Below are 41,555 nucleotides of genomic sequence, written 5' to 3'. Positions count from 1 at the left end.
ACGCGATGAACGATGCCCGCGCCTACATGATCGGCAAACGTCTGATCGAGGCGGGCAAATCGCCCGATCCGGCGGTGATCGCGGATCCAACGGCTGATCTCAAACCGCTTCTGAAAGCGTGAGGATCATCGGAGGCCAAAGACGCGGTTTGAAGCTCGCCGACGTCGGCACGGGCGACGCCGCCGCGCATCTACGCCCCACCTCGGACCGCGTGCGCGAGGCGATCTTCAACCTCCTGATGAACGGGCCTTACGGCAACCCGGTGCAGGATGCCCGGGTCTTGGACCTCTTTGCCGGGACCGGGGCGCTGGGGCTGGAAGCTCTGTCGCGCGGCGCTGCCCGCGTGGCCTTCGTCGATGACGGCACCACCGCCCGCGCGCTTCTCAGGCAGAACATCGAGAAGATGCAGGCGATGGGTGCGACGGATGTCTGGCGTCGTGATGCCACCCGGATGGGCCCCAATCGCGGGCCCAACTACAACCTTGTCTTCCTCGACCCGCCCTATGGCAAGGGGTTGGGTGAAAGGGCTCTGACCTCACTTGCCGAAGGCGGTTGGCTCGCCCCCGGAGCGCTGATCGTCTGGGAAGAGAACACTTCGCCCGTTCCGCCCGAGGGATTCATCCAGCGCGACCAGCGCCGTTACGGCGAGACACTCATCACCATTCTTGAAGCCGCCGCATGAGGCCGGCCGCCGTCCTTTTCGACTGCGACGGGGTGATTGTCGACAGCGAGCCCATCACCGACCGGGTGATCGTAGCGAACCTCGCCCGCCATGGTTTCGAGATTACACGTGCCGAGGTCTCGACCCTTTTTCTCGGCGGCACGATCGGCGGGGTTGCTGAAACCGTCCGGGCGCGCGGCATTGTCCTGCCCGATGACTGGGTCCCCAGGATTTACGAGGAAATCTTCACGAGCCTCGCTGCAGGCACACCGCTTATTTCCGGCATCGAGGTCGTACTCGATGCACTCGACGCAGCCCGTATTCCCTATGCGGTCGGCTCCAACGGGCCGCATGCCAAAATGCAGGTGACGCTTGGCCAGCACCCGGCACTTCACGCCCGACTCACCGGCCGCATTTTCTCGCGCGAGGATGTCGCACGGCCGAAACCCGCGCCCGACCTCTACCTTCATGCCGCCCGCGCACTTGGCGTCCGGCCGGAATCCTGCGTGGTGATCGAGGACAGCGCCACCGGTATCCGCGCGGCCCGCGCCGCCGGGATCACTGCATTCGGCTATGTCCCGGACGGCACGGGCGAAAGATTGGAGGCCGAAGGGGCCCATATCTTCCGAAGCATGGACGACCTGCCCGCTTTGATCGGCATCTGATCGATTTCGACAGAACCCATTCGACATGCGGGATGCCCGGCACGTTTAGGGTGTCGTCGCTGAACCAACCGCCCTATCGGAGGGTCAGGCGTTAAAGAGGAAGTGCAGCACGTCGCCGTCCTTGACCTCATAGGTCTTGCCCTCGACCCGGAACTTGCCTGCCTCGCGCGCGCCTGCCTCGCCGTTTCCAGCGATGTAGTCATTGTAGGCAATGGTCTCGGCGCGGATGAAGCCGCGTTCGAAATCGCCGTGGATGACCCCGGCAGCCTGCGGCGCGAGCGTGCCCTTCTCGATGGTCCATGCGCGGGCCTCCTTCGGGCCCACGGTGAAATAGGTCTGCAGGCCCAGAAGGTCGTAACCCGCCCGGATCAGCCGGTCGAGGCCCGCCTCTTCCAGCCCCATTTCCCCAAGGAACATGGCCGCATCATCCGCGTCCATCTGCGCCAGTTCTTCCTCGATCTTGGCCGAGATCACGACGGAGCCTGCCCCCTGCGCGGCGGCCATCTCGGCCACCTTCGCTGACAGCGAGTTTCCGGATGCGGCAGAGGATTCCTCGACGTTGCAGACAAATAGCACGGGCTTCGAGGTCAGAAGCTGCAGCATGTCCCAAGCCTTGCGATCCTCGTCGGTCACGGTGATGGTGCGGGCGGGGTTTCCCGCCTCAAGCGCCGCCAGCGCCTGCTTCATCAACTTTTCCTGCGCCACGGCCTCCTTGTCGCCGCCCTTTATCTTGCGGGCAATGTTGGCCAGCCGCCGCTCGATCGATTCCATGTCGGCGATCATCAGTTCAGTCTCGATGGTCTCGGCATCCGCAATCGGGTCGATCCGACCCTCGACATGGGTGACATCGCCATCCTCAAAGCAGCGCAGGACATGGGCGATGGCATCGACCTCGCGGATATTCGCCAGGAACTGGTTGCCGAGGCCCTCGCCCTTTGACGCGCCGCGCACAAGCCCCGCGATATCGACGAAGGTGATGCGGGTCGGGATGATCTGTTTCGACCCTGCAATGGCCGCCAGTTTCTCAAGCCGCGGATCGGGCACGGCCACGTCACCCACATTCGGCTCGATCGTGCAAAAGGGAAAATTCGCGGCCTGAGCGGCAGCGGTGCGGGTCAGCGCATTGAAAAGGGTGGACTTGCCCACATTCGGCAGCCCGACGATACCCATTCTAAAGCCCATGATCGCGCACCTTCCGTTGAAATCCGGCGCATCTATGGGGGAAGGCGGCACGGGGTCAAGCCCTGTGGAGACCAGCCTGCAGATCCGATGCGGAGCTGACATGCATTGATGGTTAAAGGAATCGGGAGACAGGCGTAGACTTTCACGCACTCAGATGCCTCACAACCTAACAAAGCCGGCAGGACCGGCGCAATACGGGGGGATTGGAACGATGAAAGCCGACGCCAGAACGGAAGCCGAGGTCAGGAAAGTCATCGGGCAGCTTTCTGAGCACTACGAGAAGCGGAACCTGAAGGAACTGATGGCCTGTTTCGGAACCGATCCGGATGTGATGGTCTTTGGCACGGGCGTGGACGAAAAACCGGTCGGGCCATCTGCCATAGAGGCGCAGGTCAAGCGCGACTGGGCACAAACCGAAGCCATCGCCATCAGGCTGTCCGATGCGGTGGTTTCAGCTGCCGGCAACGTCGCCTGGGTGTCCGGCAGCGGTGCCTTCGAAATCTCCGCAGGGGGTCAAGATATGCGGATGCCCGCCCGCATCACCTACGTGCTCGAAAACCGGGATGATGGTTGGCGGGTAGTCCAGGCGCATTTCTCCGCCCCGGCTGCCGATCAGGCAGAGGGCAGTTCGATTCCTGCGGCAAGCTGACCGGCGACGGCCTGAACACATCGTTGCGACCCTTGATCGCCGCAACACCGGTGCGATTTGGCGTGCCCTATTCGCCTGTAACACAAGCAGGCCATTGATTTTCGCCGCGCGTTTCTGCACTACCCCGGGAAAGCTGATGGAGTTGCCGCATGACCCGGATCGAAAAGAAATTCGCCGCGCTGAAAGCCGAAGGCAAAAAGGCCTTCGTCTCTTACATCATGGCGGGCGATCCGGACCTTGCGACATCCCTTGAGCTCATGAAGGGCCTGCCAGGCGCAGGCGTCGACGTCATCGAACTCGGGATGCCCTTCACCGATCCGATGGCCGACGGTCCGACGATCCAGCTCGCCGGTCAGCGCGCATTGGAAGGCGGGCAGACTTTGCAGAAGACGCTCGACATGGCGGCCGCGTTCCGGAAGGGCGACGATGAAACCCCCATAGTGATGATGGGCTACTACAACCCGATCTATTCGCGCGGCGTGGACAAGTTTCTTGCCGATGCCAAAGCGGCGGGCGTCGATGGTCTCATCGTTGTCGACCTGCCGCCGGAAGAGGATGAGGAGCTTTGCATCCCTGCCCAGAAAGCGGGCCTCAACTTCATCCGCCTTGCGACGCCCACGACCGATGACAGACGCCTGCCCAAGGTGCTGCAGAATACCTCGGGCTTTGTCTATTACGTCTCGATCACCGGCATCACCGGCGCCGCCGCCGCAGAAGCCAGCGATGTCGGCCCCGAAGTCGCGCGGATAAAGGCGGCGACCGATCTTCCGATCATCGTCGGCTTCGGCATCCGCTCGCCGGAAACCGCCAAAGCCATCGCCTCGGTCGCCGACGGCGCGGTTGTCGGCTCCGCCATCGTCAAGATGGTCGAGGAAAAGAAACCGGCCGCAGAGATCCTCGCCTTCGTCAAAGGCCTCGCCGACGGCGCTCACAGCGCCTGACCGTTCCCACTTCTTCTGTTCAGAAATACCTCCCGCCGGGGGCAACCCGAGTGGTTTCCGGGAACCGGAAACCGCGAGAGAAAGTCTCGCGCCCGGAACGGGCGCTCCATTAGATCAGACCGGACCGACAGCGGTTTCCATCAGAACCGGTTGCGGCACGATCTCGGTCGCGCGCCGGTGTGTCGCCGAGAGGTGAACCTTCGGCGCGCAGCCCTCGTCATGGGCCTGCAGGAACCGTGACGCGCAAAGACACCAGCGGTCGCCCGGTTTCAGCCCGGGAAAGCGAAATTCCGGGCGCGGCGTCGACAGGTCATTGCCGACATATTTCGACCAGGCGAGGAATTCGGCCGTCATCTCCACGCAGACCGTGTGGCTGCCCTGATCCTCGGCGCAGGTATTGCAGTGGCCGTCGCGGAAAAAGCCCGTCATCGGATTGGTCGAACAGGGCTCAAGCCGACCGCCCATCACATTCACCGCAGCGTCCTTTTCCATCACCTGCCCCCTATCTGCTTGCGGCAATCGCCTTGAACATCGCCTCGTTCTCCGCCTCGACCCCGTCCTCGCGGAATCTCCGATCAGCGGCGTTGACGACGATCACCGTATCATGGCGGGGTGAGATATAGATATACTGGCCATAGATGCCCCGTGCCATGACATCGCCCCCGGCATCCTCGGGTATCCACCACTGATAGCCGTAAAGCGCGCCATCCGGCGCGGAAGGTCTGATCGACGCCGCGATCCAGTCTCCTGACACGATCCGCCGCCCCTGCCACTCGCCCCCTTGCAAAACCATCTGCCCGAACCGCGCATAGTCGCGCGCCCTCATGTTCAACCCGCCAAGGACAAAGGCCGTGCCCTCGCCATCGGTCAGGAAATAGGGCTCAGCCTCAAAGCCCATCGGCTGAATGACCCGCTCCACCATCAGGTCGGCCGGGTCGCGCCCCGTCGCCCCGGCAATGATCATGCCAAGTACATGCGTGTCGATCGAAACGTATTTCCAGCGCGTGCCGGGCTCTGCCTCCCGCTCCCGCAGGCTGATGGCAAATTCGTCCATCGACCCGCCCAGCGCCAGCACCCGGCCCATTCGATTGATGTCGGAATGAAAATCCAGATAGTCCTCATCGAATTTCACGCCCGTGGTCATGTTCAGAACCTGGCGGACCGTCGTCCCGTCATAGGCCGTGCCCTTCAGCGTCGGCACGTAGCGCAGCACCGGATCGTCGAGTGAGGCAATGGCGCCCTCTTCCAGCACCGTGCCGAAAAGGACCGACAGAAAGCTCTTGGCCATCGACCAGCTGATCCGCAGGTCCCCGGCCCCGGTGCCGCGATAGTAGCTTTCATGGACGATGCGGCCGCCTTTCAGCACCAGAAGGGCGGTGACGGCGCGGTCCTCGATCCATTGGGCGGTTCCCTGCGGCAGTTCCATCGCGGGGCCTTCGGGCAATGGCGAAACCGGATGATCGCCACGCGGCAATGGCCGGGTGAGGAAAAGGTCGTTCATATGGCTGAAGTTGCGAGTGATCTTTTCTTCCGTGAAGAGCGAGTTCACCGCCATGAGTCGGGTGATCTCTTCGCGTTTCCAGAAGGCGACGGCCAACGCCACGACCAGTACCAGAGCGGCGATTTTGCCCGCAATTCTCAGAAACTTCCGCATAGGCCCCTCCGTCCGGGCCGCAGCGAACCACCCGCTCGCCCGGCAGGCAAGCGTAACCTAACGGAACCGGTCCAGCAGGCGTTGCAGCGGGGAACGGGCGTCGCTGTCCGGCGAGGCTTCCTCGACCACCGGCGCTTGCTCGGCAGGGTCGGGCGTTGCGGGGGCCTTTGACGAGCGGGGCGGAGCGGTTCGCAAGGCAACGGCATTGGCGAACCGTGCGGCATCGCCAGAGGCGAGCGCGACTGCGCCATCGGAGATGCCGCGCAGAAGATCGTCCAGCCAGTCCTGATCGGCCTTGGCGAAATCCGACAGCACATAGGGCGCGACGCGATCCTTGTGGCCGGGATGGCCGATGCCCAGCCTCACCCGCTGATAGGCCTCGCCAATATGCTGGTGGAGCGAGCGGAGCCCGTTATGCCCGGCATGACCGCCCCCCTCCTTCACCCGACACTTGCCAGGGGCGAGGTCCAGTTCGTCATGGAAGACGGTCACATCGGCAGGCTCAAGCTTGTAAAACCGCATCGCCTCGCCGACTGATTGGCCGGAAAGATTCATAAAGGTCTCGGGTTTCAGCAGCACAACGCGCTCCGAGCCAAGACGGCCCTCGCTTATCTGTCCCTGAAATTTCGCGCGCCAGGGCGCAAATCCGTGATCGGCGGCGATCCGGTCAATGGCCATAAAGCCGATATTGTGGCGGTTCCCTGCATATTTCGGCCCGGGATTTCCGAGCCCGACCATCAACCGCATAGCATCCTCTCTGCTTGCGCCGCCACCCTAGAATCCGGCTTGGGCCCACGCAACCATGTGCCCGCAGGACTCATGTTCCGCCCACGCATGAAAAAGAAAACGCGGGACCCGAGGGACCCGCGCCGATTAGTCTGTCCCTCGAAGAGGCGGGGATTATTCCTCGTCGCCTTCGGCTTCTTCGCCTTCGTCGCCGCCTTCGGAATCAGCCGAACGCAGACCCGACGGGGCCGCGATGTTGGCGATGACGAAGTTGCGCTGAATCGTCGGCTTGGCACCGGCGGGCAGCTCGATGTCACCGATATGGATGACATCGCCGATTTCGCGACCGGTCAGGTCGACGGTGATGTGATCGGGGATATCACCCGCGGTCACTTCCAGTTCAACCTCAGGACGCACCACGACGAGCGTGCCGCCCTTGCGGAAGCCCGGTGCCTTGTCCTGGTTCTCGAAGGTGACGTGGATGTAGAGCGCGATCCGCGAGGTGCGCTTCAGCCGCATCAGGTCGAGATGGGTCGGCAGATCCTTCACAACGTCGCGCTGGACGTTGCGGCAGATCACGCGGACGTCTTCCTGGCCCTCAACCTTGAGGTTGAAGAGCGTCTGAAGGAAGCGGCCTGCCTTCAGCTTCTTGAGAAGCATGTTGTAGTTCACGTTGATCGCGAGCGGGTCCTTGCCGCCGCCATAAACGATGCCGGGTACGTTGCCCTCACGACGAGCTTGACGAGCGGCCCCCTTGCCTGTCCCCGTCCGTACCTCGGCGATAAGATCGGGGATCTCACCAGCCATTGGTCTCTCCATAGATGTTTAAGGGCATCCTCCAAGGGTGCATGCCCATGAAGGCGGGCGTATAGAGCGGATCGGCGCAGAAGAAAAGCAGATTCTTCCTCATGCAGGTCTGCTTACGGATGGCAATATTTAGTGACTGTCCGACCCCGCGCCGCCATGTTAGCCCGATGCGCGGAGGAAGTGTGGTCATGTCGGTGGGAACGGTCATCTCGGTTGCACGCGCACAGCATCTCGCGCTGGCGGCGGTCGGGGTGTTCTGGGGCAGTTTCGCCGCACTTGTGCCGGACATCAAATCGGGCATCGGCGCCGCGGACGCCGCCTTCGGTCTTGCGCTGATGATGGCGGCAGCAGGCGGGATTCTGGCGATGGCGCTCGCGCCCCGTATCATGGGCCTTCTCGGTCGCTGGGGTCTTCCCGTTGCGGGGACCCTTCTTGCTACCGCCATGCTCGCCCCGCTTTGGCCAAGGGGCGTTCTCGGCTTCGGCTGTGCCATGGCGGTGATCGGGGCAAGCGTTTCACTTCTGGATATCGGCGCAAACATGCGGCTTTCCGTGCTGGAGGACCGCCACCGCCTGCATCTGATGAATTTCAGCCACGCCATGTTTTCGCTGGCCTTCGCGGCCACGGCGCTGGCCGTCAGTATCGCGCGAAAGGCCGGATACGGGCCTGTCGACGTGCTGCCCTGGTCGGCGGCTGCCGGTCTCCTTCTCGCCGTTCTGATGTACGAAAGCCAGAACTGGCGCGATGCCGATCCCGCGCCGGACGGGGCCGACGGGCGCACGCCCTGGGTGCCGATCCTGCTTGTCGCGGCAGTTCTCACGGCGTCTTTCATCAGCGAGAACGCGACTGAAACCTGGTCGGCGCTGCATATCGAACGCACGCTTGGTGGTCCGCCCGGCGAAGGCGGCTTCGGTCCGGCGGCCTTTGGCCTGATGATGGGAATCGGCCGCCTTCTGGGTCAGGTCGCGGCGCACCGGCTGGGTGAGATCCGGCTCGTCTTCTGGTCGGCGGTCGCAGGGATCGCGGGCGCCGTGGTTCTAGTGATCGCCCCAACGCCGACAATCGGCGTTTTGGGCGTTGGCCTCCTTGGGCTCGGTGTCGCGGTCGTCGTGCCGTCCGCCAACTCTATCCTCGGCCGTCTGGTGCGGCCCGATCAGCGCGGTCACGCGATTTCACGCGCCTGGATGATCGGCTTTTCCGCCTTCTTCGTCGGCCCCGCCATGATGGGCGCGGTCGCTGAAGTAGCAGGCTTGCGTTTCGCTTTCGCAATTCTGGCAATCGTCATGGCCACGATCCTGCCGTGTGTTCTTGCGTTGCGACGGCGCGGTGGGTGAACCGTTTCGAGAGGGGGGATCAACCTGCGTCAGTTGACGATGGGTCAGAGATAGCGGTCGAGGAAATCCTTCGGCATCAGCACATTGTGTTTTCCGACATTCCCAAGCCGCGTTTCACCGCAGAGCGCCATCGAGGTGTCCAGCTCCTTGTGGATGACCTCCAGCGCTTTGGTCACGCCCGCCTCACCCATCGCGCCAAGTCCGTAAACGAAGGCCCGACCGATCATCACGCCCTTGGCGCCCAATGCCACCGCCTTCAGCACATCCTGGCCCGAGCGGATACCGCCATCCATCCAAACCTCGGTCTTGTCGCCGACCGCCGCCGCGATCTCGGGGACCATCCGGATTGACGAAAGCGCACCGTCAAGCTGCCGTCCGCCATGGTTCGAAACGACGATGGCATCGGCACCGATCTCGGCCGCTTTCTGCGCGTCCTCGGCCTCCATCACACCTTTCAGGATCACCTTACCGCCCCACATATCCATGAGCTTGCGGATTTTGTCCCAGTTCAAGGCATGATCGAACTTCTCCGCCGTCCAGGCGGAGAGCGAGGAGGGATCGGAAACGCCTTCGACATGGCCAACGATATTGCCGAAGAAGCGGCGCTTGGTTTGCAGCATCTCAAGACCCCAGGCCCACTTGGTGGCAAGGTTCAGCATAGTTGGAATAGTGAATTTCGGCGGCGCCGACAGGCCGTTCTTCAGATCCTTATGCCTCTGGCCGAGGATTTGCAGATCGACCGTGATCACCAGCGCCGAACAGCCTGCCGCCTTGGCGCGGTCGATGATCTTCCGGTTAAAGTCGTCGTCGTTCAGCGTGTAGATCTGAAACCAGAACGGCTTCGTGACGTGATCTGCGACATCCTCGATCGAGCAGATCGACATGGTCGACAGCGTGAAGGGCACGCCGAACTTTTCCGCCGCACGCGCGGCCTTGATCTCGCCATCCGCGTTCTGCATGCCGGTCAGACCCACCGGAGCAAGTGCTACCGGCATCGCCACATCCTGCCCTACCATCTGTCCGGCGGTGCTGCGGCCGGTCATGTCGACCGCAATGCGTTGTCGCAGACGGATTTCGGCAAAGTCTGTGACATTTTCCCGAAAGGTCTGTTCCGTCCAGCTTCCGGATTCCGCATAATCATAGAACATGCGCGGCGCCCGGCGGCGGTAGAGGCGTTTCAGATCCTCAATACAGGTGATGACGGGCATGGGCGCCTCCAAATTGGTAATTTTTATTTACCAATTTATGAGTCCCGGTGCAACGCGTTTTCCACTTGCGCTTGGCGTGACGGCGGGTTCGAGTGTCCGCGAATTCGGAGGGCAGGTATGGACGCGGTCTGGTGGGGGCTTCTCGGTGGTCTGGTCGCCATGGCCGCGACGACGATCGGGGCGGTTCCGGCGCTTATCGGGCGGACCATGTCGCAGCGCACCAGCGACACGATGCTGGGATTTGCGGCGGGTGTCATGCTCTCGGCCGCATATTTTTCGCTGATCCTGCCCGGGATCGAGGCCGCCGAGGGGCTTTACGGCTCGCTCGTCATTGCGGCGCTTGTCGCGGGCGCTGGAATTGCTCTGGGTGCCGGTTTCGTCGCTTGGCTGAATGCCACCCTGCCGCATGAGCATTTCTTCACCGGGACCGAGGGCGGTGGCCATGCCGCGGCACTTGCCCGGATCTGGCTTTTCGTCATCGCCATCACCATTCACAACTTCCCCGAGGGTCTGTCGATCGGCGTGGCCTTCGGTGGCGGGGATGTGACCAACGGGTTCTCGGTGATGACCGGTATCTCGCTTCAGGACATGCCGGAAGGGCTGGCCGTCGCGGTCGCCCTTGTCGGACGCGGCTATTCGCGGGGCAAGGCGTTCTTCGCGGCCTTTCTCACCGGTCTGGTCGAACCGATTGGCGCTTTCCTCGGCGCGGCGGCGGTATCGGTCTCTTCCGGCCTGCTGCCCTGGGGGCTGACCTTTGCGGCGGGCGCGATGCTCTACATCATCAGTCATGAGATCCTGCCCGAGACGCACCGGAACGGGCATCAGGACCGGGCGACCGCAGGGCTGATCTTCGGCCTTATCCTGATGATGGTTCTGGACGTGACGCTCGGCTGAACCGCTCATACCGTGTGCAGGTAGAGATCGTAATCGACCTCGGAAATCGTGCGCGCCACGCGGGCATATTCGGCGGCCTTCACCGCCGTGAAGGTGCGGTGCATGTCCTCGCCCAGGGCCGATTTCAGGAACTCTGAACCCTGCGCCGCCTCGATGGCGGATTTCCAGTCGCGCGGGATCGCCGGGCCGTCCGGGTCCTCGGCATAGCCGTTGCCGGTCGTCTCGGGCCCCGGGTCCATCTTGTTGTCGAGCCCGTGCAGGATGCCCGCGAGCACCGTTGCCGCCACCAGATAGGGATTGGCGTCGACGCCCGAGGGGCGATGTTCGATCCGCCGCGCCTTCACGTCGCCTGCGGGCACACGCAGGGCGACGGAACGGTTGTTGACGCCCCAGCTTGTGGAAACTGGCGCATAGCTCTGGTTGGCAAAGCGGCGCCAGGAATTCAGATGCGGCGCGAAGACCAGCATCGCCTCGCCCATCGTCGCCCGAAGCCCGCCGAGCGCATGTAAAAGCGTGTCTGTCCAACCGGAATCCGGCTTTTCAGCGAAGACATTCTCGCCCTTGTCGTTCATCAGCGAGACGTGGAAATGCATCCCCGATCCGGCATAATCGGCAATCGGCTTGGCCATGAAACAGGCAACGACGCCATGCGCCCGCGCCTGCGCCCGCACGATCCGCTTCAGCCGCATCAGGTCGTCCGCCGCCTGCATCACATCCTCGCGGTAATGCAGCGTCAGTTCGTACTGGCCTGGCGCGTATTCCGAGATCATCGTCTCGGCCGTGATCCCGGCCTTCGCCGCCCCGGCATAGATGTCCGAGAACAAGGGCAGCATCCCGTGCAGGTGATCGACGGAATAGACCTCGGTCTTGTGGCTGTCGCGGCCGTCGAGGACGTCAGCGGCGGGGCGGACCTTGCCATCGGGGCCGCGATCCTTGGCCAAGAGGAAGAATTCAAGTTCGAACGCCCCGGCGGGCTTCAGCCCACGTTTGGCGAATGCATCCACCTGCCGTTGCAGCGCGTGGCGGGGGTCCGAGGTCATCGGCCTGCCGTCAAGCTCGTAGAGCGACATCAGCACCTCGGCGCGGGGCGGGGTAGTGTTGTGCAGCGCCTTCAGCGTGCCGGGGATCGGCCAGGCGCGCAGGTCGCCATCGCCCTGATCCCAGATGAGGCCGGTCTCATCCACGTCCTCGCCGCAGATGTCGAGGCCGAGGATCGAGATCGGCATATGCCGCCCGGATTTGTAGAGCGAGGGAAGTTCATGGCGGCGGATGATCTTGCCACGTCCGATGCCGTTGGAATCGTGCAGCACGATGTCCACGGCCTCAATCTCAGGATGGGCGGCCAGAAAGTCTTCGGCCTCGGCAAGGGTCGCGCCCGAGGGGCAGGAATTTGGCATGGTGGTCCTCAGGCAAAAAGTTCGGTCAGGATGTCGTCAAATGCGGCAATGAGGCGGTCGATCTGGCGTTTCTTGGTCACCGGGCTGACCAGCATCATGTTGTGGAACGGCGCGATCAGGCACCCGCGATTGAGCAGTGACGTGTGCAAAGTCGCCTCGACCTCGGGCATATGGGCCTTGCCCGCCTCGGTTCCGTTTTTCAGCGGGCCGTGGGCGCAGATGAACTCCACCCGCGCGCCGACTCGGACGACATGCCAAGGCGCGCTATGCGCCTCGATCACCCGTTTCAGGCCGGAATAGAGCCTCTCCGCACCATTCTCCATGCGCGCGTAGTTCTTGGCTGTCATCACTTCAGCAAGGTTGGCGGTCAAGCAGGCAAACTGCATCGGGTTGGCCGACAAAGTCGTGCCCATGCCGGAATGACCCGAGGCGCGCCCGGCATTGTAGCGGATGTAATCCCTGGCCAGTTTCGGCCTGAGCCCCCAGACGGCGGTCGGCATCCCGCCCGCCACGCACTTGCCGACGACGAAGATATCGGGGTTCAGCCCGTGAACGCCGGTATAGCCGCCAAGGCCCGAGGAAATCGTGTGGGTTTCGTCGATGATCAGCAGCGCGCCGTACGTCGTCGCAAGCTTGCGCAACCCGTCGTGGAAGCCCGGATCAGGCAGGACCATGCAGGAATTGGTCATCACCGGTTCGGTCAGGATCGCCGCGATCTCGCCCGTCTTCAGCGCCGCCTCGACACTTGCAAGGTCGTTGAACTCGGCGCAGGCGGCGAGCGTGGTCAGGTCGGTCACCTGCCCGGTCAGGCCGGGGCGGGTGATCGTCTGGCCATCCGACAGTTCCACCATCGCGTCATCGACGGTGCCGTGATAGCAGCCGTTGAAGACCAGCACCTTGGGCTTGCCGGTCACGGCGCGGGCGACCCGGATTGCAAAGCGGTTGGCGTCGGTCGCGGTCGTGGCGATCTGCCATTTGAAGTCGCCGAACCGTTTGGTCAGCAGGCGCCCCGCCTCCAGCGCCGCCTCGGTCGGCAGCATATAGGTCAGCCCGTTCCGCGCCTGCTTGCGGATCGCCTGGGCAACCGGAGCGGGCGAATGGCCGAACATCGACCCGGTATCGCCCAAGCAGAAATCATCGACCTCATGCCCGTCGATATCGGTCAGCCGTGCTTCTTCCGCCTTGGCGACCAGCATCGGGAAGGGCATGGGCCAATCCTTCATCCAGTGCATCGGCACCGAATCGAGATAGTTGCCCGCGTCCGCATCCAGCGCGGCTTTCGTCTTTGGCCGAGCGGCGGCAAAGGCCTCCGCCTCGCGTTTGGCGATGCTCTTCAGTCTGGATTTGTCGATACCGGCGATAAGGACGGGTCTGCGGGCCATGACGTCACTCCTAATGACGCGCCCTTATCTCTTAAATTTGATCAAATTGGAAGTGGAGAAATGAGGCCTCTTGGAACTGTTCAGTGTCCGTTTGATCAAACCATTGCAGCCAAGACCGCCCAGCCTGCGATCTCTGTCACTTGCTGCATCGCGCCCATCACATCGCCGGTCTGCCCACCAATCTGGCGTATGGCGACCGCGGCGAGGATGAGCGCAGCCAATGCAATAACAACAGCGGTGAGAAGTGCAGTCCCAAAACCAAGCGGCAGAAGGCACAGGAACCCGATGCCCAAGGCGATCATAGCGGGCATCGGGTCATCGCCCGCCGCCGATTGCCCCAGCCCATCGCTGCGCGCGGCGGGCATCAGAAACAGTGCGGCGGGCAGAACCGCCCGGCTGGCCGCTGCGATTCCGATGAGCGCGGCGCTGGCCGAACCGGCCTCGGCCAGTGTTGCGATGCCCGTGGCGCGGAAGCCCAGGGCGACGATCAGCGCCACCACGCCGTAAGACCCGATCCGGCTGTCGCGCATGATTTCCAGTTTACGCGCCCGGTCAGCCCCGCCGCCGAAGCCATCGGCAAGATCGGCAAGCCCATCCTCATGCATCGCGCCGGTGGCCAGCGCGCCTGCGGCCAGCGCCAGAAGCGCGGCCATTACGGGCGGCAGGCCGAGCCAGAGACTGAGGCCACAGATCATAGCGGTAATGGTCCCGACCGCGAGGCCGACAAGGGGCCATGCCCACGAGGAGGCCGCCATCGAAGGCGCCACACCGTCAATCCGCCCGGCGGGAAGACGGCTGAGCAGCATGAAAGCCAGCCGGACTTCATCGACGCGCGAAGGGCTCATGCCTCCGACACCCCAGCCTCGCCGAAGGTCGCCATGCCGTTGTGGCAGGCAAGGGCAGACCGCACGATGCCCAGCGCCAATGCCGCGCCGGAACCTTCGCCGAGCCGCATGTCGAACTCCAGCACCGGGCGCTTGTGGATCGCCGCCAGCAGCTTGCGATGCCCCGGCTCGGCCGAGGCATGGCCGACAAGGCAGTGATCCAGAAGCCGCTTGTCCGTCGCATAGAGAACGGCGGCGGCGGCGGTGCAGATGAAGCCGTCGAGGATGACCGGGATGCGCGCCGCCCGTGCGGCCAGAACCGCACCGCAGATCGCCGCCTGTTCGCGCCCACCAAGGGCGGCGAGGATTTCGGGCGCGTTGCCGATGACACCCTCATGCCGCTTCAACCCGCGCCCGATCGCGTCGATCTTTCGGGCGATTCCAGCTTTGTCAGAGCCTGTTCCGGGCCCAGTCCACTCAGCGACGTCACCGCCGAAACAGGCCGCCGCCAAAGCCGCCGCCACGGTCGAATTGCCGATCCCCATCTCGCCGAGGATCAGGATATCCGCCCCCTCATCGACCGCCGAGGCGCCCTGCCAGAGTGCATCAAGACAGTCGGTTTCCGACATTGCCGGGCCTTCGGTGAAGTCCCCCGTCGGCCGATCCAGCTCCAGCGCGATGACCGAAAGATCGGCCCCGGTCACCGCGCATAGCTGGTTGATCGCCGCCCCGCCCGAGCGGAAATTCGCGACCATCTGGGCGGTCACTTCCTGCGGATAGGGGTTGACGCCCTGGGCGCAGATGCCGTGATTGCCCGCGAAGACCAGCGCCTGCGCCCGCCAGATCTCGGGCCGCGCGGTGCCACGCCATGTGGCCATGAACTCGGCCAAAGCCTCCAGCCGCCCCAGCGAACCCGGCGGCTTGGTCAGCGAGTTCTGCCGCGCGCGCGCCGCTTCGGCGGCTGCCGTGTCGGCCTCGGGCAGCCGGTCGGTCAGTTTGGCGATGTCGGATAGGGCGGCGATGCGTGGCAGGCTCATGTCATTTCACTTTCAGGGGAAGTCCGGCAACGGCAAGCCAGACTTCGTCCGCCTCTGCCGCCACCCATTGATTGAGAAGCCCGGCCGCATCGCGGAACTCCCGGGCGAGTTTGTTTTCGGGAACGATGCCGCCGCCGACCTCGTTGGTGACGATGACCACCGGGTCGCGTTGAGCTTGCAGGGCCGCGACCAGATCGCGCCCCGCCGCTTGCCAATCGCGCCCGGCAAACATCAGGTTGGAAAGCCACAAGGTCAGGCAGTCGAGCAGACGCGGCCCCTGCCCGTCGGTCGCCTTCAGCACCCCGACAACATCCAGCGGCTCTGCATGGGTCACCCATTCCGCCCCGCGCCGCGCCTGATGGGCGGCAATGCGGTCCGACATTTCGCTGTCATGCGCCTCGGCGGTGGCGATATAGACGGCGCGCGACCCGAGACCGAGCGTCTTCGTCTCGGCGATGCCGCTTTTGCCGGATCGCGCGCCGCCGGTGATGAGTATCGTCTTGCCCATGGCGCGATGACAAAGCAGAAACGGGCGGCGCGTGAAAGGGAGAATCCGACAGTGAATGGCGATGGGGCGACAGAGCTGATGCTGATCCGGCATGCGCCCGCGCTTCATGGCGGTCGGCTGTGCGGCCGCACGGATGTTCCCGCCGATTGTTCCGACACCGCCCGCATCGCCGCACTGCGTGACCGGATCGGGCAGCCCGATCGGATTCTGGTGAGCCCCGCCCTGCGCTGCCGCCAGACGGCGCGCGCGCTCTGGCCCGATCTGGGAGCGCCTGAGACCGACGCCGCACTCTGGGAACAGGATTTCGGTGACTGGGAAGGCATGGCATTCACCGATCTGCCCGATCTGGGGGCAATTTCGTCAAGCGCGCTTGCCACTTATCGCCCGCCGGGCGGCGAGAGCTTCTCCGATCTCTGCACCCGGATCGCGCCGGTTCTGAGTGCGGCACAGGGCGGAAGCGTCGCGATCGTCGCTCATGCCGGGGTAGTGCGTGCGGGACTGGCTCTGGCCCTTGGTTCGGCGCCCGCCGCGCTCGGCTTCGAGGTCGCGCCACTGTCGCTTACCCGTGTGACCTCTCTTGGCGATGGCCGCTGGTCGGTTGGCACGGTGAACTGGGTGCCGGCATGAGACAGGGCGTGGTCCGGGTTGCCGGACATCTTGGGGAGCTCATGCAGGGGCGACTTGGGCCATCGGGCCCGGTTGCGCTGGTCTCGCTGCCCTGCCCCGTTCTCGCTGTCGAGGCCTGGCATCTGCCGGGGTCGGGCCTGTCGATCCACGGATCGGGGCAAAGATTGCTGACACCGACGCGGGCACTCGACCTCCTCGACCGGCTTGATCTGAAACTCTCGGGCCGGGTCGTCCTGTCGGCAAGCATGCCAGCGGGTGGGGGCGCCGGGGCCTCGACCGCATCGCTCGTGGCGTTGGCCCTGCTCGCCGGCGCGAATGTGCCGCCGCCCGACCTCGCCCGCGCCTGCGTCATGGCCGAGGGGGCGAGCGATCCACTGATGTTCGGAATGCCCGAGCGGCTGCTCTGGGCCTCGCGCCGGGCCGAGGTGCTGAGCCGCCTGCCGCCGATCCCGCGCTTCGATGTTGTGGGCGGGTTCTTTGGCGAACATCGCCGCACCGATCCGCGCGACATGGATTTCCCGGACATCTCCGACCTGATCTCGCCGTGGCGGGCGGCGGCGCGGGCCAGGGACGCGACGGCCTTGGCGCGGATCGCCTCGACCTCTGCCGAACGCACGCTGGCACTGCGCGGCCCCGTGGGCGATCCGACCGCCCGGCTGGCATCGTCCTTGGGCGCGCTCGGCTTCGCCATCGCCCATACCGGCTCGGCCCGGGCTTTCCTGTTCCGTCCCGGAACCGTGCCCGACAATGTCGCCCCTCGCCTGCGCCGCATGGGCTTCAGCGGCATCGTACAGTTCGCGGCCGGGGGGCAGAAGTGACCGGTGCATTGATCATGCTCGTGGCCTTGGCGCTGGATGCCGTTCTCGGCTGGCCAAAGCCGCTTTTTGCCGCGATCGGCCATCCTGTGACATGGATTGGCGCGCTGATCTCGCGGCTCGATGCGTGGCTCAACCTCGATGGCGTCGATCCGGGTCAGCGGAGGCTGGCAGGTGTCATCGCGGCCTTGGCGGTCATCGCTGTGGTCGGTGAACTCGCCTGGATCGCAACATGGTTTCTGCCAGCGGGCTGGATTGGGGTTCTTCTGGGCGGTGTGCTCGCCTGGCCCTTCGTTGCACTGCGGTCGATGCACGATCATGTTGCGGCCGTGGCGCGTCCGCTGGCCGCGGGCGATCTGGACCGCGCGCGGCATGAAGTGTCGATGATCGTGGGGCGCGATCCCTCGCGGCTCGACGAGGCTGGAGTGGCGCGCGCGGCACTTGAAAGCCTTGCCGAGAACACGTCGGACGGCATCGTCGCACCGGTCTTCTGGGGTGTCCTCTTCGGCCTGCCCGGCATCGCGGCCTACAAAGCGATCAACACGCTCGATTCGATGATCGGCCACCGGACTGAGCGGTTCGAGGCCTTCGGCTGGGCCTCGGCCCGGATCGACGATCTGGCGAACCTCATCCCCGCCCGGCTCACCGGCCTGCTTTTTGCCCTGACATCAGTACGGCCGAAGGAAGCGTTGGCGACGATGTGGCGGGATGCGGGTCATCACCGTTCACCCAATGCTGGCTGGCCCGAGGCGGCGCTGGCCGGGGCACTCGGCATAAGACTATCGGGTCCGCGCGTCTATAGCGACCGGGTCGCCGAGGAACCATGGGTCAATGGGGGCGCACCCGACCCCGGGCCACAGGATATCGTACGCGGCCTTGCCGCCTACCGCTTCGCAATGCTTGCGCTGATGCTGATCGTCGCGCTATCGGCGGCGATCTGAAGGGGGCAGGGGCAATGCGCGATCACGGCGGCAATCTTGACGGGGCCATCGGCCGTTTCGGCGGCGGCGCGACCGACTGGATCGACCTTTCGACCGGCATCAACCGGGTGCCGTATCCCGTGCCGAACTTTTCCCATACCGCGTGGACGGCACTTCCGACCCGGAGCGCGATGGAAGGGTTGCGTTCCGCCGCCGCCGGGGCCTTTGACACGAAGGCCGCGATCCTGCCGGTTTCCGGGGCGCAGGCGGCGATCCAGATGATCCCGCGCCTTGGCCTGCCGGGCCGCGCCAGGGTACTCGCTCCGACCTATAATGAACACGCCGCCGCCCTGCGGTCTGCGGGCTGGCAGGTGGAGGAGGTCACCGAACCGGCGGCTCTTGCCGGGGCCGATCTGGCGGTACTGGTGAATCCCAACAATCCCGACGGGCGTCACCTGTCACCCGGCGACGTGCTGGCACTTTCGCCCCGGGTCGGCCGGTTGGTCGTCGATGAAAGTTTCGCCGATCCCTATCCCGACATGTCCGTCGCATCGCAGGCCGGGCAGGATGGCATGGTCGTCCTGCGGTCCTTCGGCAAGTTCTTCGGGCTGGCGGGGCTCAGGCTCGGTTTCGTACTGGGCGCGGAGGCCGATATCGCCGCGCTGTCAGACATGGCCGGGCCATGGCCGGTCTCCGGCGCCGCGATCGAGATCGGTATGGCCGCACTCGCCGATCGGGAATGGGCACGGGAAACGACCGCACGCCTGATGTCGGAAACCGCGCGGCTGGATGCTCTCGCCAGAGCGACAGGCTGGACTTGTCAGGGCGGGACGGCGCTGTTCCGGCTCTATGACACAGGCGACGCAAAGGCGGCGCAGGAGCGCCTGGCCCAGGCGCATATCTGGTCGCGGATCTTCCCCTATTCAACGGGCTGGATACGGCTCGGCCTGCCGGGTGATGAGGCGGAGTGGGCGCGCGTCGCGGACGTTCTGACGGCGGGAGGGGTCTGATGCAATTCACCACGGATGAGGCCGAAACGCTTGAGCGTATCCTGAAATGGCGCCGCGACGTGCGGCATTTCAAAGCCGATCCGGTTCCGGGAAAGACCCTATCCCGCCTGAAAAATGCGATGACGGCCGCGCCTTCGGTCGGAAATGCAAGACCCTGGCGTGTGCTGCGGGTTCGGGACCGGGCGTTGCGCCAGGCTGTTCGGGACGAGTTTGAGCGTTGCAATGCCAATGCCGCGGCGGACTATGACGACACCGCCCGTGCGGAGTATATGCAGCTGAAACTCGCGGGCCTCGATGTGGCGCCCGAACACCTTGCCGTTTTCACCGTGACCGATCCCGAGGCAGGTCGTGGCCTCGGTCGACGGACGATGCCCGAGACGCTGCACCAGTCGACGGCGATGGCGATTCATACGCTCTGGCTGGCTGCGCGGGCGGAAAACCTCGGGTTGGGCATGGTGTCCATTTTGGAACCCGCCGAGATCGAGCGCCTGTTCGCCGTGCCGGAAGGCTGGGAGTTCAGTGCCTATCTTTGCCTCGGCTGGCCGGAATTCACCGATGACACCCCGCTTCTGCACCGGGTGGGCTGGCAGGAGAACCAGCCGACGGACTGGGTGGTAAGGTAGCCGGGGGCGCTGCCCCCATTGCCCGTTCCGGGCAATTCCCCCGGAGTATTTTCCGACAGAAAGTGGTCAGCAGGCCAGCGCAAGGAGGCCGTCGATGTCCAGATGCGCCTCCATATGATCGGCCAGCGCGCCGAGCGTCGCCTCGACGCCGGCTCCGTAGCTGGTGGTCGAGGCTGCCCCCAGGCGTTCGAGAAATTCGGCGCGGAACGCATCGCCCGTGAACATGCCGTGCAGGTAACTGCCGGCGATGCGACCATCGGAAGAGGTCGCGCCTTCGGGCATGCCCTCCACAAAGGCAAAAGGCCGCGCGCGGTCCGGTCCCTCGGTCCGGCCGATATGGATCTCGTAACCCTCCATTGGAGCTCCGGTCACCGCGTGGATGGCACTGGTTCGGGTCAGGCGTTTGTCGGGTGTCATTACGGTTGCAACATCGAGGAGGCCGAGCCCCCGGTCCTCACCCACAGGGCCTTCGATACCGTCGGGGTCCGCGATGGTCCGTCCCAGCATCTGGTAACCGCCGCAAATGCCCAACACATGGCCGCCGCGCCGGATATGGGCGGCAAGGTCGATGTCCCAGCCCTGTTCGCGGAGATAGGCGAGGTCGCCGCGCGTGGATTTTGAGCCCGGGATGATCACGAGCGTCGTATCGCCCGGGATTGGCTCACCCGCGCGGACCATGGTCAGGCTGATCCCCGGTTCCAGTTTCAACGGGTCAAGATCGTCGAAATTGGCGATACGGCTGAGGGCGAGGCAGGCGATCTTTAGGGGGCCGCCATCGGCGGTTCCGCGAAGATCAAGTGCATCCTCGGCGGGCAGTTTTGCGGCATCCTTGAAATAGGGCAGCACCCCGAAACCGCGCCAGCCTGTGCGGTCCTCGATCAGCCGGTAGCCATCGTCGAAAAGGCTGGGGTCGCCGCGGAACTTGTTGATCAGGAACCCCGCGACCATCTCCGCGTCCTCGGGGTCAAGCACGGCCTGCGTGCCCACGATCTGGGCGATCACCCCGCCCCGGTCGATATCGCCGGCCAGCACCACAGGCACGTTGGCGGCACGCGCAAAACCCATATTGGCGATATCGCCCTTGCGCAAATTGACCTCCGCCGGGCTGCCCGCACCTTCGACGATGACAAGGTCGTGTGCGGTTTTCAGGCGCTGGAAACTCTCCAGCACCGAGGTCAGAAGTTGTGGTTTCAGGGCGGAATAGTCTCTTGCCCGGACGGTCGTCAGCCTTTTGCCCTGAACCACGACCTGCGCGCCGGTATCAGTTTCGGGTTTCAGAAGGATAGGGTTCATGTCCGTATGCGGCTCCAGACCGCAGGCCAGTGCCTGCAAGGCCTGCGCCCGCCCGATCTCACCCCCGTCCACTGTCACGGCGGCATTGTTCGACATGTTCTGCGGCTTGAAGGGCGCGACCGATAGCCCCCGGCGCTTCGCGACCCGGCACACCCCTGCAACCAGAAGCGACTTTCCGACATTCGAGCCGCAGCCCTGGATCATCAGTGCCCGTGTCATGCCCTAGCCCTGATACGGCAGGAAGGCCTCGACAGCGGCGGTGGCAATCACGATCACATTGCCGCTGTCGGGATTGATGACATTGAGACCGCCATGGGTGGCCGTGACTGTCACGGTGCCACGGGGCAGACTGGCGGTGAGAGCCGCACAATCTATCGCCTCGGGCTTCTGTACGCCGACCGTGACCTCAACCCGCATCGCGGCATGGTCCAAGCCAAGCGCATCAAACATGGGGATTGAGGAGTGGCGGATCGCGTCCTCGATCGCGCGCCGGGCGGCCTTTTGGTAATCCTGCCCGTACTGATCGTTGCCCATGCCCATTTCGATGATGAACCGCTGATCGCTCATGCGCCCACCTCCAGTGAAACCGAAATCGCCGCATTGGCGATCACCGTCGGCTTGCCGCCATCGGTGCGGGGAACGTCAAGCCCGCCCTTCACGACCGTAACCTTCGGCTGGCCATAGGGAAAAACCGCAAGGATTGCGGCGGAATTGACCCTGTCCGGGGCCTGAACGCCGATCTCCACATCAATCAGCATGTCGCCCTTGGGTCGCCCGAACAGCTCCGCCAGATTGATCGAATTGTGCCAGAGCGCGTCTTTCACGGCGCGCACCGCAGCCTCGGTGTAATCCTGGCGGCGCAGGCTGGTGCCCATGCCGAATTCGGTCAGAAGACGTTTGGGTGCCATCAGAACTCGACCCCTTTCTGACCCTTGATCCCCGACCGGAACGGATGCTTGATCAGCGTCATCTCGGTCACGAGGTCAGCGATCTCGATCAGTTCCTCCTTGGCGTTGCGGCCCGTCAGCACGACATGGGTCATTGCCGGCTTTTCATCTTTCAGGAAGGCCACCACCTCGGCCACATCCAGATAATCGTAGCGGAGCGCGATGTTGATCTCATCGAGCAGCACCATCCGGTTCCTCTCATCCCGGATCAGTTCCTTGGCCTTCTCCCAACCCTTGCGGGCGGCAGCGATGTCGCGGGTCTTGTCCTGGGTTTCCCAGGTAAAGCCCTCGCCCATCGCGTAGAACTGGCAGAGATGGCCGAAATTCGCCTCGATCAGCGTGCGTTCGCCGGTGGACCACGCGCCCTTGATGAACTGCACCACCGCGCTGGGCATCTCATGCGCGATGCAGCGCAGGATCATCCCGAAGCCAGACGAGGATTTGCCCTTGCCCGCCCCGGTATGGACGATGATCAAGCCCTTCTCGCCCTCTTTCGTCGCCATGATCTTGTCGCGCGCGGCCTTCTTCTTGGCCATCTTCTGGGCGTGGCGTTCGGCGTCATTCACTGGCGTGGTCATGGCATGTCCCTTCTGGTCTCGGGTCGGGGTTCAATAGGCGATTGTGCGGACAATGGCGAGAGCTGCCTCATGCACGCGGCCCGCTGAAGACCGGGCGCTCAGGTGCGCCGCGCAGGGTCGGGATCAGCGTCATCAGATATACCAACCATCCCGCGACCCAAAGGATCGCGGCCAATAGGCTGAGCGCTGGAAAGCTCCCTTCCGCCAGACGCAGGCAGGCCGCAAACCAGACAAGGGCAAAGGCAATGATGCCGGGCCATCGCGCGACCAGCCGTTCCGGAGTCCGCAGGGCGACGGCGCGGGCAGCGACGGCGTGGATCAGGCAGGACATCGCCCCTGCGGTCAGCGCGTGAAGGGCATCGGGGGCGGCAAAAACCTCAACGCCCAGCAGCGCCAGACCGGTCAGGGCCAGCCCGACCGGCAGCCAGACAAAGCCGAGGTGCAGCATCAGGACCAGCGCATCATGGCGCACCGCCGCCCGCTGCCACAGGAAAAGCCGCAGCGCCTCTGCCCCCGCCGCGATCACCAGCGCGGCGCCGGCAATCGCCGCTGCGCCGGTGGCGTCCGCAACCAGCGCGGCGACAATGCCGGTCGCGCCCAGATACCCGGCGATAGCCGCCTGCGGGATCGGGGCCGCCCCTTCGGACAGAACCCGGTTCTCGGTAAAGGCCCGAACCATACGCCCCCCGATCACCGACAGGACCAGCGCGAAGACAAGAATGGCGGCGCGGGGTTCGACCAGACCAAGGATCATGGCCAGATCGGCCGCGCCGAGCAGCACCGCGAACACGGCCTGAAGCGCGCCCTTGGCCGACCGGCCCGAAATCGCCTCACCCGCGAGAAGTGCTGCAAGCCAGACGAAGAAGGCGGTGGCGGTGAGGGCGACCGGCATCAGCGGCAGCCCGGTTACTCCGGCAATCGCGATCCTGGCCGCGATCCAGAGCCCGGTCAGCACGGCGATGGGCAAACCCGAGGCGGGGGCGCGGCGGCTCCAGCTTGGCGCGGCGGTCAACGTGTATCCGGCAAAGGCCGCACCAGCGAAGCCGAAGATCATCTCATGCGCGTGCCAGAGAACAGGCGAACCCAGCGCATCCGATACCGGCCCATCCGATTCGCCGAAGTAGCGCCAGCCGATCACGATCACCGCCCAAAGCGCCGCCAGCAGAAACATCGGCCGGTGCGCCGTGGCGAAGATGCCGCCCGTGGCGCCTGCCGGGTCGTTCCTGTGCGTCGGGGCTTCGTTGCCGTCCATGCTTACCTGTGTTTGCTTGACAAGATGTGCGTCAATGCCTCAGGAGAGGCGCGCTGGTTCCTGCCTAAGGCAGGCGAAGAGGGAATGCGACAGGCTTTGCGACCACTCGTGGTCCGGGGCCGAAGCGCAGCCGCCCCCGCGACCGTGACCGGAGAGGCCCCCCACGCCCACTGGCAAGATGCCGGGAAGGGGGAGGGGCCGCCGGGGCCGTCAGGCTCCGACATCCGCAAGCCGGGAGACCTGCCAGCAAAGGAATGTGACGGCGGACGGGGGATTCCGCGACCGGCTCGGGGCAATGTGACGCCCCCCGCAGGCCCGCCCCTTTCCGCGAAATGGAAGGACCGGCGACCCGTGACCGTAACAGTTCATGTCTGCACGACCTGCCGGATGGACCAGCCTATCCCCGATGATGAGGTCCGCCCCGGAACGAAGCTTCTGGAAGCCCTGCAGGCCGCAGGCGCGCCGGAGGGCGTGCGCATCGTGCCGGTCGAGTGTCTTTCGGCCTGCGACCACGGCTGCAATATCGCGATTTCCGGCCCTGGCCGCTGGTCCTATGTCTATCGCGGGCTCAATCCCGACGAACATGTCGCGGATATCCTCGCCGGTGTCGCCGCCTATGCTGCAACGGCGGACGGCATCGTGCCATGGCGGGACCGTCCGGTGATCTTCCGCAAACAAAGCCTTGCCCGCATTCCCCCGATGGAGAGCTGAATGTCCGATCTTTCGAAAATTCCCGTCACCGTCATCACCGGCTTTCTGGGCGCGGGCAAGACGACGCTGATCCGCCACCTGATGCAGAACCCGCAGGGCAAGCGTCTGGCCGTGCTGGTCAACGAATTCGGCACCGTGGGCGTCGATGGCGATATCCTGAAAAGCTGCGCGGACGAGAATTGCCCGGCCGAAAACATCGTCGAACTGGCCAATGGCTGCATCTGCTGCACCGTCGCCGAAGATTTCATCCCGACGATCGAGGCACTTATGGCGCTGCCCGAGCGCCCCGACCATATCCTGATCGAGACCTCTGGCCTTGCTTTGCCGAAACCGCTTCTGAAGGCCTTCGACTGGCCCGCGATCCGGTCGCGCATCACCGTTGACGGGGTCATCGCGCTTGCCGATGCCGAGGCCGTCGCGGCTGGCCGGTTCGCGCCGGATGTGGACGCGGTGCAGGCCCAGCGCGAAGCCGATGACAGTATCGACCACGAAACGCCGCTGTCCGAGGTGTTCGAGGACCAGATCTCCTGCGCCGATATCGTGCTTCTGTCGAAGGCCGATCTGGCGGGTGAGGCGGGACTGGCCGCCGCCAAGGCGGTGATCGAGGCCGAAGCCCCGCGCAAGCTGCCGATCCTCGCCATGGAGGAGGGCCGCATCGACCCCGCTGTGATCCTCGGATTGAACGCCGCCGCCGAGGACGATCTCGACGCTCGCCCCTCGCACCATGACGGCCACGACGATCATGAACATGACGATTTCGACACCGTCGTCATCGACCTGCCGGAAGTCACCGATCCCGAGGCGCTGAAGGCGGCGATCACCCGCCTTGCCGAGGAGCAGAACATCCTTCGCGTGAAGGGTTATGTCGCGGTCACTGGCAAGCCGATGCGCATGCTGGTGCAGGCCGTCGGGACGCGCATCCGCGCGCAATACGACAAGCCGTGGGGCGATACTCCCCGCGCCTCTAAGCTGGTTGTCATCGGAGAACATCACGATGTCGATCCGGCCGCTATCCGCGCGGTTCTGGTGCCGGAAACCGTAGGGGCCTGATCCGTAATGCACGTCGTCTTCCGCGAAAGCCATGGGCTGGAGGAAACGGACACCCCGTTCGACCTGGGTCAGGACCCGGCCGAACTGGTGGTGCTGTCGTTTTCCGACAGCGACCTTGGCGCTTTCGCGGCGGGCTGGCATCGGGCGGCGGGCGGTCTGCCGACCGTGCGGCTGGCGAACCTCGTGGCGCTGCGGCATCCCCTGTCGGTCGACACCTATGTCGAACAGACACTGTCGGGCGCAAAAGGCATCCTCATCCGCCTGATCGGGGGCGAAAGCTACTGGCCCTACGGGCTTGCACAGGTGCAGGACCTTGCCCGCAGGAACGGCATCGCGCTGGCGATACTGCCTGCCGACGGGCGCGAGGATGCGCGGCTGGACGCGCTTTCTACCCTGCCGAAATCGACCCTGCGCCGCCTGCAGGCGCTCTGTGACGCGGGCGGTGCCGTGGCCGCGCAGGCGGCGCTTCAGCAGATGGCGCTGGCGGCGGGCCTTTATGCCGGGCCGGTCATTGGCGACAAGACGGTGCCCGGTTTCGGGTGGTATCTGCCCGGCAAAGGCGTCGCGCCCGCGCCCGAAGTATCCGACCAACCGCTTGCCGTCGTGACCTTCTACCGCTCCTATCTGACCTCCGCCGATACCGACCCTGTCGACGCGCTGATCGCAGCGCTGGAGAAGCGCGGTTTTGCCGCGATCGGCGCCTATGCCGCCTCGCTGAAGGACCCCGCCGCCGCTGCTTGGCTGCGGGCCGAGCTTGCCCGCCTTGCCCCCGCCGCTGTGGTCAATGCGACCGCCTTTTCGGCCAAAGGTACGGATGGTTCCGCCTCGCCCCTCGACGCAGCGGGCTGCCCGGTCTTTCAAGTCGCCCTCTCCACAGCGCGGAAGAAGGACTGGGCTGAAGCCGAGCGGGGCCTATCGCCCGCCGATCTCGCCATGCATGTCGTTTTGCCCGAGGTCGATGGCCGGATCTTCGCTGGTGTCGCGAGCTTCAAAAGCCCGGGCAAGAAAGACCCCGACCTGCAATTTTCCCGCTTCGCTCACCGCGCCGACCCGGACCGCATTGCCGCCGTGGCCGATCGCGTGGTGGGTTGGCACCGCCTTTCGACCACGCCCGCGCCTGACCGCAGTGTCGCGCTGGTCCTTTCCACCTATCCCGGCAAGACGCATCAGTTGGCCCATGCCGTGGGCCTCGACGCGCTGGCCTCGGCGGAAGGCATCCTTGCGGCCCTTGCCGACGGAAACCATTATGTGAAAGTGGGCGAGAACCTCGGTCATTCCCTGACGGCGGAAACACTGGAATGGCCCGTTTCTGCCTATACAGACACTGTTTCGACCCTTTCTGCCCCGCTAAAAGATGCCCTATTCGCCGCCTGGGGTGATCCTGCGACCGACCCTTCGGTCACGGATGGCCATTTCCGTTTTCACGCGATCCGGCGGAGCAAGGCCATCGTCGCCCTGCAACCCGAACGCGGCGAGGCCACAACCCGGGGCGACGATTACCATGACCTGAGCCGAACCCCGCGCCATGCCTATGTCGCCTTCTACCTCTGGCTCCGGTCGCAGGGGCTGCACGCGCTGATCCATATCGGCGCGCATGGGACGCTCGAATGGCTGCCGGGCAAGTCGGTGGCGCTCTCGGCCGAGTGCTGGCCCGAGGCGCTGACCGGCCCCCTGCCGGTCATCTACCCCTTCATCGTCAACGACCCCGGCGAGGCCGCGCAGGCCAAGCGCCGCATCGGCGCCGTCACTATCGGCCACCTGCCGCCGCCTCTGGTGGAGAGCAACCTGCCCGAGGACCTGAACCGCCTCGAACGCCTGCTCGACGAATACTCCACCGCCGACGGGCTTGATCCCGCCCGCCGCGACCGGCTGATTGCAGCGATCCGCGAGGAGGCACGCGGGCACGGGGTGGAGGACGACCTTGGCATTTCCCAAGATGCCTCCCCCGCCGAGGCGATCACCCGCATCGATCGCTTCGTCTGCGACATCAAGGAAAGCCAGTATGGCGACGGTCTGCATATCTTCGGCACCGGCCAGTGCGGGGTTGAGGAACGTGCCGGGCTGCTGGCGGCGCTAAACGGCAAACGGGTGGAGGCTGGTCCCTCCGGCTCGCCCTTCCGCGGCCGCTCCGATGTGCTGCCGACGGGCCGCAACCTCTTCACCACCGATCCCCGCGCCGTGCCGTCGCGCGCCGCCCATGCGCAGGGCGTGAAGCTGGCCGAGGAACTTCTGCGCCGCCACCTGCAGGATCACGGCGACTGGCCGAAATCCTTGGTCATCGACCTCTGGGGCTCGGCCACGATGCGCACGGCGGGCGAGGAATTCGCGATGGCCCTGCACCTCGCGGGCCTCTCCCCGAAATGGGACGAAGGGTCCGAGCGTGTTTCGGGCTTCGAGGTGATCCCCCTCGCCCTGCTCCGCCGGCCCCGGATCGACGTGACCTTGCGCGTTTCGGGCCTGTTCAGAGACGTTTTTCCAGGGCTTGCCCAGCTTTTCGAAGCCGCCGCAAGGGCCTTGGCGGAGCGCGAGGAAGCGCCCGAGGACAATCCATACCTGCGCGCGTCTCCGCGTGTTTTCGGACCGAAGCCCGGCCTCTACGGTGTCGCGATGGGCGAGGCGATTGAGGATTACGGGCCCGACGGCCAGAGGGCCGCAGGTGAGGCTTGGCTTTCAGGCTCTGAATGGGCCATCGACGCCTCCGGGGCTTCCCATCCCGCCCGCGCGGCGCTGGAAGAGCAGGTGAAGGGCGCCGACGGCTTCGTCCACATTCAGGATTTGGCCGAGACCGACCTGCTCTTAGCCTCCGACTATGCCGCGCATGAGGGTGGCTTTGCCGCTGCTGTCGCACGACTTGGCGGCGAAGCGCCCGCGCTCTACCACCTCGACGCGACCCGCCCCGACGCGCCTCGCGCAAGGACGCTTTGCGAGGAGATCGGCCGCGTCGTCCGCGCCCGCGCCGCAAACCCGAACTGGGCCGACGGCATGATGCGCCATGGCTTCCGCGGTGCCGCCGAGATCGCGGCAACGCTCGACCACATGGCGGCCTTTGCCCATCTCGCCCGCGCGGTGCCCCCGCATCTTTTCGACCTCTATCATGAGGCGACTTTGGGCCGGGATCAGGTCGTGGCCTTCATGCAGGCGGAAAACCCCGCCGCCCTTCAGGCCATGCGCGACCGCTTCGCGGCGCTTCGCGATGCGGGGCTCTGGATCACCCGGCGCAACTCCATCGCGATGGAGGCGGGGCAATGAGCGATCCGGTCATCAAAGGTTGGTGCCCCGGCGCGCTGCGTCCAATGATGTCGGGTGACGGCCTCGTCGTCCGCGTCCGGCCCCGTGGCGGTCGGCTTACGCCCACGCAGGCGAAGGGCATCGCTGACCTGTCGGCGCAGCACGGCAACGGGCTCATCGACCTTTCGGCCCGCGCCAATGTCCAGCTTCGCGGCGTGACCGAGACGGATCACGGCCCGCTCATCGACGGCCTGTCCGTCCTCGGTCTCATCGACGCGTCGACCGAGGCCGAAAGCCGTCGCAATGTCGTGGTCACGCCGTTTTGGCGCGATGGCGACGGGGTGCAGGACGTTGTGCGTTCGCTCACCGGGGCGCTGAGCCATCCGGATGCCCCAGCGACACCGGGCAAGTTTGGCTATGCCGTCGATTGCGGCGCCGAGCCGGTCCTCTCGGAGACCTCCGCCGATATCCGTATCGAACGTGGCCCGGGCGATGCCCTACTGATCCGCGCAGATGGCGCGGCAACCGGAGCGACCGCGACGCCGTCAACTGCCGCCGGGCTTGCCATTGACCTCGCCCGGTGGTTCCTAAAAACTGGCGGCGCGCCCGAAGGTCGCGGGCGCATGGCGGCGCATCTGGCGCGTGGCGCACGCCTGCCGGACGTGTTTACCGAGATTCCTGCCCTGCCGCGATCAAGCGCCCCGGCCTCCGCGCCGGGACCTCTGCCACTGGGCTTTCTCGTCGGCTTCGAATTCGGCCAGATCACGGCTGAAACCATGTCTATCCTTGCAGAAAACGGTCCCTTGCGGATCACGCCGTGGCGCATGATCCTGATCGAGGGCGCAACCACCCTGCCCGCCATTCCCGGCCTGATCACCGACCCAGTCGACCCGATGCTGCGCGTGACCGCCTGCACCGGCGCGCCCGGCTGTCCGCAGGCGCTGATCGCGACGCGACCGCTGGCGCGGGCGCTTTGCGCATCGCTGGCGCCCGGTGCGCGGCTCCATGTCTCCGGTTGTGCCAAGGGCTGCGCCCATCCCGGGCCTGCGCCCCTGACGCTCACCGGCCGCAGCGACGGCACCGTCGACCTCATCCGGAACGGTACTGCCGCCGATTTGCCTTCGCGGACCGGGCTTTCGCCCGTGACGCTTTCCGCCAATCCCGCCCTTCTGACCGAGACCGAAGATGCCCCATAGCTACCAGACCGACGGCGCCGCGATTTACCTCGAAAGCTTCGCCACCATCCGCGCCGAGGCAAACCTCGCCCGCTTCACGCCGGAGGAAGAGGTCGTCGTCGTCCGCATGATCCATGCCGCCGGGATGGTGGGGCTGGAGGAACATGTCCGCTTCTCCCCCGGTATGGCGATCGCCGCCCGTGCAGCGCTCGAGACCGGTGCGCCAATCCTTTGCGACGCGCGCATGGTCAGCGAGGGGATCACCCGGGCAAGACTGCCTGCCAACAACGAGGTGATCTGCACCCTGCAGGACCCGCGCGTCCCCGGTATGGCGAAGGAGATGGGCAACACCCGCTCCGCCGCCGCGCTGGAGCTGTGGCGGCCGCATCTGGAAGGGGCCGTTGTCGCCATCGGCAACGCGCCGACCGCGCTTTTCCACCTCCTCAACATGCTCGAGGACCCGGCCTGCCCGCGCCCGGCGGCGATCATTGGCTGCCCGGTGGGCTTTGTCGGTGCCGCCGAGTCGAAGGACGCGCTGATGGAAGACCTGCCGGTGCCCTCGGTCATCGTGAAGGGCCGTCTTGGCGGCTCGGCGATCACTGTCGCCGCGGTCAACGCGCTCGCCAGCCGGAAGGAGTGATCATGGGAAAGGTCATCTGCACCGGCCTCGGCCCCGGCGATCCCGATCTGATGAGCGTCAAGTCAGACAGGCTGGTGCGTTCCTCGACCCATATCGCCTATTTCCGCAAGGCGGGGTACGAGGGGCAAGCGCGCAGGATCGTAAACGGCATGCTGCGCGCAGATGCCATCGAGTACCCGATGGAATACCCGGTCACGACCGAGATCCATTTCTCCGATCCCGAATACAACCGTGTGATGGCGGACTTCTACGAGGTCTGGGCGGAAAAACTGGCCCATTTGGCCGAAACAGAGACTGTTTTGGTGCTCTGCGAGGGCGATCCGTTCTTTTACGGCAGCTTCATGCATCTTTATACGCGGCTTCGCGAGCGCTGTGCTGTCGAGGTCGTTCCCGGTATCACAGGCATGTCCGGTTGCTGGACCGCAACGGGCCAGCCGATCACGTGGGGCGACGATGTGCTGACCGTTGTGACGGCGACGATTGAGGAGGAGGAACTCACCCGCCGCATCCGCGATACCGATGCGCTGGTCGTGATGAAGATCGGTCGCAATCTGGAAAAGCTGAAGCGTTGCCTGACGGCGGCGGGGCGGCTCGATACGGCATGGCTGGTGGAACGCGGCACGATGACGGATCAGAAGGTCCACCGGATCAGCGAAGCGCCCGCCCAGGTGCCCTATTTCTCCATCGCCGTGGTGCATGGGCAGGGGCGGCGGCCATGACGGGCTGGATCGCGGTTGCGGGCCTTGGCCCCGGGGACGATGCGCTGGTGACAGACGAGGTGCGCGCGGCTTTGGCCGAGGCCACGGATGTCGTGGGCTACATCCCCTACGTCGCCCGCGTCGCCCCGCGCGAGGGGCTGACCCTACACCCTTCCGACAACCGGGTGGAACTGGACCGCGCGGGACACGCGCTCGACATGGCGGCCAAGGGCCGCCAGGTGGTGATCGTCTCCTCCGGCGATCCCGGCGTCTTTGCCATGGCCTCGGCTTTGTTCGAGGCATTGGAGGCAAGGCCAGACGCGCAGGATTACGACATCCGCATCCTGCCCGGCATCACCGCAATGCTGGCCGCCGCCGCGCGGCTTGGCGCGCCCTTGGGGCATGATTTCTGCGCGATCAACCTGTCGGACAATCTCAAGCCTTGGGAACTGGTGGAACATCGTCTGAAACTGGCGGCGCAGGCCGGTTTCGCCATGGCCTTCTACAACCCGCGCTCCAAAAGCCGCCCGCATCAATTCGCCCGCGCGCTGGAGATCCTGCGCGAGGAGGCAGGGCCGGAGACACTGGTTTCATTCGCCCGCGCGGTGACGACGCCGGAGGAGGTGCTGAACACGGTGACGCTCGGCGAGGCGACGCCCGACATGGCCGACATGCGCACCGTCGTAATCGTCGGCAACCGCGATACCCGCCGGATCGGGCGCTTCGTCTATACGCCGAGGTCGGCGCGGTGAGCGAGAAACGCCATAACCTCGGCCACGCTATGGGCAATGCGGCGCGGAGGCAGAGCCGGCCGGTCGATCAGGATCACCGGAATCCTGAGGCTTCGGGCGGCATCCAGTTTCGCCCGCGCACCGGTGCCGCCGGAATTCTTGGCGACTATGAGGTTCACACGGCGGGATTTCAGAAGTTTCCGGTCGCCCTCCTCCGTGAAAGGGCCGCGCGCGATCACCGCCTCGGCGTCCGGCAGCGGCAGCCTGCCCTGCGGCGCATCGACCAGCCTCAGAATGTAGTGATGCCAGGGCTTCGCGGCGAAGGCCGTCAGGTTCTGGCGACCGATGGCAAGGAAGATGCAAGCGGGTTCCTCGGGCAAAGCCGCGACAGCAGTGGCGAGGTCGGGGACATGAGTCCAGTCATCGCTTTCGCCTGCCTCCCAAGGCGAGCGCTCATAGGCGCAAAGCGGCGTATTCGTGTCTGCACAGGCGGAAATTGCATTCCGGCTCATCTGGGCCGCGAAGGGATGGGTCGCATCCACCACATGGGTTATGCTTTCGGCGCTCAGATATGCGGCAAGGCCATCGGCACCACCGAAACCGCCGATGCGGGTCGGCAGGGGTTGTTCCACGGGGGCGTCGGTGCGCCCGGCATAGGAAAAGACGGCATCAACGCCCTGGGCCGCGAAGTGGCGGGCAAGCTGGCTTGCCTCACTGGTGCCGCCGAGAAGAAGGACGCGTGTCATGGCTGATCCCTGGCTGACGATCATTGGTCTGGGCGCAGATGGTCATGCCGGGCTTTCGGATGCAAGCCGTGAGGCGCTGGAGGCGGCCGAAATCGTTTTTGGCGGCCCAAGGCATCTGGAGCTTGTGGCGGCCGGGGCACGGGGCCGGGAATGGCCGGTGCCGTTCAGGATCGACCCTGTTCTGGCGGAAAAGGGCCGCAAGGTCGTAGTTCTGGCCTCGGGTGATCCGTTCTGGTTCGGGGCGGGCGGGTCGCTGTCGGTGCATCTTTCGCCCGGCGATTGGGTGTCGCATCCCGCGCCCTCGACCTTTGCGCTCGCTGCCTCGCGGCTTGGCTGGCGGCTGGAAGAAACCTTGTGCCTCGGCCTGCACGCGGCCCCGTTCGAGCGACTGGTGCCAGTACTGGCGCGAGGGGTTCGGGCAATCTGCCTTGTCCGCGACGGGGCGGCGGTTATCGCGCTGGCCGAATGGCTAGTGGCGAAGGGCTTTGGCCCGTCGAACCTGACGGTATTGGAATCACTCGGCGGGCCGTCGGAACGTATTCGCCGTGCTGAGGCGGGCGGCTTCGACATAAACGATGCCGCCTATCCGGCCGCGGTCGCGATTACCGCGAACGGTGCGCCGGGCCTGCCGCGCGCCGCCGGTCTGCCGGATGATCTCTTCGTCTCGGACGGGGTGATGACCAAGCGGTCCGTGCGGGCGCTAACACTGTCGGCACTGGCACCACGCCCCGGCGAGGTGCTGTGGGATCTGGGCGCGGGCTCGGGTTCCATCTCGGTCGAATGGTGCCTCTCGGCGCAGGGGACGAGCGCGCAGGCGGTCGAAAGCCGGGCCGACCGGGCGGCGAATGTGCGGGAGAATGCCGCCGCATTCGGGATGGCGCATCGGCTGAGTGTGACCGAGGCGGACTGGGCCGGGGCGCTGGAGAGTCTGCCGGTGCCGGATGCAGTCTTTATCGGCGGGGGTGCGAATTCTGCTGGAATAGAGTCTGTCTGGGCGGCGATGCCCGAAGGCGCGCGGCTCGTCGTCAATGCGGTGACGATCGAATGCGAAGAGCTGCTGGCGCGGTGTCATGCGAAACGGGGCGGCGGCCTGATGCGGATCGAGATTGCCAGTGCAGCGCCCCTGGGCCGGATGCGCGGCTGGGAACCGGCGCGGCCCGTGGTGCAGTGGAGCGTGGTGAAATGAGGGTCGCGGGGATCGGCTTTCGCGCGGCAGCGACAGTGGCGTCGCTTCTGGACGCGCTGGAGCGCGCGGGCGGCGGGGCAGAGCTGCTGGCAAGTGCTTCTGCAAAGGCGGACGCGCCGGTGGCAAAGGCTTTGGCCGCCGAACTGGGGCTTGTGATCTGCGGGTTCGGGCGCGAGGCGCTGGCCGCGCAGGCGGTGCTGACGCAATCGGCGAAGGTGGCCGAACGCTTTGGCACGGGATCGGTGGCAGAGGCGGCGGCTCTGGCTGCGGCCGGGCCGGGGGCGCGGCTTCTGGGGCCGCGTGTGGTATCGGGCGACGGGCTGGCCACAGCCGCCATTGCGATTGGGAGAAACGAATGACAGTGCATTTCATCGGCGCCGGACCGGGCGCCCCCGACCTTCTGACATTGCGTGGCCGCGACCTGATCGCGTCATGCCCGGTCTGCCTTTATGCCGGATCGCTGGTGCCCGAGGCGGTGCTGGGCCATTGCCCCGATGGCGCGAAGATCGTCAACACCGCACCCCTGTCGCTGGATGAGATCATCGCCGAGATCCAAACTGCGCATGAAGCGGGGCAGGATGTGGCGCGACTTCATTCCGGCGATCTCTCGGTCTGGTCGGCGATGGGCGAGCAGCTTCGCCGTCTGCGCGAATTGGGCATTCCCTATGACGTGACGCCGGGCGTGCCCTCCTTCGCCGCTGGCGCGGCGGCTTTGGGCGCGGAACTGACCCTGCCGGGCGTGGTGCAGTCGGTCGTGCTGACCCGGACCTCGGGCCGGGCGACCTCTATGCCACCGGGCGAGACGCTGGAAAACTTCGCCCGGACTGGTGCGGTACTGGCGATCCATCTTTCGGTTCATGTGCTGGAGAAGGTGGTGGCAGAGCTGACCCCGCATTACGGCGCCGATTGCCCCGTTGCCGTGATCTGGCGCGCGAGCTGGCCCGACCAGCGCGTCGTTCGGGCGACGCTGGAGACGCTGGAGACGGCGGTAGGGGCCGAGATGGAGCGCACCGCGCTGATCTTCGTCGGCCGCTCCATCGGGGCCGAGGAGTTTGACGAAAGCAGGCTCTATGCAGGCGATTATGACCGCCGTTACCGGCCCGTGGGCACTCATCCGAGGTTCCCGGAACCGCAATGATCCCGCCGGGTCTCATCATCTCGGCTCCCGCCTCGGGCACCGGTAAAACGACCCTGATGCTGGGGCTTCTTGGGGCGTTCAGGGCTTCGCAGCTTGCGGTCCAGCCGTTCAAGTCGGGTCCCGATTATATTGACCCGGCTTTTCACCTCGCAGCCTCACGGCGGTTTTCGGTGAACCTCGATACTTGGGCAATGGGCGAGAACCAGATCGCCGGGCTGATCAGGGCGGCTGAACAGGCCGATCTGGTGTTGGCCGAAGGCTCGATGGGGCTTTTTGACGGAGTGGCGCAGGCGGGAGAGGCCGGCACAGGAGCCTCGGCGGATCTCTCGGCTTTAACCGGCTGGCCAGTCGTGCTGGTTCTGGATGTGTCGGGTCAGGCGCAATCGGCAGCGGCGGTGGCGCAGGGATTTGCGACGATGCGGCCAGATGTAAAAGTTGCGGGCGTGGTTCTGAACCGCGTTGCCTCTCCCCGGCATGAGGCTTTGGTGCGGGTGGGAATGGAGGCCGCCGGTATCCGTGTATTCGGTGCCCTTCCGCGACGCGCTTCGATCGAGGTGCCCGAGCGGCATCTGGGACTGGTGCAGGCCGAAGAGACACCGGAACTGGACCGGATCATCGCCGATGCGGCGGAATTCGTCGCGGCGCATGTCGATCTCGATGCGGTGCGGGCGGCGGCGGGGGCGACGCGGCTTTCGCCGTCCGGCCCGGTCGCGGTAGTGCCGCCCGGCCAGCGCATAGCACTTGCCCGCGATGCCGCCTTTTCCTTTGTCTACCCGCATCTTCTCGATGCCTGGCGAGCGGCCGGGGCCGAGGTCCTGCCGTTCTCGCCGCTTGCCGACGAGGCGCCGGACGACAGAGCCGATTGCTGCTGGCTGCCCGGGGGGTATCCTGAGCTGCATGGTGGCAGGCTGGCATCGGCGACGCGATTCCGTCAGGGATTGCGCCGGTTTGCCGAGACACGGCCCGTCCATGGCGAATGCGGCGGTTACATGGCGATGGGGGCGGCCATCGTCGACCGCGATGGCGTGCGACACGAAATGGCCGGACTGCTCGGCCTCATCACTTCCTTTGAAAAGCGCAAGATGCATCTTGGCTACAGGCTGGCCGAACTCGCTGCGCCGCTGCCGGGGCACAGGGCCGGTGCGCGGCTACGCGGCCACGAATTTCACTACTCGACGATTCTTACCCAGCCGGATATGGCGCTGGCGCGGGTCGTCGATGCGAATGGCGATGCCGTGCCCGAGACCGGGTCGCGCCGGGGCCATGCCAGCGGCACTTTCTTTCACCTGATCGCGGAGGCGACATGACGGGGTTCGTAAGTTTCGTGTCTTCCGGGCCGGGCGATCCGGAACTTCTGACGCTGAAGGCAGTGGACCGGCTCTCGACGGCCGATGCGGTGCTGTTCGACGACCTGTCTTCAGGCCCGATCCTTGCCAAGGCGCGGGAAGGGGCGGATATGGTCGGTGTCGGCAAACGGGCGGGCCGCGCCTCGCCCAAGCAGGATCATGTGAGCCGGCTCTTGGTCGACTACGCAAAATCAGGCGCGAAGGTCGTGCGGCTGAAATCCGGCGACAGCGGGTTGTTCGGGAGGCTTGAGGAAGAGATCATCGCCTGCCGCGAGGCGGGGATCGAGTATGAGATCATCCCCGGCGTGACCTCGGCCATGGCAGCGGCGGCGGCGGCGGGCATTCCGCTGACCCGGCGGCTGACAGCGCGGCGGGTGCAGTTTGTGACCGGCCATGACGTGACCGGCGCGCTGCCGGAGGATCTGAACCTTGCAGCCCTTGCCGATCCCACCGCGACAACCGTGATCTTCATGGGCAAGCGAACCTTCGCGGAACTGGCGCGGCGTCTGCAGGGGGCCGGGATGTCGGCGGATACACCTGCGCTGCTGGCTGAAAGCGTCTCCACCCCCGAAGAAAAGCTGGTGCGTGGAACGCTCGGGGCGATGGAGCAACTCATCGCTGAAGAGGCGGCTGATGGTCCGGCGCTGATTCTGCTCGGCCCCCTAGCCGAGGGTCGATGAGCGGCGTCACCGTCACCGTTTGCCGGTCCTGTCCGGCGGGGCAGGACGGGCTGGCCGCACAGTTGCGTGCGGCTGTCGGTGATGATGCGGATCTGCGCGAGGTCGAATGCATGTCGGGCTGCACGCGGCCCTCGACGGTGGCATTCCGGGCAGAGGGCAAGACGGCATATCTCTTTGGAGACATAACCAAGGTGGATATCCCGAATCTGACCATCTTTCTTCGGCTTTACTCTGCATCGCCTGACGGAACTTTTGCTGATGCTCGCCCGCTCGGGTCGCTCAGGGAAAAGGCGATCGCGCGCATTCCGGGTTGAAAGGTCGCAATCCGAACCCTTCATGGCGTTAATCCGCCTTGACCGGACGGCATGCTTGCTGGCACATGGGATATGCATGGTGTCCGACAGGCGCAAAGCGTCCGGACCGAAACGGGAATGGGGAAGGGTGGACCAAAGGCGGCACCCAAAGCCCCAACCGCCCCCGCGACTGTGAGCGGCGAGCGGCTTTCCAACGGCCACTGGAGTTATATCCGGGAAGGCGGAAAGCTGTGACGACCCGCAAGTCAGGAGACCGGCCATGCGTGAAGGTAACGCGAGAGCCGTCGGGTGTGACGGCAAGGAGAAAACGATGAACGCGCTGAACCAAACCGCCGCCAAGACCTCTACCGGTCTGATGTCCATTCTGTTCGTGGCCCTGATCGGCGCCACCGTGATGTTCGTCGCGGGCCATGCCCAGTCGGCGACGCTGCACGACGCCGCGCATGACATGCGCCACGCGACCGGGTTCCCCTGCCACTAAGGCGGGCTGACGGTCCACTGATGATTCAACGTATGCTGGCCGGCGGGCTGATCGCCGGCTTTGCAGCGGGGTTGCTTGGCGCCCTGCTGCATTTCGCATTCGTGCAGGAGCTGATCCTTCTGGGCGAAGAATATGAAACAGGTGCGCTGGTGCATTTCGCCGGGGTTGGCGAAGGTGCGGCCGAAGCAAGCCAGGACCACGCAGAAGGTGAGGCTGCACAGGGGCACGGCGACGAAGAAGACGGTGGCTCGGCCCTGACGCGCAACGGGCTCACGGTACTGTTTACCGGCCTGATCTATGCGGGCTATGGTCTGCTTTTGGTCGCGGGCTTTGCGCTGGCCGAGCATTTCGGTCGCCGTGTTGAGGCGCGTGATGGTGTGCTCTGGGGGCTTGCGGGCTTTGCCGCCCTGCAACTGGTCCCGGCCATGGGCCTTGCGCCTGAACTGCCGGGGTCGGTCGCCGCCGATCTGGCGGATCGCCAGATCTGGTGGTTCGGGACGGCTCTGGCAACCGCGACGGGGCTTGCTGCGCTCGCCTTCGGACGGGGAGTCATGCCCGCCGTTATCGGTGGCGCGCTTCTGGCAGCGCCGCATGTGATCGGCGCGCCGCTTCCGGAAGGCTTCCATGGCGTCGCCCCGCCGGAAGTGGCGGGCGAGTTCTCGGCCCGTGTCCTTGGGGTCGGGTTCGCAACCTGGGCCGTGCTGGGATGGCTTGCCGCCCGCCTTTGGTCGCGGGACGCATGAGATAAAAATAGACGGGGCCCCGTGCGATGGACTCGCGCGGAGCCTTCTGACATTTGGGGAATCATGATCGAGCTTCTTCTCATCGGCATTGGTACGGGCAATCCCGATCACCTGACGCTACAGGCGGTCAAGGAGCTGAATTCGGCCGATCTGATCCTCATTCCCCGAAAGGGTGAGACGAAAGAGGATCTGGCAGAACTTAGACGGTCGATCTGCGCCGAGGTTGTGACCAACCCGACAACGCGGTTCGTCGAATTCGACCTGCCGGTGCGCGACCCGGCGATTGCCGATTACCGGGCGCGGGTCAATGCCTGGCACGATGCGATCGCAGAAGTCTGGGCAGAGACTATTCAGGCGGAAATTGGCAATTCCGGTCGCGTTGCGCTGCTGGTCTGGGGCGATCCGTCGCTTTACGACAGCACGCTGAGGATTGCGGGTCGGGTCGAGAGGACCCTGCCGATGCGGATGACGGTGATCCCCGGCATCACCTCGCTTCAGGCGCTGACAGCCGCCCATGCGATCCCGATCAACGAGATTGGCGCGCCCTTTATCGTTACGACCGGGCGGCGCTTGCGGGACGAAGGCTGGCCCGATGGCGTTGATACGCTCGCGATCATGCTTGACGGTGAATGTTCATTCCAATCTATCGCACCGGAGGGTGTCGATATCTGGTGGGGCGCCTATGTGGGTATGGAAGACCAGATTATTCTGGCCGGACCACTTTCGGAAATGACCGACCAGATCATGAAATCGCGTGCAGAGGCCCGCGCCCGGCACGGATGGATCATGGATATCTATATCCTGCGACGGGGCTGACCGGTCACTTCCTGTGGATTGTGTCGCCGGGTTCAAGCACCGGCGTCAGCTCGACCCGCTCCCCCCCGACCAACCCGGTTTCCGACCGGCCTGCGACGATGGCCGCAGCACGGCGACCGATTTCATGACGGCAGGCATCCATTGTCGCAAGTTTACGCGGCAGACCTTCCAAGAGATCGACCCCGTTGAAGCCCGCCAACCCGATCTGGCCCGGGACGTCTATGCCCTTTTCCAGACAGTAAAGCAGCCCGCCTGCCCCGATCATATCGTTCGAATAATAGATGAAATCGAGGTCTGGATTACGCGCAAGGATCGCCTCGGTCATCTCACGACCCTTTTGCAGGGCAGAGCCGCCCGAATAGAATTCCCTGTCGGTCAGTTCGATCCCTGCCTCTGCCAGCCCGGCCTCAAACCCTTCAAGCCGTTTCCGCGCCCGGTGGTCGTAGGGCATCTTGGTGCCAAGAAACCCGATCTTGCGGTAGCCTTCTTTGACGATGGCGCGGGCCATCTCAAGCCCCGCGCGCTTATGCGAGATACCGACGACGGAATCGACCGGAGTGCCGTCGACATCCATGATCTCGACAATCGGGATACCGGCATTTTCCAGCATCGCACGGGCGGCATCGGTATGCTCCAGACCGGCCACGATCACACCGGTCGGGCGCCACGAAAGCATCTCATAGAGCACCGCCTCTTCCTTCTCGGCGGAATAGTTGGTGACGCCGAATACCGGTTGCAGGCCGGTTTCTTCCAGTTCCGCCGAAATACCGCTGAGGACATCGGGAAAGACGAGGTTCGACAGCGACGGGATGATCACCGCAACGAGGTTCACACGCTGCGAGGCAAGCGCGCCCGCGATCTTGTTCGGCACGTAGCCGAGCGCCTTGGCGGCCTCCAGCACCTTTTCCCGCGTGGCGGGTGACACGTCCCCGCGATTGCGCAGCACCCGGCTGACGGTCATTTCGGATACCCCGGACGCCTCGGACACATCGCGCAAGGTCAAGGTTCTGCGTGGTTCAGCCAGGCCGTTATTGGTCACCAGATATCCCCGGAATATTTGCCTTGTTCCTGATTAGCGTCAAAGAATCCGGTTGTCCAAGCAAACGCGCGCAGCGGCATTTAGCGCTAACCATCGACAGTCCATTCGTGCCGCACCTGAATGGTCGCGCGGATGGCTGGTCAACAACACGTCTTGAAATTGACCCCCGCCACGCAACACCTTAGAACCGTTGTAATCTTGACGAGGGGACGCCTATGGCCGAGGACGAATTTGCCGATCTGGGATCGGACAGAACATTGCTTCTGGTCGACGACGATGCCCCTTTCGTAAACCGGCTGGCGCGCGCGATGGAAAAGCGCGGCTTTCTGCCTGAAACCGCCGAAAGCGTGGCCGAAGGGCGTGCCAGGGCCGAGGCCCGGCCACCCGCCTTCGCGGTTGTCGACCTTCGGCTTGGCGATGGCAACGGGCTCGATGTCGTTGAAATCCTTCGCGAACGACGGCCCGATTGCCGCGTCGTGGTGCTGACCGGGTATGGCGCCATCGCGACTGCTGTCGCCGCGGTTAAAATCGGAGCGGTGGATTACCTGTCGAAACCCGCCGATGCCGACGATGTCATGAATGCCCTGTTGTCGCGTGACGATATGCTGCCACCGCCGCCGGAAAACCCCATGTCGGCCGATCGCGTCCGGTGGGAGCATATTCAAAGGGTTTACGAGTTGTGCGACCGCAATATCTCGGAAACTGCGCGCAGGCTGAGCATGCACCGCCGGACGTTGCAGCGGATATTGGCGAAACGTAGCCCAAAATAACTGCAAAACATTAAAAATACACAGAGCCCCTTGCATCGTCGTGTGCACGGGTTTTATCTGGCCGCGCCCACCCGCTATAAAAAGGAATACAGCCGTGAAAATCGACCTCACTTCGATGTCGCTGAAAGA

Annotated in this window: 48 protein-coding genes and 2 riboswitches (1 of these 50 running past the window's edge); of the genes, 30 read left to right on the top strand and 18 right to left on the bottom strand. The window is 65.0% G+C overall.

The window, feature by feature from the left end:
- The 3 genes from OEZ71_RS10830 to OEZ71_RS10820 form a co-directional block, all read left to right on the top strand.
- The coding region (locus OEZ71_RS10830) for an oxidoreductase C-terminal domain-containing protein (protein ID WP_263740005.1) at nucleotides 1-122 on the top strand (122 nt) is incomplete at its 5' end.
- On the top strand, nucleotides 119-682 hold the full coding sequence (rsmD, locus tag OEZ71_RS10825; protein ID WP_263739961.1) for a 16S rRNA (guanine(966)-N(2))-methyltransferase RsmD: 564 nt from the start codon (nucleotides 119-121) through the stop codon (nucleotides 680-682). The genes OEZ71_RS10830 and rsmD, both read left to right, overlap by 4 nt.
- Nucleotides 679-1,326: an HAD family hydrolase gene (locus OEZ71_RS10820; RefSeq protein WP_263739960.1), complete on the top strand. Its 648-nt coding sequence runs from the start codon at nucleotides 679-681 to the stop codon at nucleotides 1,324-1,326. Before rsmD ends, OEZ71_RS10820 begins: the two co-directional genes overlap by 4 nt.
- An 84-nt stretch (nucleotides 1,327-1,410) precedes the next feature.
- On the opposite strand, the gene ychF is transcribed toward OEZ71_RS10820, so the two are convergent.
- Nucleotides 1,411-2,508 carry a redox-regulated ATPase YchF gene (gene ychF / locus OEZ71_RS10815; protein WP_263739959.1) on the bottom strand — a complete coding sequence of 366 codons (1,098 nt, stop codon included), beginning with the start codon at nucleotides 2,506-2,508 and terminating at the stop codon, nucleotides 1,411-1,413.
- Between the two features lie 211 nt (nucleotides 2,509-2,719).
- On the opposite strand from ychF, the gene OEZ71_RS10810 reads away from it, so the two are divergent.
- Both OEZ71_RS10810 and trpA read left to right on the top strand, forming a co-directional pair.
- Nucleotides 2,720-3,157, top strand: a complete 438-nt coding sequence (locus tag OEZ71_RS10810; protein WP_263739958.1) for a nuclear transport factor 2 family protein — start codon at nucleotides 2,720-2,722, stop codon at nucleotides 3,155-3,157.
- 149 nt (nucleotides 3,158-3,306) lie between these two features.
- Nucleotides 3,307-4,098 carry a tryptophan synthase subunit alpha gene (gene trpA / locus OEZ71_RS10805; protein ID WP_263739957.1) on the top strand — a complete coding sequence of 264 codons (792 nt, stop codon included), beginning with the start codon at nucleotides 3,307-3,309 and terminating at the stop codon, nucleotides 4,096-4,098.
- Between the two features lie 114 nt (nucleotides 4,099-4,212).
- Here the strand turns inward: trpA and OEZ71_RS10800 are convergent, their stop codons facing one another.
- The 4 genes from OEZ71_RS10800 to OEZ71_RS10785 form a co-directional block, all read right to left on the bottom strand.
- On the bottom strand, nucleotides 4,213-4,590 hold the full coding sequence (locus OEZ71_RS10800; protein WP_263739956.1) for a DUF2237 family protein: 378 nt from the start codon (nucleotides 4,588-4,590) through the stop codon (nucleotides 4,213-4,215).
- 10 nt (nucleotides 4,591-4,600) lie between these two features.
- Nucleotides 4,601-5,752, bottom strand: a complete 1,152-nt coding sequence (locus OEZ71_RS10795; RefSeq protein WP_263739955.1) for a serine hydrolase domain-containing protein — start codon at nucleotides 5,750-5,752, stop codon at nucleotides 4,601-4,603.
- A gap of 57 nt (nucleotides 5,753-5,809) precedes the next feature.
- Nucleotides 5,810-6,499: an aminoacyl-tRNA hydrolase gene (gene pth, locus OEZ71_RS10790; RefSeq protein WP_263739954.1), complete on the bottom strand. Its 690-nt coding sequence runs from the start codon at nucleotides 6,497-6,499 to the stop codon at nucleotides 5,810-5,812.
- A 153-nt stretch (nucleotides 6,500-6,652) separates the two neighbouring features.
- Nucleotides 6,653-7,285 carry a 50S ribosomal protein L25/general stress protein Ctc gene (locus OEZ71_RS10785; protein ID WP_263739953.1) on the bottom strand — a complete coding sequence of 211 codons (633 nt, stop codon included), beginning with the start codon at nucleotides 7,283-7,285 and terminating at the stop codon, nucleotides 6,653-6,655.
- 188 nt (nucleotides 7,286-7,473) lie between these two features.
- On the opposite strand from OEZ71_RS10785, the gene OEZ71_RS10780 reads away from it, so the two are divergent.
- Nucleotides 7,474-8,619 carry an MFS transporter gene (locus tag OEZ71_RS10780; protein ID WP_263739952.1) on the top strand — a complete coding sequence of 382 codons (1,146 nt, stop codon included), beginning with the start codon at nucleotides 7,474-7,476 and terminating at the stop codon, nucleotides 8,617-8,619.
- Nucleotides 8,620-8,663: 44 nt separating this feature from the next.
- Here OEZ71_RS10780 and OEZ71_RS10775 read toward each other — a convergent pair whose 3' ends face one another.
- Entirely contained in the window at nucleotides 8,664-9,827 is a 1,164-nt protein-coding gene (locus OEZ71_RS10775; RefSeq protein ID WP_263739951.1) for an alpha-hydroxy acid oxidase, read from the bottom strand.
- A 117-nt stretch (nucleotides 9,828-9,944) separates the two neighbouring features.
- Between OEZ71_RS10775 and OEZ71_RS10770 the strand changes: the two genes are divergently transcribed.
- Nucleotides 9,945-10,721, top strand: coding sequence for a ZIP family metal transporter (locus OEZ71_RS10770; protein WP_263739950.1), 777 nt, complete (start codon nucleotides 9,945-9,947; stop codon nucleotides 10,719-10,721).
- A gap of 5 nt (nucleotides 10,722-10,726) precedes the next feature.
- On the opposite strand, the gene OEZ71_RS10765 is transcribed toward OEZ71_RS10770, so the two are convergent.
- The 5 genes from OEZ71_RS10765 to cobU all read right to left on the bottom strand — a co-directional run bounded on the left by OEZ71_RS10765 (nucleotide 10,727) and on the right by cobU (nucleotide 15,869).
- Nucleotides 10,727-12,118: a glutamine synthetase family protein gene (locus OEZ71_RS10765; protein WP_263739949.1), complete on the bottom strand. Its 1,392-nt coding sequence runs from the start codon at nucleotides 12,116-12,118 to the stop codon at nucleotides 10,727-10,729.
- An 8-nt stretch (nucleotides 12,119-12,126) separates the two neighbouring features.
- Nucleotides 12,127-13,500: an aspartate aminotransferase family protein gene (locus OEZ71_RS10760; RefSeq protein ID WP_263739948.1), complete on the bottom strand. Its 1,374-nt coding sequence runs from the start codon at nucleotides 13,498-13,500 to the stop codon at nucleotides 12,127-12,129.
- A gap of 95 nt (nucleotides 13,501-13,595) precedes the next feature.
- On the bottom strand, nucleotides 13,596-14,345 hold the full coding sequence (gene cobS, locus OEZ71_RS10755; RefSeq protein ID WP_263739947.1) for an adenosylcobinamide-GDP ribazoletransferase: 750 nt from the start codon (nucleotides 14,343-14,345) through the stop codon (nucleotides 13,596-13,598).
- Nucleotides 14,342-15,361: a nicotinate-nucleotide--dimethylbenzimidazole phosphoribosyltransferase gene (cobT, locus tag OEZ71_RS10750; RefSeq protein WP_263739946.1), complete on the bottom strand. Its 1,020-nt coding sequence runs from the start codon at nucleotides 15,359-15,361 to the stop codon at nucleotides 14,342-14,344. Before cobT ends, cobS begins: the two co-directional genes overlap by 4 nt.
- Nucleotide 15,362: 1 nt before the next feature.
- Nucleotides 15,363-15,869 (bottom strand): bifunctional adenosylcobinamide kinase/adenosylcobinamide-phosphate guanylyltransferase, encoded by a 507-nt coding sequence (cobU, locus tag OEZ71_RS10745; RefSeq protein ID WP_263739945.1) that lies wholly within the window; start codon nucleotides 15,867-15,869, stop codon nucleotides 15,363-15,365.
- A 6-nt stretch (nucleotides 15,870-15,875) separates the two neighbouring features.
- Between cobU and OEZ71_RS10740 the strand changes: the two genes are divergently transcribed.
- From OEZ71_RS10740 to bluB, 5 genes are read left to right on the top strand one after another with little or no spacing between them, the layout of a single operon-like run.
- Entirely contained in the window at nucleotides 15,876-16,496 is a 621-nt protein-coding gene (locus OEZ71_RS10740; protein WP_263739944.1) for a histidine phosphatase family protein, read from the top strand.
- On the top strand, nucleotides 16,493-17,314 hold the full coding sequence (locus OEZ71_RS10735) for a propanediol utilization protein (protein WP_263739943.1): 822 nt from the start codon (nucleotides 16,493-16,495) through the stop codon (nucleotides 17,312-17,314). The genes OEZ71_RS10740 and OEZ71_RS10735 overlap by 4 nt, the downstream gene beginning before the upstream one ends.
- A gap of 14 nt (nucleotides 17,315-17,328) precedes the next feature.
- Nucleotides 17,329-18,252 (top strand): adenosylcobinamide-phosphate synthase CbiB, encoded by a 924-nt coding sequence (gene cbiB / locus OEZ71_RS10730; RefSeq protein WP_263740004.1) that lies wholly within the window; start codon nucleotides 17,329-17,331, stop codon nucleotides 18,250-18,252.
- 14 nt (nucleotides 18,253-18,266) lie between these two features.
- The gene (gene cobD, locus OEZ71_RS10725) at nucleotides 18,267-19,241 is read left to right on the top strand and encodes a threonine-phosphate decarboxylase CobD (RefSeq protein WP_263739942.1); all 975 of its coding nucleotides are present in this window, start codon (nucleotides 18,267-18,269) and stop codon (nucleotides 19,239-19,241) included.
- Complete coding sequence (gene bluB / locus OEZ71_RS10720; protein WP_263739941.1) at nucleotides 19,241-19,864, top strand: 5,6-dimethylbenzimidazole synthase; 624 nt, start codon at nucleotides 19,241-19,243, stop codon at nucleotides 19,862-19,864. Before cobD ends, bluB begins: the two co-directional genes overlap by 1 nt.
- Before the next feature lie 66 nt (nucleotides 19,865-19,930).
- Here bluB and OEZ71_RS10715 read toward each other — a convergent pair whose 3' ends face one another.
- The 5 genes from OEZ71_RS10715 to OEZ71_RS10695 form a co-directional block, all read right to left on the bottom strand.
- Nucleotides 19,931-21,376 carry a cobyric acid synthase gene (locus OEZ71_RS10715; RefSeq protein WP_263739940.1) on the bottom strand — a complete coding sequence of 482 codons (1,446 nt, stop codon included), beginning with the start codon at nucleotides 21,374-21,376 and terminating at the stop codon, nucleotides 19,931-19,933.
- A gap of 3 nt (nucleotides 21,377-21,379) precedes the next feature.
- On the bottom strand, nucleotides 21,380-21,724 hold the full coding sequence (locus OEZ71_RS10710; protein ID WP_263739939.1) for a Lin0512 family protein: 345 nt from the start codon (nucleotides 21,722-21,724) through the stop codon (nucleotides 21,380-21,382).
- Nucleotides 21,721-22,065, bottom strand: a complete 345-nt coding sequence (locus tag OEZ71_RS10705) for a Lin0512 family protein (protein WP_263739937.1) — start codon at nucleotides 22,063-22,065, stop codon at nucleotides 21,721-21,723. Before OEZ71_RS10705 ends, OEZ71_RS10710 begins: the two co-directional genes overlap by 4 nt.
- Nucleotides 22,065-22,682, bottom strand: a complete 618-nt coding sequence (gene cobO / locus OEZ71_RS10700) for a cob(I)yrinic acid a,c-diamide adenosyltransferase (RefSeq protein WP_263739936.1) — start codon at nucleotides 22,680-22,682, stop codon at nucleotides 22,065-22,067. Before cobO ends, OEZ71_RS10705 begins: the two co-directional genes overlap by 1 nt.
- A 67-nt stretch (nucleotides 22,683-22,749) precedes the next feature.
- The gene (locus OEZ71_RS10695; RefSeq protein ID WP_263739934.1) at nucleotides 22,750-23,934 is read right to left on the bottom strand and encodes an NnrS family protein; all 1,185 of its coding nucleotides are present in this window, start codon (nucleotides 23,932-23,934) and stop codon (nucleotides 22,750-22,752) included.
- 37 nt (nucleotides 23,935-23,971) lie between these two features.
- Nucleotides 23,972-24,196: riboswitch (cobalamin riboswitch) on the top strand.
- Between the two features lie 89 nt (nucleotides 24,197-24,285).
- Between OEZ71_RS10695 and OEZ71_RS10690 the strand changes: the two genes are divergently transcribed.
- Genes OEZ71_RS10690 through cobJ form a run of 7 tightly spaced genes read left to right on the top strand, consistent with a single transcriptional unit; the run spans nucleotide 24,286 to nucleotide 32,188 of the window.
- The gene (locus OEZ71_RS10690; RefSeq protein WP_263739933.1) at nucleotides 24,286-24,645 is read left to right on the top strand and encodes a DUF1636 domain-containing protein; all 360 of its coding nucleotides are present in this window, start codon (nucleotides 24,286-24,288) and stop codon (nucleotides 24,643-24,645) included.
- Complete coding sequence (cobW, locus tag OEZ71_RS10685) at nucleotides 24,646-25,695, top strand: cobalamin biosynthesis protein CobW (RefSeq protein WP_263739932.1); 1,050 nt, start codon at nucleotides 24,646-24,648, stop codon at nucleotides 25,693-25,695. It abuts the gene before it with no gap.
- 6 nt (nucleotides 25,696-25,701) lie between these two features.
- Nucleotides 25,702-28,944, top strand: a complete 3,243-nt coding sequence (gene cobN, locus OEZ71_RS10680) for a cobaltochelatase subunit CobN (RefSeq protein WP_263739930.1) — start codon at nucleotides 25,702-25,704, stop codon at nucleotides 28,942-28,944.
- Complete coding sequence (gene cobG / locus OEZ71_RS10675) at nucleotides 28,941-30,119, top strand: precorrin-3B synthase (RefSeq protein WP_263739929.1); 1,179 nt, start codon at nucleotides 28,941-28,943, stop codon at nucleotides 30,117-30,119. Before cobN ends, cobG begins: the two co-directional genes overlap by 4 nt.
- Nucleotides 30,109-30,738, top strand: coding sequence for a precorrin-8X methylmutase (locus OEZ71_RS10670; RefSeq protein ID WP_263739928.1), 630 nt, complete (start codon nucleotides 30,109-30,111; stop codon nucleotides 30,736-30,738). The genes cobG and OEZ71_RS10670 overlap by 11 nt, the downstream gene beginning before the upstream one ends.
- A gap of 2 nt (nucleotides 30,739-30,740) precedes the next feature.
- Nucleotides 30,741-31,457 (top strand): precorrin-2 C(20)-methyltransferase, encoded by a 717-nt coding sequence (locus OEZ71_RS10665; RefSeq protein ID WP_263739927.1) that lies wholly within the window; start codon nucleotides 30,741-30,743, stop codon nucleotides 31,455-31,457.
- Nucleotides 31,454-32,188 (top strand): precorrin-3B C(17)-methyltransferase, encoded by a 735-nt coding sequence (gene cobJ / locus OEZ71_RS10660; RefSeq protein WP_263739926.1) that lies wholly within the window; start codon nucleotides 31,454-31,456, stop codon nucleotides 32,186-32,188. Before OEZ71_RS10665 ends, cobJ begins: the two co-directional genes overlap by 4 nt.
- Here cobJ and OEZ71_RS10655 read toward each other — a convergent pair.
- On the bottom strand, nucleotides 32,164-32,913 hold the full coding sequence (locus tag OEZ71_RS10655) for a cobalt-precorrin-6A reductase (protein ID WP_263739924.1): 750 nt from the start codon (nucleotides 32,911-32,913) through the stop codon (nucleotides 32,164-32,166). The genes cobJ and OEZ71_RS10655 overlap by 25 nt on opposite strands.
- On the opposite strand from OEZ71_RS10655, the gene cbiE reads away from it, so the two are divergent.
- From cbiE to cobF, 9 genes are all read left to right on the top strand, one after another.
- Nucleotides 32,912-34,099 (top strand): precorrin-6y C5,15-methyltransferase (decarboxylating) subunit CbiE, encoded by a 1,188-nt coding sequence (gene cbiE, locus OEZ71_RS10650; protein ID WP_263739923.1) that lies wholly within the window; start codon nucleotides 32,912-32,914, stop codon nucleotides 34,097-34,099. The two genes, OEZ71_RS10655 and cbiE, sit on opposite strands and share 2 nt — an antisense overlap.
- Nucleotides 34,096-34,458, top strand: coding sequence for a cobalamin biosynthesis protein (locus OEZ71_RS10645; protein ID WP_263739922.1), 363 nt, complete (start codon nucleotides 34,096-34,098; stop codon nucleotides 34,456-34,458). The genes cbiE and OEZ71_RS10645 overlap by 4 nt, the downstream gene beginning before the upstream one ends.
- The gene (gene cobM / locus OEZ71_RS10640) at nucleotides 34,455-35,237 is read left to right on the top strand and encodes a precorrin-4 C(11)-methyltransferase (RefSeq protein WP_263739921.1); all 783 of its coding nucleotides are present in this window, start codon (nucleotides 34,455-34,457) and stop codon (nucleotides 35,235-35,237) included. The genes OEZ71_RS10645 and cobM overlap by 4 nt, the downstream gene beginning before the upstream one ends.
- Nucleotides 35,234-36,544, top strand: a complete 1,311-nt coding sequence (locus OEZ71_RS10635) for a cobyrinate a,c-diamide synthase (RefSeq protein ID WP_263739920.1) — start codon at nucleotides 35,234-35,236, stop codon at nucleotides 36,542-36,544. The genes cobM and OEZ71_RS10635 overlap by 4 nt, the downstream gene beginning before the upstream one ends.
- Nucleotides 36,541-37,263: a uroporphyrinogen-III C-methyltransferase gene (gene cobA, locus OEZ71_RS10630; RefSeq protein WP_263739919.1), complete on the top strand. Its 723-nt coding sequence runs from the start codon at nucleotides 36,541-36,543 to the stop codon at nucleotides 37,261-37,263. The genes OEZ71_RS10635 and cobA overlap by 4 nt, the downstream gene beginning before the upstream one ends.
- Nucleotides 37,260-37,577, top strand: a complete 318-nt coding sequence (locus OEZ71_RS10625) for a DUF1636 domain-containing protein (protein WP_263739918.1) — start codon at nucleotides 37,260-37,262, stop codon at nucleotides 37,575-37,577. The genes cobA and OEZ71_RS10625 overlap by 4 nt, the downstream gene beginning before the upstream one ends.
- A gap of 60 nt (nucleotides 37,578-37,637) precedes the next feature.
- Nucleotides 37,638-37,853, top strand: a riboswitch (cobalamin riboswitch).
- A 34-nt stretch (nucleotides 37,854-37,887) separates the two neighbouring features.
- Nucleotides 37,888-38,058, top strand: a complete 171-nt coding sequence (locus OEZ71_RS10620) for a CbtB domain-containing protein (protein ID WP_263739917.1) — start codon at nucleotides 37,888-37,890, stop codon at nucleotides 38,056-38,058.
- 20 nt (nucleotides 38,059-38,078) lie between these two features.
- Nucleotides 38,079-38,801, top strand: a complete 723-nt coding sequence (locus OEZ71_RS10615) for a CbtA family protein (protein ID WP_263739916.1) — start codon at nucleotides 38,079-38,081, stop codon at nucleotides 38,799-38,801.
- Between the two features lie 63 nt (nucleotides 38,802-38,864).
- Nucleotides 38,865-39,617, top strand: coding sequence for a precorrin-6A synthase (deacetylating) (cobF, locus tag OEZ71_RS10610; RefSeq protein WP_263739915.1), 753 nt, complete (start codon nucleotides 38,865-38,867; stop codon nucleotides 39,615-39,617).
- Nucleotides 39,618-39,621: 4 nt separating this feature from the next.
- Here the strand turns inward: cobF and OEZ71_RS10605 are convergent, their stop codons facing one another.
- Entirely contained in the window at nucleotides 39,622-40,656 is a 1,035-nt protein-coding gene (locus OEZ71_RS10605) for a LacI family DNA-binding transcriptional regulator (protein WP_263739914.1), read from the bottom strand.
- Nucleotides 40,657-40,871: 215 nt separating this feature from the next.
- On the opposite strand from OEZ71_RS10605, the gene OEZ71_RS10600 reads away from it, so the two are divergent.
- Together OEZ71_RS10600 and OEZ71_RS10595 are read left to right on the top strand one after the other, a co-directional pair.
- Nucleotides 40,872-41,426, top strand: coding sequence for an ActR/PrrA/RegA family redox response regulator transcription factor (locus OEZ71_RS10600; protein ID WP_263739913.1), 555 nt, complete (start codon nucleotides 40,872-40,874; stop codon nucleotides 41,424-41,426).
- Nucleotides 41,427-41,520: 94 nt separating this feature from the next.
- Nucleotides 41,521-41,555: the 5' portion of an H-NS histone family protein gene (locus tag OEZ71_RS10595; RefSeq protein ID WP_263739912.1), read on the top strand. The gene runs 280 nt beyond the window's last position; only the first 35 of its 315 coding nucleotides appear in the window; its start codon is at nucleotides 41,521-41,523; its stop codon lies beyond the right edge, outside the window.

This window comes from Albidovulum litorale (assembly GCF_025751495.1).
Classification (GTDB): domain Bacteria; phylum Pseudomonadota; class Alphaproteobacteria; order Rhodobacterales; family Rhodobacteraceae; genus Albidovulum; species Albidovulum litorale.
The sequence above is the reverse complement of the archived record's forward strand: the minus strand, read 5'-3'. Positions and strand labels throughout refer to the sequence as shown.

Bases quoted from the DNA above. Each gene is read 5' to 3' on its own strand.
- OEZ71_RS10795 (WP_263739955.1), bottom strand. From the start codon at position 5,752: ATGCGGAAGTTTCTGAGAATTGCGGGCAAAATCGCCGCTCTGGTACTG.
- OEZ71_RS10710 (WP_263739939.1), bottom strand. From the start codon at position 21,724: ATGAGCGATCAGCGGTTCATCATCGAAATGGGCATGGGCAACGATCAG.
- cobF (WP_263739915.1), top strand. From the start codon at position 38,865: ATGATCGAGCTTCTTCTCATCGGCATTGGTACGGGCAATCCCGATCAC.
- cobJ (WP_263739926.1), top strand. From the start codon at position 31,454: ATGACGGGCTGGATCGCGGTTGCGGGCCTTGGCCCCGGGGACGATGCG.
- OEZ71_RS10670 (WP_263739928.1), top strand. From the start codon at position 30,109: ATGCCCCATAGCTACCAGACCGACGGCGCCGCGATTTACCTCGAAAGC.
- cbiE (WP_263739923.1), top strand. From the start codon at position 32,912: ATGGCTGATCCCTGGCTGACGATCATTGGTCTGGGCGCAGATGGTCAT.
- OEZ71_RS10735 (WP_263739943.1), top strand. From the start codon at position 16,493: ATGAGACAGGGCGTGGTCCGGGTTGCCGGACATCTTGGGGAGCTCATG.
- cobT (WP_263739946.1), bottom strand. From the start codon at position 15,361: ATGAGCCTGCCACGCATCGCCGCCCTATCCGACATCGCCAAACTGACC.
- cobW (WP_263739932.1), top strand. From the start codon at position 24,646: ATGTCCGATCTTTCGAAAATTCCCGTCACCGTCATCACCGGCTTTCTG.
- OEZ71_RS10775 (WP_263739951.1), bottom strand. From the start codon at position 9,827: ATGCCCGTCATCACCTGTATTGAGGATCTGAAACGCCTCTACCGCCGC.
- OEZ71_RS10810 (WP_263739958.1), top strand. From the start codon at position 2,720: ATGAAAGCCGACGCCAGAACGGAAGCCGAGGTCAGGAAAGTCATCGGG.
- OEZ71_RS10760 (WP_263739948.1), bottom strand. From the start codon at position 13,500: ATGGCCCGCAGACCCGTCCTTATCGCCGGTATCGACAAATCCAGACTG.
- OEZ71_RS10620 (WP_263739917.1), top strand. From the start codon at position 37,888: ATGAACGCGCTGAACCAAACCGCCGCCAAGACCTCTACCGGTCTGATG.
- OEZ71_RS10635 (WP_263739920.1), top strand. From the start codon at position 35,234: ATGATCCCGCCGGGTCTCATCATCTCGGCTCCCGCCTCGGGCACCGGT.
- OEZ71_RS10765 (WP_263739949.1), bottom strand. From the start codon at position 12,118: ATGCCAAATTCCTGCCCCTCGGGCGCGACCCTTGCCGAGGCCGAAGAC.
- cobD (WP_263739942.1), top strand. From the start codon at position 18,267: ATGCGCGATCACGGCGGCAATCTTGACGGGGCCATCGGCCGTTTCGGC.
- ychF (WP_263739959.1), bottom strand. From the start codon at position 2,508: ATGGGCTTTAGAATGGGTATCGTCGGGCTGCCGAATGTGGGCAAGTCC.
- OEZ71_RS10625 (WP_263739918.1), top strand. From the start codon at position 37,260: ATGAGCGGCGTCACCGTCACCGTTTGCCGGTCCTGTCCGGCGGGGCAG.
- OEZ71_RS10820 (WP_263739960.1), top strand. From the start codon at position 679: ATGAGGCCGGCCGCCGTCCTTTTCGACTGCGACGGGGTGATTGTCGAC.
- cobA (WP_263739919.1), top strand. From the start codon at position 36,541: ATGACGGGGTTCGTAAGTTTCGTGTCTTCCGGGCCGGGCGATCCGGAA.
- OEZ71_RS10645 (WP_263739922.1), top strand. From the start codon at position 34,096: ATGAGGGTCGCGGGGATCGGCTTTCGCGCGGCAGCGACAGTGGCGTCG.
- cobN (WP_263739930.1), top strand. From the start codon at position 25,702: ATGCACGTCGTCTTCCGCGAAAGCCATGGGCTGGAGGAAACGGACACC.
- OEZ71_RS10770 (WP_263739950.1), top strand. From the start codon at position 9,945: ATGGACGCGGTCTGGTGGGGGCTTCTCGGTGGTCTGGTCGCCATGGCC.
- OEZ71_RS10615 (WP_263739916.1), top strand. From the start codon at position 38,079: ATGATTCAACGTATGCTGGCCGGCGGGCTGATCGCCGGCTTTGCAGCG.
- OEZ71_RS10600 (WP_263739913.1), top strand. From the start codon at position 40,872: ATGGCCGAGGACGAATTTGCCGATCTGGGATCGGACAGAACATTGCTT.
- OEZ71_RS10785 (WP_263739953.1), bottom strand. From the start codon at position 7,285: ATGGCTGGTGAGATCCCCGATCTTATCGCCGAGGTACGGACGGGGACA.
- OEZ71_RS10740 (WP_263739944.1), top strand. From the start codon at position 15,876: ATGACAAAGCAGAAACGGGCGGCGCGTGAAAGGGAGAATCCGACAGTG.
- OEZ71_RS10665 (WP_263739927.1), top strand. From the start codon at position 30,741: ATGGGAAAGGTCATCTGCACCGGCCTCGGCCCCGGCGATCCCGATCTG.
- OEZ71_RS10695 (WP_263739934.1), bottom strand. From the start codon at position 23,934: ATGGACGGCAACGAAGCCCCGACGCACAGGAACGACCCGGCAGGCGCC.
- OEZ71_RS10705 (WP_263739937.1), bottom strand. From the start codon at position 22,065: ATGGCACCCAAACGTCTTCTGACCGAATTCGGCATGGGCACCAGCCTG.
- bluB (WP_263739941.1), top strand. From the start codon at position 19,241: ATGCAATTCACCACGGATGAGGCCGAAACGCTTGAGCGTATCCTGAAA.
- cobU (WP_263739945.1), bottom strand. From the start codon at position 15,869: ATGGGCAAGACGATACTCATCACCGGCGGCGCGCGATCCGGCAAAAGC.
- OEZ71_RS10800 (WP_263739956.1), bottom strand. From the start codon at position 4,590: ATGGAAAAGGACGCTGCGGTGAATGTGATGGGCGGTCGGCTTGAGCCC.
- cbiB (WP_263740004.1), top strand. From the start codon at position 17,329: ATGCTCGTGGCCTTGGCGCTGGATGCCGTTCTCGGCTGGCCAAAGCCG.
- OEZ71_RS10715 (WP_263739940.1), bottom strand. From the start codon at position 21,376: ATGACACGGGCACTGATGATCCAGGGCTGCGGCTCGAATGTCGGAAAG.
- cobG (WP_263739929.1), top strand. From the start codon at position 28,941: ATGAGCGATCCGGTCATCAAAGGTTGGTGCCCCGGCGCGCTGCGTCCA.
- cobS (WP_263739947.1), bottom strand. From the start codon at position 14,345: ATGAGCCCTTCGCGCGTCGATGAAGTCCGGCTGGCTTTCATGCTGCTC.
- OEZ71_RS10655 (WP_263739924.1), bottom strand. From the start codon at position 32,913: ATGACACGCGTCCTTCTTCTCGGCGGCACCAGTGAGGCAAGCCAGCTT.
- pth (WP_263739954.1), bottom strand. From the start codon at position 6,499: ATGCGGTTGATGGTCGGGCTCGGAAATCCCGGGCCGAAATATGCAGGG.
- cobM (WP_263739921.1), top strand. From the start codon at position 34,455: ATGACAGTGCATTTCATCGGCGCCGGACCGGGCGCCCCCGACCTTCTG.
- OEZ71_RS10780 (WP_263739952.1), top strand. From the start codon at position 7,474: ATGTCGGTGGGAACGGTCATCTCGGTTGCACGCGCACAGCATCTCGCG.
- cobO (WP_263739936.1), bottom strand. From the start codon at position 22,682: ATGACCACGCCAGTGAATGACGCCGAACGCCACGCCCAGAAGATGGCC.
- trpA (WP_263739957.1), top strand. From the start codon at position 3,307: ATGACCCGGATCGAAAAGAAATTCGCCGCGCTGAAAGCCGAAGGCAAA.